This window comes from Brevundimonas sp., from assembly GCF_041911375.1.
GTDB lineage: Bacteria > Pseudomonadota > Alphaproteobacteria > Caulobacterales > Caulobacteraceae > Brevundimonas.
This window is the reverse complement of the sequence record NZ_JAYRPA010000022.1, coordinates 1-57671: the sequence shown is the minus strand read 5'-3', so window position 1 is coordinate 57671 and position 57671 is coordinate 1. Positions and strand designations below refer to the sequence as shown.

General features: G+C 67.9%; 50 protein-coding genes (1 of these 50 running past the window's edge). 18 read left to right on the top strand and 32 right to left on the bottom strand.

Annotated features, from left to right (window positions below; translation table 11 throughout):
- A protein-coding gene (locus ACE3PU_RS04430; RefSeq protein WP_374387066.1) for a hypothetical protein crosses the window boundary here: on the top strand, window positions 1-1991 show its 3' portion. The gene continues 217 nt to the left of window position 1, outside the view; only the last 1991 of its 2208 coding nucleotides appear in the window; its start codon lies beyond the left edge, outside the window; it ends in the stop codon at window positions 1989-1991.
- 20 nt (window positions 1992-2011) lie between these two features.
- On the opposite strand, the gene ACE3PU_RS04425 is transcribed toward ACE3PU_RS04430, so the two are convergent.
- From ACE3PU_RS04425 to ACE3PU_RS04415, 3 genes are all read right to left on the bottom strand, one after another.
- Window positions 2012-3265 carry an FkbM family methyltransferase gene (locus ACE3PU_RS04425; protein WP_374387064.1) on the bottom strand — a complete coding sequence of 418 codons (1254 nt, stop codon included), beginning with the start codon at window positions 3263-3265 and terminating at the stop codon, window positions 2012-2014.
- Between the two features lie 268 nt (window positions 3266-3533).
- On the bottom strand, window positions 3534-5093 hold the full coding sequence (locus ACE3PU_RS04420) for a cryptochrome/photolyase family protein (RefSeq protein WP_374387062.1): 1560 nt from the start codon (window positions 5091-5093) through the stop codon (window positions 3534-3536).
- A gap of 212 nt (window positions 5094-5305) precedes the next feature.
- Window positions 5306-6193 (bottom strand): SDR family NAD(P)-dependent oxidoreductase, encoded by an 888-nt coding sequence (locus tag ACE3PU_RS04415; protein WP_374387059.1) that lies wholly within the window; start codon window positions 6191-6193, stop codon window positions 5306-5308.
- A 185-nt stretch (window positions 6194-6378) separates the two neighbouring features.
- Between ACE3PU_RS04415 and ACE3PU_RS04410 the strand changes: the two genes are divergently transcribed.
- The 6 genes from ACE3PU_RS04410 (at window position 6379) to ACE3PU_RS04385 (ending at window position 15212) form a co-directional block, all read left to right on the top strand.
- The gene (locus ACE3PU_RS04410) at window positions 6379-8547 is read left to right on the top strand and encodes a TonB-dependent receptor (protein WP_374387057.1); all 2169 of its coding nucleotides are present in this window, start codon (window positions 6379-6381) and stop codon (window positions 8545-8547) included.
- Window positions 8548-8634: 87 nt separating this feature from the next.
- Complete coding sequence (locus ACE3PU_RS04405; RefSeq protein WP_374387054.1) at window positions 8635-10221, top strand: AMP-binding protein; 1587 nt, start codon at window positions 8635-8637, stop codon at window positions 10219-10221.
- Window positions 10222-10294: 73 nt separating this feature from the next.
- Window positions 10295-10996 carry a TetR/AcrR family transcriptional regulator gene (locus ACE3PU_RS04400; RefSeq protein ID WP_374387244.1) on the top strand — a complete coding sequence of 234 codons (702 nt, stop codon included), beginning with the start codon at window positions 10295-10297 and terminating at the stop codon, window positions 10994-10996.
- Complete coding sequence (locus tag ACE3PU_RS04395) at window positions 10993-12240, top strand: serine hydrolase domain-containing protein (RefSeq protein ID WP_374387051.1); 1248 nt, start codon at window positions 10993-10995, stop codon at window positions 12238-12240. Before ACE3PU_RS04400 ends, ACE3PU_RS04395 begins: the two co-directional genes overlap by 4 nt.
- 33 nt (window positions 12241-12273) lie before the next feature.
- Window positions 12274-13599 carry a spinster family MFS transporter gene (locus tag ACE3PU_RS04390; protein ID WP_374387049.1) on the top strand — a complete coding sequence of 442 codons (1326 nt, stop codon included), beginning with the start codon at window positions 12274-12276 and terminating at the stop codon, window positions 13597-13599.
- Entirely contained in the window at window positions 13596-15212 is a 1617-nt protein-coding gene (locus ACE3PU_RS04385) for a carboxylesterase/lipase family protein (RefSeq protein WP_374387047.1), read from the top strand. Before ACE3PU_RS04390 ends, ACE3PU_RS04385 begins: the two co-directional genes overlap by 4 nt.
- Before the next feature lie 66 nt (window positions 15213-15278).
- On the opposite strand, the gene ACE3PU_RS04380 is transcribed toward ACE3PU_RS04385, so the two are convergent.
- The 6 genes from ACE3PU_RS04380 to ACE3PU_RS04355 form a co-directional block, all read right to left on the bottom strand.
- A complete protein-coding gene (locus ACE3PU_RS04380; protein WP_374387045.1) occupies window positions 15279-16601 on the bottom strand; it encodes an amidohydrolase family protein in 1323 nt (440 codons plus the stop codon).
- A 178-nt stretch (window positions 16602-16779) separates the two neighbouring features.
- On the bottom strand, window positions 16780-17454 hold the full coding sequence (locus ACE3PU_RS04375) for an OmpW family protein (RefSeq protein WP_374387042.1): 675 nt from the start codon (window positions 17452-17454) through the stop codon (window positions 16780-16782).
- A 129-nt stretch (window positions 17455-17583) separates the two neighbouring features.
- Window positions 17584-18930: an oxygen-independent coproporphyrinogen III oxidase gene (gene hemN, locus ACE3PU_RS04370; protein WP_374387039.1), complete on the bottom strand. Its 1347-nt coding sequence runs from the start codon at window positions 18928-18930 to the stop codon at window positions 17584-17586.
- 16 nt (window positions 18931-18946) lie between these two features.
- Window positions 18947-19093 carry a cytochrome bd-I oxidase subunit CydX gene (gene cydX, locus ACE3PU_RS04365; RefSeq protein WP_374387037.1) on the bottom strand — a complete coding sequence of 49 codons (147 nt, stop codon included), beginning with the start codon at window positions 19091-19093 and terminating at the stop codon, window positions 18947-18949.
- 19 nt (window positions 19094-19112) lie between these two features.
- On the bottom strand, window positions 19113-20261 hold the full coding sequence (cydB, locus tag ACE3PU_RS04360) for a cytochrome d ubiquinol oxidase subunit II (RefSeq protein WP_374387034.1): 1149 nt from the start codon (window positions 20259-20261) through the stop codon (window positions 19113-19115).
- A 26-nt stretch (window positions 20262-20287) separates the two neighbouring features.
- Window positions 20288-21868 carry a cytochrome ubiquinol oxidase subunit I gene (locus ACE3PU_RS04355; RefSeq protein WP_374387242.1) on the bottom strand — a complete coding sequence of 527 codons (1581 nt, stop codon included), beginning with the start codon at window positions 21866-21868 and terminating at the stop codon, window positions 20288-20290.
- Between the two features lie 196 nt (window positions 21869-22064).
- Between ACE3PU_RS04355 and cydD the strand changes: the two genes are divergently transcribed.
- Window positions 22065-23669, top strand: coding sequence for a thiol reductant ABC exporter subunit CydD (gene cydD, locus ACE3PU_RS04350; protein WP_374387032.1), 1605 nt, complete (start codon window positions 22065-22067; stop codon window positions 23667-23669).
- Entirely contained in the window at window positions 23666-25369 is a 1704-nt protein-coding gene (locus tag ACE3PU_RS04345) for an amino acid ABC transporter ATP-binding/permease protein (RefSeq protein ID WP_374387030.1), read from the top strand. The genes cydD and ACE3PU_RS04345 overlap by 4 nt, the downstream gene beginning before the upstream one ends.
- On the opposite strand, the gene ACE3PU_RS04340 is transcribed toward ACE3PU_RS04345, so the two are convergent.
- The 4 genes from ACE3PU_RS04340 to ACE3PU_RS04325 form a co-directional block, all read right to left on the bottom strand.
- Window positions 25290-26027, bottom strand: coding sequence for a helix-turn-helix domain-containing protein (locus ACE3PU_RS04340; protein WP_374387028.1), 738 nt, complete (start codon window positions 26025-26027; stop codon window positions 25290-25292). The two genes, ACE3PU_RS04345 and ACE3PU_RS04340, sit on opposite strands and share 80 nt — an antisense overlap.
- Window positions 26028-26304: 277 nt before the next feature.
- Window positions 26305-26748, bottom strand: coding sequence for a hypothetical protein (locus tag ACE3PU_RS04335; RefSeq protein WP_374387026.1), 444 nt, complete (start codon window positions 26746-26748; stop codon window positions 26305-26307).
- An 8-nt stretch (window positions 26749-26756) separates the two neighbouring features.
- Entirely contained in the window at window positions 26757-27938 is a 1182-nt protein-coding gene (locus ACE3PU_RS04330) for a TadE/TadG family type IV pilus assembly protein (protein ID WP_374387024.1), read from the bottom strand.
- Window positions 27939-27994: 56 nt separating this feature from the next.
- A complete protein-coding gene (locus ACE3PU_RS04325; RefSeq protein WP_374387022.1) occupies window positions 27995-28441 on the bottom strand; it encodes a PleD family two-component system response regulator in 447 nt (148 codons plus the stop codon).
- Between the two features lie 107 nt (window positions 28442-28548).
- Here ACE3PU_RS04325 and ACE3PU_RS04320 point away from each other — a divergent pair, with 107 nt between their 5' ends.
- Both ACE3PU_RS04320 and ACE3PU_RS04315 read left to right on the top strand, forming a co-directional pair.
- Entirely contained in the window at window positions 28549-31896 is a 3348-nt protein-coding gene (locus ACE3PU_RS04320) for an EAL domain-containing protein (RefSeq protein ID WP_374387020.1), read from the top strand.
- Between the two features lie 47 nt (window positions 31897-31943).
- On the top strand, window positions 31944-32339 hold the full coding sequence (locus ACE3PU_RS04315) for a response regulator transcription factor (protein ID WP_374387018.1): 396 nt from the start codon (window positions 31944-31946) through the stop codon (window positions 32337-32339).
- A 59-nt stretch (window positions 32340-32398) separates the two neighbouring features.
- On the opposite strand, the gene ACE3PU_RS04310 is transcribed toward ACE3PU_RS04315, so the two are convergent.
- From ACE3PU_RS04310 to ACE3PU_RS04240, 15 genes are all read right to left on the bottom strand, one after another.
- Window positions 32399-33145: an SDR family oxidoreductase gene (locus ACE3PU_RS04310; protein ID WP_374387240.1), complete on the bottom strand. Its 747-nt coding sequence runs from the start codon at window positions 33143-33145 to the stop codon at window positions 32399-32401.
- Between the two features lie 382 nt (window positions 33146-33527).
- The gene (locus tag ACE3PU_RS04305) at window positions 33528-34109 is read right to left on the bottom strand and encodes a DUF305 domain-containing protein (RefSeq protein WP_374387016.1); all 582 of its coding nucleotides are present in this window, start codon (window positions 34107-34109) and stop codon (window positions 33528-33530) included.
- Window positions 34110-34214: 105 nt separating this feature from the next.
- Window positions 34215-34505, bottom strand: coding sequence for a DUF3175 domain-containing protein (locus tag ACE3PU_RS04300; RefSeq protein ID WP_374387013.1), 291 nt, complete (start codon window positions 34503-34505; stop codon window positions 34215-34217).
- A 176-nt stretch (window positions 34506-34681) separates the two neighbouring features.
- On the bottom strand, window positions 34682-35626 hold the full coding sequence (locus ACE3PU_RS04295; RefSeq protein WP_374387011.1) for an alpha/beta fold hydrolase: 945 nt from the start codon (window positions 35624-35626) through the stop codon (window positions 34682-34684).
- Window positions 35627-35647: 21 nt separating this feature from the next.
- Entirely contained in the window at window positions 35648-37516 is a 1869-nt protein-coding gene (locus ACE3PU_RS04290) for an amidohydrolase (protein WP_374387008.1), read from the bottom strand.
- Between the two features lie 70 nt (window positions 37517-37586).
- Window positions 37587-37784, bottom strand: a complete 198-nt coding sequence (locus ACE3PU_RS04285) for a DUF1427 family protein (protein ID WP_374387006.1) — start codon at window positions 37782-37784, stop codon at window positions 37587-37589.
- Window positions 37781-37915: a hypothetical protein gene (locus tag ACE3PU_RS04280; RefSeq protein WP_374387004.1), complete on the bottom strand. Its 135-nt coding sequence runs from the start codon at window positions 37913-37915 to the stop codon at window positions 37781-37783. The genes ACE3PU_RS04285 and ACE3PU_RS04280 overlap by 4 nt, the downstream gene beginning before the upstream one ends.
- 2 nt (window positions 37916-37917) lie before the next feature.
- On the bottom strand, window positions 37918-38574 hold the full coding sequence (locus ACE3PU_RS04275; protein ID WP_374387003.1) for an isochorismatase family protein: 657 nt from the start codon (window positions 38572-38574) through the stop codon (window positions 37918-37920).
- Window positions 38571-39431: an alpha/beta hydrolase gene (locus tag ACE3PU_RS04270; RefSeq protein WP_374387001.1), complete on the bottom strand. Its 861-nt coding sequence runs from the start codon at window positions 39429-39431 to the stop codon at window positions 38571-38573. The genes ACE3PU_RS04275 and ACE3PU_RS04270 overlap by 4 nt, the downstream gene beginning before the upstream one ends.
- A 24-nt stretch (window positions 39432-39455) precedes the next feature.
- Window positions 39456-40262 (bottom strand): alpha/beta hydrolase, encoded by an 807-nt coding sequence (locus tag ACE3PU_RS04265; RefSeq protein ID WP_374386999.1) that lies wholly within the window; start codon window positions 40260-40262, stop codon window positions 39456-39458.
- 4 nt (window positions 40263-40266) lie between these two features.
- Window positions 40267-40503, bottom strand: a complete 237-nt coding sequence (locus ACE3PU_RS04260) for a hypothetical protein (RefSeq protein ID WP_374386997.1) — start codon at window positions 40501-40503, stop codon at window positions 40267-40269.
- Window positions 40504-40609: 106 nt separating this feature from the next.
- Window positions 40610-42100 (bottom strand): ATP-binding protein, encoded by a 1491-nt coding sequence (locus ACE3PU_RS04255; protein WP_374386995.1) that lies wholly within the window; start codon window positions 42098-42100, stop codon window positions 40610-40612.
- 10 nt (window positions 42101-42110) lie between these two features.
- Window positions 42111-42455: a response regulator transcription factor gene (locus tag ACE3PU_RS04250; RefSeq protein WP_374386993.1), complete on the bottom strand. Its 345-nt coding sequence runs from the start codon at window positions 42453-42455 to the stop codon at window positions 42111-42113.
- Window positions 42456-42551: 96 nt separating this feature from the next.
- The gene (locus tag ACE3PU_RS04245; RefSeq protein ID WP_374386991.1) at window positions 42552-43229 is read right to left on the bottom strand and encodes a response regulator transcription factor; all 678 of its coding nucleotides are present in this window, start codon (window positions 43227-43229) and stop codon (window positions 42552-42554) included.
- An 11-nt stretch (window positions 43230-43240) separates the two neighbouring features.
- Window positions 43241-44134 carry a helix-turn-helix domain-containing protein gene (locus ACE3PU_RS04240; RefSeq protein WP_374386989.1) on the bottom strand — a complete coding sequence of 298 codons (894 nt, stop codon included), beginning with the start codon at window positions 44132-44134 and terminating at the stop codon, window positions 43241-43243.
- Between the two features lie 109 nt (window positions 44135-44243).
- On the opposite strand from ACE3PU_RS04240, the gene ACE3PU_RS04235 reads away from it, so the two are divergent.
- Window positions 44244-44867 carry a response regulator transcription factor gene (locus ACE3PU_RS04235; RefSeq protein WP_374386987.1) on the top strand — a complete coding sequence of 208 codons (624 nt, stop codon included), beginning with the start codon at window positions 44244-44246 and terminating at the stop codon, window positions 44865-44867.
- Here ACE3PU_RS04235 and ACE3PU_RS04230 read toward each other — a convergent pair.
- On the bottom strand, window positions 44849-46234 hold the full coding sequence (locus ACE3PU_RS04230) for a sensor histidine kinase (protein WP_374386985.1): 1386 nt from the start codon (window positions 46232-46234) through the stop codon (window positions 44849-44851). The two genes, ACE3PU_RS04235 and ACE3PU_RS04230, sit on opposite strands and share 19 nt — an antisense overlap.
- Window positions 46235-46651: 417 nt before the next feature.
- On the opposite strand from ACE3PU_RS04230, the gene ACE3PU_RS04225 reads away from it, so the two are divergent.
- A complete protein-coding gene (locus ACE3PU_RS04225; RefSeq protein WP_374386983.1) occupies window positions 46652-47485 on the top strand; it encodes an alpha/beta fold hydrolase in 834 nt (277 codons plus the stop codon).
- Window positions 47486-47855: 370 nt separating this feature from the next.
- Here the strand turns inward: ACE3PU_RS04225 and ACE3PU_RS04220 are convergent, their stop codons facing one another.
- Window positions 47856-48938, bottom strand: coding sequence for an NAD(P)-dependent alcohol dehydrogenase (locus ACE3PU_RS04220; protein ID WP_374386981.1), 1083 nt, complete (start codon window positions 48936-48938; stop codon window positions 47856-47858).
- Between the two features lie 379 nt (window positions 48939-49317).
- Between ACE3PU_RS04220 and ACE3PU_RS04215 the strand changes: the two genes are divergently transcribed.
- The 5 genes from ACE3PU_RS04215 (at window position 49318) to ACE3PU_RS04195 (ending at window position 56631) form a co-directional block, all read left to right on the top strand.
- Window positions 49318-50304, top strand: a complete 987-nt coding sequence (locus ACE3PU_RS04215) for a TerC family protein (RefSeq protein ID WP_374386979.1) — start codon at window positions 49318-49320, stop codon at window positions 50302-50304.
- A gap of 516 nt (window positions 50305-50820) precedes the next feature.
- Window positions 50821-51534, top strand: a complete 714-nt coding sequence (locus tag ACE3PU_RS04210) for a response regulator transcription factor (RefSeq protein ID WP_374386977.1) — start codon at window positions 50821-50823, stop codon at window positions 51532-51534.
- Window positions 51531-52943: an ATP-binding protein gene (locus ACE3PU_RS04205; protein ID WP_374386975.1), complete on the top strand. Its 1413-nt coding sequence runs from the start codon at window positions 51531-51533 to the stop codon at window positions 52941-52943. Before ACE3PU_RS04210 ends, ACE3PU_RS04205 begins: the two co-directional genes overlap by 4 nt.
- A gap of 136 nt (window positions 52944-53079) precedes the next feature.
- Entirely contained in the window at window positions 53080-55836 is a 2757-nt protein-coding gene (locus ACE3PU_RS04200) for a Plug domain-containing protein (RefSeq protein ID WP_374386973.1), read from the top strand.
- Window positions 55837-55917: 81 nt separating this feature from the next.
- Window positions 55918-56631, top strand: coding sequence for a hypothetical protein (locus tag ACE3PU_RS04195; protein ID WP_374386971.1), 714 nt, complete (start codon window positions 55918-55920; stop codon window positions 56629-56631).
- Window positions 56632-56725: 94 nt separating this feature from the next.
- On the opposite strand, the gene ACE3PU_RS04190 is transcribed toward ACE3PU_RS04195, so the two are convergent.
- Window positions 56726-56869 carry an SH3 domain-containing protein gene (locus ACE3PU_RS04190; protein ID WP_374387238.1) on the bottom strand — a complete coding sequence of 48 codons (144 nt, stop codon included), beginning with the start codon at window positions 56867-56869 and terminating at the stop codon, window positions 56726-56728.
- Between the two features lie 113 nt (window positions 56870-56982).
- Entirely contained in the window at window positions 56983-57273 is a 291-nt protein-coding gene (locus ACE3PU_RS04185) for a BA14K family protein (protein WP_374386969.1), read from the bottom strand.
- Between the last annotated feature and the right edge of the window lie 398 nt (window positions 57274-57671).

The following is a 57671-nucleotide window of genomic DNA, read 5'->3' as shown; positions in this document are numbered from 1 at the left end:
TCGAAAACACGACGGTGCGGATCAAGCGCCGCGTGAAGCCCATCCGCACGGACAACTTCGCGCCGGCAGGCAATGTGCCGGTCCGAGCCGTGGACATGGCGATGAACCGGCTGGTTGCTCAGCAGCAGGACATCGTCAACATGGTTGGCGATCTCGACGTGGAGGGACTCGAGCAAGCCTCCGCGGACGCGATTGAAGCGGCCGGCGCGGCAGAAGCGGCGCGGGATCAGGTGCTGGAAGAATCGGCCAGCCTCCTGAAAAAGGACGGCTCCAACATTCCTCCTGCGACGGTGGCTGATCCATCCGGTGCCCTCGCGCTCCGGACGGCGCAAAACCTGTTCTTCGTCACGCCCGAGGACTTCGGCGCAGTGCCGGACGATCCCGCCACGGACAACTCTGCCGCCATAGCCCGCGCCGAGGCCTTCCTCGCTGCGCTGCCTTATCGCGGCGAGCTGCGCTTTGCGGACGGCAGAGACTACTACTTCAAGTCGACCCTGAACATGAACCGCCCTGCAGGGGTGTGGCGCGGATCGCTCACGCGGCTAATCTATAACGGTGCCTCCACAACGACTGACCTGGTCGTGTTCGGTTCCACCGCTGCAATCAATGTGGCGACCGAGCTGAAGGACGCTCTGATGCAGGGCTTCCAGATTCTTTCGGTCACTCAAATGACCGGCGGAACGGCGTTGCGCGCTCGCAAGGCTGTCGAGAGCAATTTCCAGGACGTGGAGCTGCAAACGCAGCGAGGCTACGAAACGCTCGGAAACAACCTGTGGCACGGCTTCTGGCTGGAATGGGGATCGACCGTCGCAATCTCGGGGATCGCGTATGTCTGCCAGGGAGACGCAATCCGAGTGAACGGCGCGCCTGCTGGGTACAGCGGCGGCAAGTCGGACCTGTTCATCAACGTCAACAAGATTTCCGGCGCTCAGGTCGGCCTTCACCTGGGGGGCGCGTTCGGCGGGGTTTATTGCTCCCCCGACACGACCTTCATCTCGAACACGATCCACCTTCTTGAAGACAACAAAATCAACAACGTGGAGTTCTCGTGGGGGTCAGAAGCCAACCGCGAGTTCTTCGCTGACGGTTCGGTGTTCGACTTCACCGCCGACAATCCCGACTTTGCTCCCGGTTCAGGCGGGGCGAACATCCAGATTGACGGGCCGGGCGAATGCCTGTTCACGTTCTCCGGCTGCTGGATCGCAGGCGGCAAGGGCGCGAACGTCTGGATCAATTCCACGTCGGGAGCCAAGGTAAACTTTACCGGATGCCGCTTCTTCGACGCCCAACCTCACGCGACGAATGGCCTGCTGGGGGACGGTGTGCTGGTTGACGGCACCAGCGCCTTCGTCAACATCACCGGCGGGTCGATCCACGGCTACCGTGGCTACGGCATCAACCCTCGCACCAACGGTCACGGTGTGATGTGGAACGGCTTGCTGATCTACTCGGGCGAGCCTGGGTCGCAGCCGATCAACCGAACGACCACGACGAACGCCATCGCGGACTTCGGGAACATCAGGGCGCGCAGCCTTCAGAGCCTCGGCAATGTCACCATCGCCGATGGCCAAGCCCTATTCATCGGCACTTCCGCGATGGGTTTCTACACGACAGGAACCATCCGTTACCACGAGTTCAACCCGAACGCCTTCATCAGCTACGCCACCACGGACCCGGAATACACCTTCGCCCTTCCGGGCAGCTCGAACGCCTTGAAGCTTCATCCGGCCGGGCTTTCCCTACTAGGTCAGCCGTATATCGCCTGGAAGGTCGTGAGCGGCACGACCAGCGCGGGAGGGGCCGGCAGCGCGGTGCATGGCATCCCCTCCCTTCCGGCGCGCGTCATGGTCGCCCAAGCGCACGTGACTGAGACGGGAGGCGATACAACGCCGTATCAGATGAAGACTGACGGCACTAGCCTCGGCTTTTCTGGCGCGTCGCCCAATCGCCCTTGGAAGGGGTTCGTCATTTATCTCCGCGACGCGATGTAAAGCAGAATTAACAACGACACCTAGACCCGCGTGTTGACCCAGATCTGTTCGCCGTCGACGGGGTAGTGGAACGACAGGTCTGGGTTCTGAACGGCGCGGGTCGGAACCTCGTATTCCAGATACCAGCCATTGCTGGAGAACAGCTCGATCAGGGCCGCATCGATCGCCCGGGAGTGGCAACCGACGACCGCCCTATGCACGAACTCGTTCATCTCGCCGATGGCCGATTCCAGCACCGCTTGCTCGTGACCCTGGATGTCGATGTGAAGCAGATCGACGCGCCCTTCCTGCCGGATGAGGTTCGCGAGCCCAACGCATTCGATCCGCTCCAGGCGCCCCCGCACCTCGGCAGAGTCCCGCTCGCCCTCGTCGAAGACCGCGCCGGCGCCGTAGTCTGAACGCGGGTCGTGGAGAACAGGAAACTCCGCGAAGCCATCTTCGACGCCGACGATCGCGTGGCGCAGGAGGTGCGCGCTCGGATCGAGCCCATTGTCAAGGAAGTTCTGAACCAGGAACTCATAGTGGTGGGGGTCCGCCTCGACGCCGATCAGGCGAAGGTCGGTGATGCCACGCAGCTCGGCCGCCTTGGCGCAGCTCATCAGCCACGGCCCCCAGCCGGCGCCCAGCTCCATCATCACGAACCGGTCCTTGGCCTCCAGAACAGAGCGGAGGGAGCCGACCCACTCCCCGATACCGTGCAGGCTCGGGTTCAGGTGACTGGGGATAGGCTCGACCGTTCCATCCTTCCACGCCAAGTCAGGGTGCAGGAACGCAACGCGCGTCTTGGCGCCGAGGAAGTTCGTGCAGAACGCCTTCGTCGGCTTGACCTCCGGCAGGGGCGCCAGGGATCGGAACGTGCTGAGATCGGACAGGAACAGCGCGTCTGGGCTGCGGGCCTCGAACTCCCGGCTGCGGAAGACTGACCGCAAGTCCTTCACGCTGGCCATGCTCGGCGCATGCATCGCGACCTCTTCGTCGGACAGCTCGCGACGCAGACCAAGGCGACTGGACCAGCGCACGCCTTGCGCGAAGTCCAGGCCTTCCTCGTCGGCGTCGTCGGGGCGGGACGCCGCCCACATCGGCCACTGCTGAAGCTCGGGCAGGGCCAGGAAGCGCGACCGCAATTCCTCGGCGTTGCTGCATCCCTCCCAGATCGGCGCGTCGGCTTCGGTCGGCCGGCGCCCCAAGAGCATGCGAATGCCCCACTCCCCTCCTTCGCGCATATTGATCGCCGCACCTGCCTCTTGGCCTACCAGCGCTTTCACGTCGTCCATCATAACCCCTCACTTCCTCGTTGTATTTTGCACATCACGAATTGACTGTCACGGCCCGCCCAGAACGTCAGACTGATTTCCAGATGCCAATCAAAACAGCCGTTTAGCATCCGTAAATTTTCAGGGGTGAAAACAAGAACGTTCTTTGTTTTCAAAGGGCGGCAAGCGACTCTTAATCAGCGGGTCCACAGTTCGAACCTGTGATCACCCACCATCGTCTTCCTTCTCTTCAGCAGGTATTCGATTTCCCGCCGCCTTGAGGGCGTCGTCAGGCGTTCGGCGGGAGTTTTGCGCCCAGCGACAGGCGCGCCGCCTCCGATTCTGCCAGCAGGCTCGCGCGTCTGGCTTCGCCGAAACCGTCCAGGGTCCGATACGGCATGGCCAGGCGGTGATTGCCGGAGAGGCGCGCCCGGTTGCGTTCGAGGAAACCCCAGTAAAGCCGGTTGAACGGGCACGCGCCCTCTCCGGCGGCGGCCTTCACGTCGTAGCGGCAGGGCCCGCAATAGTTGCTCATGCGATTGATGTACGACCCTGACGCCGCATAGGGTTTCGAGCCCACGACGCCGCCGTCCGCAAAGGTCGCCATGCCGCGCGTGTTGGGCATTTCGACCCACTCATAGGCGTCGGCGTAGACCGTCATGTACCAGTCGTCGACGGCGTCCGGATGGACGCCCAGCAGCATGGCCAGATTGCCGGTGATCATCAGCCGCTGGATGTGGTGGGCGTAGGCGTTGGTTCGGCTGGTGGCCACGACGTCCGCGACGCAAGCCATGTCGGTCTCGCCTGACCAGTAGAACCACGGCAGTTCGCGATCCGCATCCAGGGCGTTGTGATGCCGGTACTCAGGCGCCTTGAGCCAGTAGACGCCGCGCATGTACTCCCGCCACCCCAGGATCTGGCGAATGAATCCCTCGACCGCGTTCAGGGGCGCCCGTCCGGCGCGATACGCCGCCTCGGCGCGGCGACAGATGTCCAGGGCGTCAAGCAGGCCGAGGTTGATCGAGGTCGAGATCAGCCCATGCCACATCCACGGCTCGCCCTCGGCCATGGCGTCCTGCCATTCGCCGAAGCCCGGCAAGATGTTTTGGAGGAAGTCCTCAAGCACGACCTCGGCCTCGGCCGCCGTCGTAGGCCAGCTGAAACCCTCCAGGTCGCCGAAATGATCGGAAAACAGCCGCGCCACGTCCTCGATCGCTTCAAGGGTGATCGGTGATGGCGCAGTCCGCAGACGGTTCGGCGGACGAACCCCTCTGGCCAGCTTGCGCCGGTTCTCGGCGTCATAGTTCCAGCGCCCGCCCTCGGGCTGGTCGCCGTCCATCAACAGTCCGGTCTGCCGGCGCATCTCCCGATAGAAGAATTCCATCCGAAGCTCGCGCTTGTCCTTCGCCCACCGCCGGAACCGATCGTGCGAGCAGATGAAGCGCCGATCCTCCCGGATTTCGACGGAGACCGGCGAGACTCCGGCGAAAGCCTCAAACGCCTGAGCCAGCCGCCACTCGCCGGCCTCCGTCAGGACGACCGCATCGAAACGTCCCGCCTCGATCGCGCGGTGAAGCTCACCGGCTATGGAATGGCTGTTTTCCGGGTCGTCGATCCGGACATAGCGCACCGCGACGCCCCGAGCGGTCAGTTCGGACGCGAAGGCGCGCATGGCGGCGAAAACCAGCGCGATCTTCTGCTTGTGATGACGGACGTAGGTCGCCTCATCGCGAACCTCCGCCATAAGCACGACGTCGCGGCGAGAATCGAGATCTTCAAGGGCTGCGACATTGCTGGACAGCTGGTCGCCGAGCACAAGCCGGAGGACGGACGTGTTCCCATCGCTCATGATTTGAACCGCACCGTCTCATCCATGATGGACTGATACGCCGGCCAAATCCCGTTGGACTTCACCTCCTTGAGTCCCTGATCTCCTTGGGCAAGGCCCTTGGGCGTCAGACTCGCTCGGTGCGATCCTGGCATGGCAGCGAGACGCGGGCGTTCCGAGTACAGACCGCCCGCCATGACTGTCCCGCCGCGCAAGACGCCCCCGTCCGGCCCCTAGATGGACCGCGCTGCGCGTCCTGGATGGCTGACCTCGTGATTGTATTGAGCCGCTCCGGATTCGGGAACAGACTCCAGCGTGCGATCGCTGATGAGGGCCCACTGGGACGCGATCTGGTCGGCGGCGTCCGGGGCGTCACCGACATAGATGCCTTGCGTCATGGTGATGTGCGCCTGTTCGAAGGCGCCGGCGCCGGCCAGCAGGATGGTGCGGGTAGGGGCGTTTTCGCTCGCCAGGGCGACGACGCCCGGACTGACCAGATCGGTGGACAATCCCCGCAAGTCCTCCTCCGAGTACAGTCCCTCGGTCATCCGCGTCGCCGCGCTCGGCGCCAGGCAGTTGACGTGAATGCCGGACTTCTGGCCCTCCAGAGCCAGGGTCTGCATCAGACCGACCAGCGCCATCTTGGCCGCGCCATAGTTGGACTGGCCGAAATTGCCGTACAGGCCGGACGAGGAGGTGGTGAAGATCACCCGGCCGTAGCCCTTGTTGCGCATGTGCGGCCAGGCCGCCTTGGTCAGGTTGACCGACCCCATCAGATGCACGTCCAGCACCAGGGCGAAATCGTCGAGATCCATCTTGGCGAAGGTCTTGTCACGCAGGATGCCCGCATTGTTGACCAGGATGTCGACCCCGCCCCAACGCTCGACCACGCCTTCCACCATGGCGAAGACGGCGTCCCGGTCGGTCACGCTGCAGGTCCAGGGCATGGCCTCGCCGCCCGCCGCGCGGATCTCCTCGGCGACGGCCTCGCAGGCGGCGGACGCCAGGTCGTTGACCACCACCCGGGCGCCATGGCGCGCCAGCGCCAACGCGTGGCTGCGGCCCAAGCCGCCGCCGGCGCCCGTGACAATGGCCACACGGCCTGAAAGATCGATGCTCATCCTGTTTCCCCTGTTCCGGTCATTGCCGATAGGCCCGCCTTCGGGCGGGGCGCACTCTGATGATCCTGGCCGAAAGGTCAACATTCACTCGCCGGCTAGTGAATGTTGACGGTGCAGGAAATCGGTGCGACCTTGGCTTCACGGCGCCGACAGAGCGTCCGAGGAAACATCGTGGGAGGAAGACCATGGGCCGCAAGCTCTGGCTGACGACATCCGCCGCCCTGCTGTGGGCGAGCGCCGCACAGGCGCAGGACGCCGCGCCGCAACAGACCAACGACGACCAGGAGGCGACCGTCGTGGGTGAGGTGCTCGTCACCGCCGAACGCCGCACCACCAACCTTCAGGAAACCGCCGTCGCCGCCACCGTGCTCTCTGGCGAGAGCCTGGACGACCGCGGGGTCTTCTCGCTGGAGCAACTGCAGTTCGTGGCGCCGTCCACGACCGTCCAGAACTTCGGCCAGGGCAACTTCTTCAACGTGCGCGGCATCGGCAAGTCGGAGCCCACGACGGCCATCGGCGTGGGCGTGACCACCTATCGTGACGGCGTTCCGGTCTTCCCCGGCTATTTCCAGACCGAGCCCTATTACGACATCGGCAGCGTGGAACTGCTGCGCGGCCCGCAGGGCACCTTCGCCGGCACCAACGCCACGGGCGGCGCGGTCTTCATCACTTCGCGCAATCCCGACTTCACGGGCATCAACGGCTATGTGATGGGCCAGGTTGGCAACTACGACAACGTCAAGGTCCAGGGGGCGGTCAACCTGCCGCTCAGCGACACCCTCGCCGCGCGCTTCGCCATCAACAGCGAGAAGCGCAGCAGTTTCCACGACATCACGGGCCCCTATCGCGGCAGCCCCGGCGACGTGGACATGAACAGCGTCCGCGCCAGCTTCCTGTGGACGCCGACGACGGCCCTGCGGGTTCTGTTGAAGGCCGACTACAACAAGCTGGACTTCGGCGGCTATCCGGCCGACCCCGTCCTGTCGACCAACGATCCGTTCGAGATCACCGCCAACGGTCCGCACTCGGGCATCGACGAGACGGCCCGGGTTTCGCTGAACGTCAGCTATGTGTTCGACAACGGCGTCACGCTGCGCTCGATCACCGGCTATCAGGACGGGATCAGCGAGTTCTCGACCGACCTGGACGGCACCAGCGCGCTGAACAACACCTTCTATGACCGCGTCGAGGAAGACGTCTGGTCCCAGGAGATCAACCTGGTGTCGCCCGACAACCAGCGCCTGACCTGGCTGCTGGGCGCCTTCTGGCAGCAGGACAACGTCACCTTCCCCGTCACCACCTTCCCCGAAGGCGCCTATCACGTCGGCTTCCCCGAAGGCGTCCTCGACTACTACATCTTCGGCGAGACGCCCAAGGAGACCAAGGCCGTCTTTGGTCAGGTCAGCTACGATCTCTCCGACCGGCTGCAGGTGCAACTGGGCGCCCGGTGGTCGGAAAGCACCTCGCGCAACGAGAATGTCTATACGACCTACCCCGCGCTGGGCCTGCAACTGCTCCAGAATGACGAGGTCACGGCCGAAAAGACCACCGGCAAGCTGAGCATCAACTACAAGATCGACGACAACAACTTCGTCTACGGCTTCGTGGCGAACGGCTTCAAGATGGGCGGGCTGAACGCGCCGAACTTCTATGCGCCAGCGAGCGCGTTCGGCCCGGAGGACGTGGTCGATTACGAACTGGGCTGGAAGTCCACGATGTTCGGCGGTCAGGTCCGCACCCAGCTCGGCGCCTACTACATGACCTATGAAGGGTTCCAGGTGGTCGTCGGCGATCCGGCCGTTCCGCTGTTCAGCTCGATCGTCAACGTCGCGGACGAGACGGTCCTGATGGGCTTGGAGGCCTCGGCGCAGGTGCGCCTGGACGCCTGGACCGTGGACGTCGGCGCCGCCGTCTCAAACTCCGAACTGGGCCAGTTCTACGCCGCCGATCCCCGCGTCGCCCGCAGCGGAACCTGCGACGCCGACACAGGACCGGAAACGGCCAACTGCCTGAACCTCGACGGCAACACTCAGGGCTATGCGCCCGAGCTGACCTTCAACATCGGGGTCCAGTACGACTTCGCCCTGCCCAACGGCTCGACCCTCTCGCCGCGCATCGACTACGCGCACATCGGCGAGTCCTGGACCAGCATCTTCAACAACGCAGCCTTGGGCGACCGCCTGGAGGCGCGCAACCTGGTCAACCTGCTGCTCAGCTACAAGACCGGCGACTGGACGCTGGCGGCCTATGCGCTGAACGCGACGGACCAGACCTACATCGCCGCCGTCAACTCGCGCCTGCGCTATGCGGGCGCCCCCCGACAGTTCGGCGTCAATCTGACGAAGACCTTCTGATCCTGACAGGGCGGCGGCCCGCCGGCCGCCGCCCTCTTCGCTCGCCGCCCTTCCGGCTCCCGTAACCGTCTGGACTTTCGCTCAAGGATGATCGGCTCCTCTCCCGGCTTCATGCAGGACTACGCCCTGACCGTGGACCGCTTCCTGGATCACGGCGCCAAATGGCACGGGTCCGCGCAGGTGGTGACCGCCGGCGCGGAGACCGATCAGGGCCTCGGCTATGCGGAGCTACGCCCCCGCGCCAATCGCCTGTCCGGCGCCCTGCTGGACTTCGGCCTGAAGCCTGGCGACCGCATCGCCACCCTGGCCTGGAACACCCAGCATCATGTCGAGGTCTGGTACGCCGCCATGGGCGTGGGCCTGGTCTGTCACACCCTGAACCCCCGGCTGACCGTCGCGCATCTGGCGGCCATGGTCGCCAAGGCGGACGACCGGGTCCTGGCCGTGGGCGCCGGCCTGCGCGACATGGCCGAGGCCCTGCTGGACGCCTGTCCTTCGCTTGAGCGGCTGATCCTCCTGGATGGAGAGACGCCCGAGGCTGGACGCCCCGAGATCTCGGACCTGGAGGGCTTGCTGGCTGCAAGGGGCCGCGCCGTTCCCTGGGGCCAATTCGACGAAGGCGCACTGGCCGGCCTGTGCTTCACCTCGGGCACCACCGGCGCGCCGAAGGGCGTCGCCTACACCCACCGATCCAACTACCTGCACACTCTTCGCGCGCTTCAGGCGGACTCCATCGCCCTGACCGCCCAGGACACCGTCCTGGTCGCCGTGCCGATGTTTCACGCCAACGCCTGGGGGCTGCCGTTCGCGGCGCCCGCCGTTGGGGCGCAGCTGGTTTTGCCGGGTCGCGCGACCGACGGCGCCAGTCTCGCCCGGCTGATCGACCGCCATCAGGTCACCGTCGCCGTCGGCGTGCCCACCGTCTGGCTGGGCCTGCTGGATCACCTCGACGCGGCCGGCGGCGAGACTCCCAGTCTCGAACGCATCATCATCGGCGGTTCCAGCTGTCCCGACAGCCTGCTCAGGCGGATGGAGACGCGCTTCGGCGCCACGGTCCAGACCAGCTGGGGCATGACGGAGCTGTCGCCTCTGGGCGCCATCTCGCCCCGCAGTGACACGCCAGGCGCCGCGCGGGGCTCGGGCCGTCCGCCGATGGGCCTGGACCTGCTGCTCACCGACGCGGACGGCGTCCCCCTGCCCGATCAGCGCAACACCGTCGGCCACCTGAAGGTGAAGGGGCAGAGCGTGGTGAAGACCTATTTCGGCGCCAGCAGGCCCGCTGTCGACGCCGACGGCTGGTTCGACACCGGCGACCTGGCGCAGCTGGACGACGCCGGCAACCTGACGCTGGCGGGCCGCTCCAAGGACCTGATCAAGTCCGGCGGCGAATGGATCAATCCGGTCGAGATCGAGGAGATCATCGGCGCCCTGCCCGCCGTCGGACTGGTGGCCGTGATCGGCCGGGCCGATCCGAAATGGGGGGAACGGCCCCTGATGGTGATCGAACCCGCCCGCGACCAGGCGGTCAGCGACGAAGGCCTGAAGGCGGCGCTGAAGGGCCAGGTCGCCGACTGGTGGATCCCCGAACGGATCGTGCGGGTCCAGGCCATGCCCCTGGCCGCCACGGGCAAGATCAACAAGGCGTTGCTTCGCGCCACTTATGGAGGCGCTTAGGATGGCCGCCGTCTTCTTCATCGAGTCGGCGCCCCGTCTGCAGCAGGGGCCAGAACGCCCCGAGGCCCAGACCATGACCACGCCCGTCCGTAAGCCCCGCCGCAAGGCCGAGCAGCGCGCCGAAACCCTGGAGCAGTTGCTCGACGCGGCCGAGGAGCTGTTCTCGCGCCACGGCTTCTACGGCGTGACGATCAAGGACATCGCCGACAAGGTGGGCGTCCACAAGTCGTTGATCCACTACTACTTCACCGACAAGCAGCAGGTGTTCGACAAGGTCATGGCGCGCCGCGCGCCGGTGACCAGCGGGCGCCGGATGGAAGCGTTGGACGCCTATGAGGCGGCCGCCGGCGGCAAGCCGACGGTCGAAGGGGCGCTGCGCGCCTTCCTCGACACGGACCTCGACACCTATTCGACGGGCGGCGACGGCTGGCGGCACTTTGGCGCCCTCAGCGCCCAGATCAACAACACCCCCGCCTGGGGCGCCGAGGTGATGGATCGCCTCTACGACCCCGTCGTCCTGCGCCTGATCGACCTGCTGAAACAGGCCCTGCCAGAAGCCGCCGAGGAAGACATCTTCTGGGGCTACCATTTCGTCACCGGCGCCCTGACCCTCAGCCTGGCTCGGACGGGCCGGATCGACCACCTGTCCGGCGGAAAGTGCCGGTCCGACGACTTCGAGGCGATCAAGGCGCGAATGGCCGCCTTCATGGCCCACGGCTTCATCGGCGTCTGCCGCGACCGGGCCGAGGAACGGCGAAAGCAGGCGCGCGAATGACCGCCGGCGGCCTTCCCTTCGCGTCGAGCCCCGAGGCCCTCGGCTTCGACTCCCGCCGCCTCGCCGATCTCGACGGCTATATGTCGGGCATGGTCCATGCGGGGCAGGTTGCGGGAACGTCCACCCTGCTGATGCGCCACGGGCAGATCGCCGCCTTCACCACATTCGGCCACGCGCGTCTGGGCGATGACGCGCCCCTGGCCCGCGACGCCATCTTCCGCATCTATTCCATGACCAAGCCCGTGACCGGCGTGGCCATGATGATCCTGTTCGAACAGGGCCTGTGGCGCCTGGACGACCCGATCACCGACCACCTGCCGGAGTTCAAGGGCCAAAAGGTCTACGCCGGCCTCGCCGACGACGGGACGATGCGGACGGTTCAGGCCGACCGTCCGCCGACGATGCGGGAGCTGATGAGCCATACCGCCGGCTTCGGCTACGGCCTGTTCGACATCCATCCGATCGAGCGCGCCTATCGCGAGGCCGGCGTGATGACGGCCGACAGCCATCAGCAGCTTGTCGAACGGGCGGCCCGCATTCCACTGATGTTCCAGCCGGGAACCGAGTGGTTCTATTCCATCGCCACGGACCTGCAGGCGGTGGTGGTCGAGCGGCTGTCCGGCATGGCCTTCGGCGACTTCCTGCGCACCCGCATCTTCGCCCCGCTGGGCATGGTCGACACCGGCTTTCAGGTTCCCGCGGATCAGGTCCATCGCCTGGCCGAGATGTATTCGGATGACGGTGCGGGCGGGCTGAAGGTCACGACGCTGGCCTTCGACATGCCGATCAATGACTACACCCGCCCGCCCCGGTTCGAGGGCGGCGGCGGCGGTCTGGTCTCCACGGCCATCGACTACGCCCGCTTCTGTCAGATGGTGCTGAACAGGGGCCAGCTGGACGGCGTCCGCATCATTAAGCCCGAGACGGTCGAGCTGATGGCCACCAACGTGGTCGCGGAGGCCGTGCTCAACTCCTCCAACCCTCTGCGCCTGCTGCCCTTCAATGCGGCCCTGACCTTCGGGCTGGACTTCGCCATCACCGAGGACCCTCAGCGGCTCGGCCTGTCCGAGGGCAGGGGCACGCTCAGCTGGGGCGGCGGCGGCGGCACATGGTTCTGGATCGATCCCGAGAACGACGTGGTCTTCGTCGGCCTGATCCAGCGCATGGCGGATCCCGTCAGCAACGAATTCCGCGCCAAGGCGCGCACCTACACCTACGCGGCGCTGACCCATCCCGAAAAATAGACGGGCCGCCGGGCCCGCAGCCGAGGAAACGACATGAGTGCAACCCCGATCGAATCCGGAGGCCCGCCCGCCGCCAAACCCTCGGTGGGCGGACGCGCTTGGGTCGCCCTGGGCGTCCTGTGGTTCATCTATGTGCTGAACTTCCTGGACCGGCAGCTGCTGTCGATCCTCGCCAAGCCGATCCAGGATGCGCTCCACATCACCGACGGCCAGCTGGGCCTGCTCGGCGGACTGTATTTCGCGTTCTTCTACTGCTTCATCGCCATACCGGTGGGGTGGCTGGCCGATCGCACCAATCGCGTGGCCGTCGTCTCCATCGCCTGCGGCGTCTGGAGCGCCGCCACCATCGCCTGCGGCCTGTCGCGAAACTTCGGCCAGCTGGCGGTGTCGCGCATGACCGTGGGCTTCGGCGAGGCGGGCGGCGTGCCCCCGTCCTACGCCATCATCACCGACTACTTTCCGCCCGGCCGTCGCGGCATGGCGCTGGGGATCTACAACCTCGGCCCGCCTGTCGGCGCCGCCCTGGGCATCGCCTTCGGCGCCTCGGTGGCCGCCGCCTTCAGCTGGCGCGACGCCTTCATCGCCATAGGCGTCGTCGGCCTGATCGTCGCCGCGGTCACGCCTTTCCTGGTCAAGGAGCCCCGGCGCGGCGGCTTGGACAAGGCCGCCACCGGCGCCGCTTCCGCCGCGCCCGCCCGTGCCGGCTTCTGGGCCACGGTGAAGATGTTCTTCTCCACCCCCACGCTGGTGCTGGCCGCGCTGGGCAGCGGCGTGACCCAGATCGTCACCTACGGCCTGGGCAACTTCGCCGTGCTGTTCCTGATGCGCGAGAAGGGCATGACCCTGAACGACGTGGCCCTGTGGTACGCCCTGGTCGTGGCCGTCGGCATGGGCGGCGGCATCTTCGCCTCGGGCTGGCTGATCGACCGCTACACCCGGCGGTCGAAGAAGGCCTACGCCCTGCTGCCGGCGATGTCGCTGGCCCTGGCCCTGCCGTTCTACATCGCCTTCGTCTGGGCCCCGTCGTGGCCGCTGGCGCTGGCCCTCATGCTGGGGCCGAACTTCCTGAACTACTTCTACCTGTCGTCCTCGGTGGCGCTGGTGCAGGAAGAGGTCAGGCCGAACCAGCGCGTCATGGCCGGCGCCCTGCTGCTGCTGGTGATGAACTTCATCGGCATGGGCGTGGGGCCGACCTATGTCGGCGCCGCCAGCGACTTTTTCCGCGCGACGCACCCGGACAACTCGCTGCAGATCGCGCTCTACACCCTGATCCCCGTCTATCTGGCCGCCATCGGCCTCTTTCTGTGGCTGGCCCGCGTGCTGGGCCGCGACACCTCGAGAGCGGAGACTGTTCGATGATCGCCAAACTGCTCGGCGCCGGAGCCGCCCTGACCCTGCTCGCCAGCGCGGCCGCTGCATCGTCGTCTCCCGTCGTGACCGCCCCGGCCGGCGCCGTTCGCGGCTTGGCCGAAGGCGAGATCGCCAGCTTCAAGGGCATACCCTACGCCGCCCCGCCCGTCGGTCAGATGCGCTGGCGCCCGCCCGCCCCCGCCCCCGTCTGGACCGGCGTCCGCGACGCGGCCCAGTTCGGCCCCGCCTGCATCCAGCCGACGCCCCTCGTCCAGTCGATCTATTCCGCCGACCTCGGCCGAACCAGCGAGGACTGTCTGACCCTCAACGTCTGGACCCCGGACCTCGCCGGCAAGGCGCCGGTCATGGTTTGGATCCACGGCGGCGCCCTGGTGACCGGCTCCAGCAAGGAGACGCTCTACGACGGCGCCCGACTGGCGCGGGAAGGCGTGGTGGTGGTGTCGATCAACTACCGCCTCGGCGTCCTTGGCTGGCTGTCCCATCCCGACCTCAGCGCCGAAAGTCCGGCGAACGTTTCCGGCAATTACGGCCTGCTGGATCAGGTCGCCGCGCTGGAATGGATCAAGCGCAACATCGCCAGTTTCGGCGGCGACCCGGACAAGGTCACCATCGCCGGCGAGTCCGCGGGCGGCCTCAGCGTGCTGTATCTGATGAGCTCGCCGCTCGCCCGGGGCCTCTTCGACCGGGCCATCGCCCAGAGCGCCTACATGATCTCCACGCCCGAGCTGAAGCAGGCGCGGCACGGCGCGCCTGCGGCGGAGGCGGCGGGCGTCGCCCTGGCCCGCACGCTGCAGGCGCCCAGCCTGCGCGTGCTGCGCGGCCTGGATCCCCAGGACCTGACGGATCGCGCCGCGCGGGGCGGCTTCGCCAGCTTCGGCGTCGTCGACGGCGTGGTCCTCCCACGACAGATCGTCGAAGTGTTCGACCGGGGCGAGCAGGCCAAGGTTCCCGTGCTCGCCGGCTTCAACAGCGGCGAGATCCGATCCCTGCGCATGCTGGCGCCGCCCGTGCCGAGCAGCGTCGCCGACTATGAACGCACGATCCGCGACCGGTACGGCGATCTGGCCGACGAATTCCTGCGTCTCTATCCGTCCTCGGACATGGGGGAAAGCATCCTCGCCGCCAGCCGCGACGGCCTTTACGGCTGGACCTCCGAGCGCCTGGTCCGGTCCCAGACCGCCGCCGGCCAGCCCTCGTTCCTGTATCTGTTCGACCACGGCTATCCCGCTGCGGACACGTCCGGGCTCCACGCCTTCCACGCCAGCGAACTGCCCTACATGTTCGGCAATCTGAAGCGGACGCCGCCCCGCTGGCCCGCGATCCCGGAGACGTCCGCGGAGACGCGGCTCAGCGATGCGATAGTCGCCTACTGGACCGGCTTCGTCCGCGACGGCCAGCCCGGCGGCGCCGCTTCGCCGGCCTGGGTGCCCTATGGCGACCAGGGCGCCTTCATGCACTTCGAAGACGCCCCCGTGCCGGGCGCGGACCTACTTCCCGGCATGTTCGAACTGCACGAAGCCGCCGTCCAGCGCCGTCGCGCTGCGGGCGACCAGCCCTGGAACTGGAACACCGGCCTGGCATCCCCTCGCCTGTCGCCCTGATCCGAACGGTGCGGGCGCCGACGGCTTGCTCCTCTGGGGCCTCGCGTCACGCTTCAGCGTCCTGGTTCAGTCGAGTGCACAGGCGTCGATTTCCCCCGCAACGACGCGTCCGCCCTTGATCACTGTGCGCGGAGCTCGCAGAGGCGAGAGCCCCTCGGTCGGATCGCCCTCGACGGCGACGAGATCGGCGAAGGCGCGCGGTCGAACGACGCCCAGCCCGTCGTCGCCCAGCAGCCGGCCCGCCTCCCACGTCGCCGATTGCAGCGCCTGGGTCGGCGTCAGCCCCGCCTCGACATAGCCGTCCAGGGTCGCCCGCGATCCGGCCCCACGGCCCGGCCCATAGGGAAAGTAGAGGTCGGATCCTAGCGCAATCCGGACGCCCGCGCGGCGGGCCCGCATCAGGCGGTCTCGGCCGCCCTGCAGGTGGCCTTCGACCTCTTCGCGCGGGGGCTGCTGCGGCCAGCTGCGGGTGAACTCCAGCGCCATCTCCAACGACGGATCGGTCGGCGCCAGCCAGACGCCCTTGCGCGCCATCAGCTGGAGGGTTTCGTCCGAGACGTCGTAGGCGTGCTCGATGGAGGTGACGCCGGCCTCGACGGCTTCACGGATCGAGGCGTCGCTGGTGGCGTGGGCGGCGACGGGAACGCCGTGCCGGCTCGCTTCGCTGACGATGGCCCTGATCTCCTCGACCGACAGGCGGGTGCGCTGGGGCGTGGCCTCCGGATACATCTTGATGACTTCCGCCCCGCGGGCGATCGCCTCGCGGACGGCGGCGCGGGCGTCCTCCACCCCGGTCACGATGCGGTACTCGCCATTGACCAGATCGTGAGGATCATTGGGCATGGGCTCCATCTGGCCGCCCGCCGGCGCCAGCCCGGGACCCGACGCATAGATGCGCGGCCCGACGAGCCGCCCGTCGTCTATCGCCCGCTCGAGGACCAGGTCCAGGAACCGGCCCGAGTTGCCGAGGTCGCGCACGGTCGTGAATCCGGCCTCCACATACTCGCGCGCGCGGCCGGCCGCGGTCAGGGCGCGATAGACGTCGCCTTGCACGACGTGATCGCGCGCGGCGACGTCCGACAGGCCCTCGCCGCCTTTCTGCTCAAGCAGCAGGTGGGTATGGGCGTCGATCAGCCCGGGGATCACCGAGCAACGACGCAGATCGATGGTCGTCGCCCCCTCCGGCGTCGCCAGCGCCTCTCCGACCTCTGCGATCCGCTCGCCCCGGATCAGGATGTCACGCGGCCCGACCATGCGGCCGGCCTCCGAGTCGAACAGATTTCCGGCGCGCACCAGCACCACCGGCTGCGGCGCCCTTTGGGCCTGGGCGAGGGTTGGCGAGGCGACGGCGACAAGCGTCAGGGCGGCGGCGAAAAGGCGGGATTTCATGAGGTCTCCAGGACTTTCCCGTCAGAGGCTCGACTTGAGCTGTTCGGATGCGGCCTGACGCGTGAATTCGGCGTAATCTCGCCGTGATCCGGGCATCGTCCCGGGAGACCGGCTGCGCCGACAGCGGATTTTGCGTCCACACCACAAGCAGACGTCCCCCGCCGTCGGCGCTGACCGCCTAGAATTTGCGGCTCACCCCCACCGACGCCACCCAGGGATCAAGGTCGACACTGGACTTCAGGGCGCCGTCATTGACGCTGGCCTCGGTGTTGAACCAGACCTTCTTGACGTCCAGGTTCACGCTCCAGCGCCCCTGGACGCCGATGTCGGCGCCCGCCTGCAGGGCGTAGCCAAAGCCATCCTCAAGATCGACCTTGAAGCTGTTCCTGTCCTTGCCGTCATAGAACAGCATGTAATTCACCCCGGCCCCGACATAGGGGCTGACGCGGCCCTGGGTCAGGGGGCGATATTGCAGGGTCACGACCGGCGGCAGGACCCAGGTCTCGTGCACGGCCACATCGGTTGACCCGCCCTGGGCGCGGATCTCGTGCCGGGTCGTCCCCAGGATCGCCTCGACCGCCAGGTGGTCGGTCAGGAAATAGGTGAAGCCCAGGGTTGGCATGATGCTGTCGCCGACATCCACCTTCAGGCCGGAATCGGCGCCGGCGGCGGTGACGATGGCGTCGTCGGCTTGGGAAAACACGTCCGTGATACGGCCCGTCAGCAGGAAGTCACCCTTCCGGGGCGCCTCCCACGCGACGGAGGCCACGCTCGCGCTCTGGGCCGCAGCCAAGGTCGGCGCAGCGACGGCGGCCAATGCGACGGCGGCAAGAAACAGGATCTTGGTCTTCATCTTCTCGTCCCCGACGCCCCGGCCGCCTCTTGCGACCTTCTGAAGGCGTCTGGGAGGCGTGATGCGCCACGCCGCGGGCGCCGCCCTTGATCCAGCGCAAAGCAGGACGGGCATGGACAATCTGTCCAGTCAGACCACCCGCGCGTGCCGTTGCTGGATATCGGCGGCGTCGGGATCGAACGCGGCGCACACCGCCCGCACAAAGGGCTTGCCCAGCGTCGTCACCGCGACCACCGTCCCGTCCAGACAGACCAGGCCATCCGCTGCAAACCGCTCCAGCCGGGACCAGGCGCCGGCGACCTCGGACAGGTCGCGGCCGCGACGACGCGCGATCCGCGCGACATCGACGACGAAGTCACACATCAACCGCTCGATGATCTCCCCCACGAAGGCGGCCTGCTCGGTCAGGGCGACGCCTCGAGCGACCGGCAGATCTCCGGCGCCCACCGCCTGGCGCCAGTCGCGTTCCTGCACGTGGTTCTGGACGAAGCCCTGTGGCGTGCGGCTGATCGAAGAAGCGCCCAGGCCGATCAGCACCTCGGCCGCATCGGTGGTGTAGCCCTGGAAGTTGCGATGCAGCCGCCCGGAGCGATCCGCCGCCGCCAGCCCATCGTGCGGCAGGGCGAAATGATCCAGCCCGACGGTCTGCCAGCCCTTGCCGGTCAGATAGCGCGCCGCGGCCTGGCTCTGGATAAAGCGCGCCTCGGCGTCGGGCAGGTCGGCGTCGTTGATCAGCCTCTGATGCGGCTTCATCCACGGCACATGAGCATAGCCGAACAGGGCGATCCGATCGGGCTTCAGCGTCGTCACCCGGCCCAGGGTGGTGACGACATGCTCGACCGTCTGGAGCGGCAGGCCGTACATCAGGTCCAGATTGAGCGAGGTCACGCCCTGCCCTCGCAAGGCCTCGGCCGCCCAGCGGATGGTCTCGAAGCTTTCGGGCCGGTTCACCGCCGCCTGGACGCGCGGCGACAGGTCCTGAACCCCCAGGCTGGCGCGGTTCAGGCCGACCCGCCCGGCGGCTTCGACCCACTCCGATGTCAGAACCTCGGGGTCCAGCTCGGCGGCGATCTCGAAACAGTCGCGCAGGTCGAACCGAGCCGAAAGCCCCGCGAAGAGTCGCTCCAGGTCATCCGGCGACAGCATATTGGGCGTGCCGCCGCCCAGATGGATCGAACCCACACGGACCGAACGACCGATATGGGCCAGAACCAGATCGGCCTCCTGCAGCAGCAGATCCACATAGGTGGAGACGACGCCGGCCCGGTTCACCGCCCGCGTGTTGCAGCCGCAGTACCAGCACAGCCGCTTGCAGAACGGAAAATGCAGATAGAGCGAAACCGCCGCATCGCGCGGCGTGCGCTTCAGCCAGGCGGCCCAGTCGGCCGGCCCGACGGCGGGCGTGAACTGCGCCGCCGTCGGATAGGAGGTGTAGCGCGGCGCATGGACGTCGTAACGGTCGATGAGGCGGCGCACGGCGGCACGACTGGGGCTAGAGGGGAACATCGCCCTCTTTCGACGCATCGACCGACAGGCCGGCATCGCCCTCGTCGAACAGGTGGAACTCGTGCCACAGCCCGTTCAGCACGCCGAAGCCCACCGCCAGACCCAGGCCCAGGATCCAAGAGAAATACCACATCGCTTTCGGCTCCTATGGCTCAGTAAAGGTCGGGGTTGGTCTTGAGGGCGGCGGTCGAGGTGCGGCCCCAGAGCACGCTGTAGACCCAGCCGGTGTAGGCCAGAACCAGCGGCAGGAAGATCACCGTCACGATCAGCATGATGAACAGGGTCAGATGGCTGGACGAGGCGTTCCACACCGTCAGGCTGGACTGCGGATTGACCGTGCTTGGCAGGATGAAGGGAAACATCGACAGGCCGACGGTCGAGATGATCCCGACAGCGGACGCCGACGACCCGCCGAAGGCCAGCGGCGCCGACCGCCGCCACATCCCGATCAGACCGACCAGGGCGCCGAGGAAACCGAGCGCCGGGGCGACCATCATCCAGGGATAGCGACCGTAGTTGTCCAGCCACGCGCCGGGCGCGGCCTGAACGGTCGTCCGCAACGGGTTGGAGAAGCCGTTGACGTCCAGCGCGCCGGTGATCCGATAACCCAGCCCGCCATAGGCGACATAAAGCCCCCCCGCCGCGAACAGAAGCAGGGCCAGGACGCCGGCGACCGTGCCGATCAGACGCGCGCGCTCCAGCACCGGCCCGCGCTCCGCCTTGACCGAGAGCCAGGCTCCCCCGTGCAGCACCAGCATGGCGACCGACAGCAGGCCGGCGATCAGGCTGAAGGGGGTGAACAGGCCCAGCAGGCTGCCGTCGTAGAAGGATCGAAGATCGCTATCGAGATGGAAGGGCGCGCCCAACAGGACATTGCCGACCGCCACCCCGAAAACCAGGGCCGGAACGAAGCCGCCGACGAACAGGCACCAGTCCCAGAACGCCTTCCACTTGGGCGACGCCCGCTTGGAGCGGTATTTGAACGACACCGGCCGCAGGATCAGCGCGGACAGCACCAGAAACATGGCCAGGTAGAAGCCCGAGAAACTGACCGCATAGACGAAGGGCCAGGCGGCGAAGATCGCGCCGCCGCCCAGGATGAACCACACCTGGTTGCCTTCCCAGGTGGCGCCGACGGTGTTGATCACCATGCGGCGCTCCTCATCGGTCTTGGCGACGAAGGGCAGAAGGGCGCCGACCCCCAGGTCGAACCCGTCGGTCAGGGCGAAGGCGATCAGAAGCACGCCCAGCAGGCCCCACCAGATCAGGCGCAGGGTGGCGAAGTCGAGGGGAAGGTCCATTGTCGGATGTCCTTAGGAAATCTGGGTCAAGCCACGGCTGGCGCGGGAACGAACTGGGCCTGCGCTTGCGGGGCGGCTTCGCCGAACGTCTCCTGCTCGTGGAACGGCCCCTTCTTGATGGCGTGAAGCATCAACCGCACCTCGACCACGGCCAGGGCGCCGTACAGCAGGGTGAAGCCGACGATGGTGGCCCACAGCTGCGGCACGGTCAGGGACGAGGCGCCCAGGAAGGTCGGGAGCACGCCCTCCACCGCCCAGGGCTGACGCCCGAACTCGGCCAGTATCCAGCCGAACTCCATGGCGACCCACGGCAGGGGGATGGCCAGGACCGCGATGCGCAGAAGCCAGCGGGTCTCGTGTTTGCGCATCGTGCACAGGACGAAGGCCGTGCCGAACAGGGCGATCATGAACAGGCCCACGCCCGCCATGATGCGGAAGCTCCAGAACAGGGCCGGGACGTTCGGCACCGTGTCCCACGCGGTCTGTTTGATCAGCTCGGGCGAGGCCATACGCGGATCGGCGACGTGACGCTTCAGCAGAAGCCCATACCCCAGGTCGCGACGGTGAGCCTCGAAAAGACCCCGCGCCACGGGATCGGCGGGGTTGGCCTTGACCCTCTCCAGCGCGTCGTAGGCAATGACGCCGGATTCGATGCGCGTCTCGGCCGTGGCGACCAGTTCGAAGATGCCTTCGACCGGCTTGTCGATGGTGCGGGTGGCGATCAGCCCCATGATCCACGGCACATGGACGCCGTAGTGGGTCTCGCGATCCTTCATGCTGGGGACGCCGATCAGCGTCAGGCCGGCCGGCGCGGGCTCGGTGCGCCACATGGCTTCCAGCGCGGCGAGCTTCATCTTCTGGTTATCGGTCAGGGCATAGCCGGACTGGTCGCCCAGCACCACGACCGACAGCGACGCCGCCAGGCCGAAGGCCGAGGCCACGGTCATCGACCGCTTGGCGAAGCCGACATGTTTCCCGCGCAGCAGATAGAAGGCGGACACGCCCAGCACGAAGACCGCGGCGCAGACGTAGCCGGCCGAAACGGTATGAACGAACTTGGCCTGGGCCACCGGGTTGAACAGCACCGCCATGAAGTCGGTGACCTCCATCCGCATGGTGTCGGGGTTGAAGGCGGCGCCGACCGGGTTCTGCATCCAGCCGTTGGCGATCAGGATCCACAGGGCCGACAGATTGGTGCCCAGCGCGACCATGAAGGTGACGAACAGGTGGGCGCTCGGCTTCAGCTTGTCCCAGCCGAAGAACATCAACCCGACGAAGGTCGCCTCCAGGAAGAAGGCCATCAGCCCTTCGATGGCCAGCGGCGCGCCGAAGATGTCGCCGACGTAATGGCTGTAGTAGCTCCAGTTCATGCCGAACTGGAACTCCATGGTGATCCCGGTCGCGACGCCCAGCACGAAGTTGATGCCGAACAGCACGCCCCAGAAGCGGGTGATGGTTCGCCAGATCGGGCGGCGGGTCATCACATAGATCGACTCCATGATGACCAGCATGAATGACAACCCCAGGGTCAGGGGCACGAACAGGAAATGGTAAAGGGCCGTCAGCGCGAACTGCAGCCGGGACAGGTCGACGACCGCGAGGTCGATCATGGCGTTGCTCCGAGCACTCGGTCTGGACGACCGAAGTTTGCCCGGCCGTAGAAGCTGGGCGGGATGGCCGCCTTGATCTCGATCAAAGCGTCCCCGATCCCCCGCCCCTATTGGACGCTTGGTCCTTGGACGTTTCGTCCAACGACGTTTTGTCTAGTGGCGCGCGGTCTTGGCCGGGTGCTGGAGTCCGCCCATGACCGCCGTGCCGATCGCTCCCGTCTCAGCGGCCGCCTGGCTCAAGCAGACCGCCCGCCCCTGGCGCCGGCTGACGCTGCTGGCCGGTCTGTTGACGGTCGCCGACGTGGTTTCGGCCATCGGCTTCGCGGCCGGCCTGGCCCTGACGATCTCCAACCTGACCGTCTCGCCCGCAGCCGCGGCCCCGTGGCTGGCCTTGGCCGTGCTCAGCCTGGTCGGACGCGGCCTGATCGGTCAGGCCGCCGTGATCGTCGGCGCGCGCCTGGGCTGCGCGGTCAAGACCGATGTGCGAAGCCGCCTGCTGTCGGACCTGTTCGGACGAGGACGGCGATCCGGCAACCGGCTGACGGCGCTGGTCGAGGGCGTCGCGGCGTTGGACGGCTATTATTCGCGGTTTGCGCCCCTGCGCCTCGCCGCCGGCGTCTCGCCGCTGCTGATCATCGCCGCCACCGCCCTCGCCAGCCCGGTGTCGGCGGGCGTCCTGCTGTTCACCCTGGTCCCCTTCATCGCCGGCATGGCGCTGGCAGGCACGGCCGCCGCCGGAGAGAGCCGGCGTCAGTTCCAAGCCCTGGAGCGCCTGTCCGGCCTGTTCATCGACCGCATCCGCACGCTGCCCGCCATCCTCGCCTACGGCGCCGTGGATCGCACCACCGCCCAGATCGCCCAGGCATCGGAGGAGCTGGAGCGCCGCACCGCCCGCGTCATGCGCATCGCCTTCCTGTCGTCAGGCGTGCTGGAGTTCTTCTCGGCCCTGTCGGTCGCCCTGATCGCCGTCTACTGCGGATTCAACCTGCTGCGGCTGCTGCCCTTCCCGGCGCCCGAGACGCTGGACCTGTCGCGCGCCTTCTTCGTCCTGGCCCTGGCGCCCGAAGTCTATGCGCCCCTGCGCCGCCTCGCCGCCGCCTACCATGACCGCCAGGCCGCAGAGGCCGCCGTCCCGTCCATGATCGTGCCAGACGCGCGCCCCGCCATGCGTGCGCGCCTTGGCGATTCGAGCCCCGCCCTGCATTTCCGCGACGTCGCCATCGCCTATGAAGACGCGGCGCCGGTGATCGACGCCTTCTGCCTGGATGTCATGCCCGGCCAGACCGTCGCCCTGATGGGCGCCAGCGGCGCGGGCAAGTCCAGCCTGCTGCATCTGTTGCTCGGCCTCGCGCCCCTGACACGCGGCGACATCCAAATCGGCGAGCAGAGGCTCAGCCTTTGCGGCGACATCGCGGGGCGCGTCGCCTGGGCCAGCCAGCACCCGATCGTCGTGCCCGGAACACTGGCCCAGAATATCGCCCTGGCCGACCGCACCGCCTGTCCCGGCCGCATCGCCCTGGCCGCGCGCACCGCGGGTCTTTCGGGCGACCTTAACCGGCCTATCGACGAGCGCGGCGGCGGACTGTCGGGCGGCGAGCGCCGACGGCTCGGCTTGGCGCGCGCTGTGCTGAAGCCCGCGCCGATCCTGCTGCTGGACGAGCCCACAGCCAATCTGGACCCCGCCGCCGAGCGCGCGATGCTCGACGTCATCCGTCGGGCCGCCCGCGGCCGCACCACTCTGATCGCCACCCACTCCCCGGCGGTCGCCGCCCTGGCCGACCGCGTGGTGCGGCTGTGAACGCCCTGCCCCGGATAACCGGCCTGATCGCCGCCCAGGCTCGCGCCCAGCGCGCCCGGCTTCGCCTGGCGGCGGCGGGTGGCGCTGTCGTGTCCGTCTCGGCCGTCTGCCTGCTGGGTCTGTCGGGATGGTTCATCACCGGGGCGGCTTTCGCCGGAGCCGCGGGCGCGGCGGCGGCCCAGAGCTTCAACTACATGATGCCCAGCGCCATTATCCGACTGCTCGCCATCCTGCGAACGGGCGGGCGTTATGTCGAGCGCGTCGCCGGCCACGAGGCGGCGTTGAAGGCCCTGGCCCGCCTGCGTCCTCAACTGTTCGACGCCATCGCCGCCAGCCCGGTCGAAGGCGCCCTCAGCCTTTCATCCGGCGAGGTCTCCGCCCGCCTGGTCCAGGACGTGGATGCGGTTCAGACCCTTTTCGTGCGCCGCTCGGCGGCGTGGAGCCTGGCTGCCGGAGCGACCGCCGCCGTGCTGATGGCGAGCCTCGCCTCGCCGCTTGCCGGCCTCGCCTTGCTGCTCGCGATGGGCCTGGCCTGCTTCGGCGGCCTCGTCATCGCGCGGCGGCTGGCCGATCCTGCGGGCCGCGCCGCGCAGATCGGCGTCGGTCTGCTCAAGGACCGCCTCGCCGCTCTCGAAGCCGCCGCCCCCGAACTCAAGGCCTATGGCCTGAACGACTGGGCCGCCCTTCAGGTCGCACGGGTCGCCGCCGACCACGATCGGACGCAGATGGCGCTGACTCAGGCCGGAGGATGGATGGCCGCGTGGCAGACGTTCGCGACCGCCGTGGCTGTCGGCGTGGTCATCCCCGCCGCATTCGGCGCCGACCTGCCGATGATCGCCCTGGCGGGCCTGGCGGCGGTCATGGGCGTAGAATCGGCCGGCGGTCTTGTCGCGGCCCTGCATCAGAACGGCGCCGCCGCCCAGGCCCTGGTCCGCCTTGAGGCCGCCGTCCCCGCACTTCACGTCGGCGCCACGCGGAAACCCAATGGCGCCGGCCTGATCATCGACGGCCAACCCGAAATGCCGCCGCCGTTCCGCCTCGGCCTGTTCGGGCCGTCCGGCGCGGGCAAGACCACCCTGATCGAACGCCTGATCGGCCTCCAGACGCCCATCGCCGGCGAGATGCGTCTGGGCGGCGCAGACGCCGCCGACATCGCGCCAGAGGAGCGCCGCGCCCTGTTCGCCTACGCGGCGCAGGACGTTCGGCTGTTGAACGGCTCGGTGCGCGAAAACCTGCTGCTCGCCGGCCCTGCCGACGATGACGCCTTGTGGGAAGCGCTGGACGACGCGGCTCTGGGGGATCGGATCCGCGCCGAGCCGATGGGGCTGGACACCCCCCTCGGCCCGAACGGCGAACGGCTGTCGGGCGGCGAACGGCGCCGCCTGGGCCTGGCCCGCGCCTATCTGCGCGACGCCCCCTGGCTCGTGCTGGACGAACCCACCGAAGGCCTGGACGCCGCGACCGAAGCCCGCGTGCTGGAGACGCTGCAACGTCGCTTGGTCTTGAGAGGTCAGGGCCTGATCCTGGTCAGCCACCGCGCGCCGCCCATGGCCCTGTGCCAGCGATCGGTGCGCGTGCACGGCCTGGACGACACAGGCCGCGTGCAGCTGTCGTCCCCGCCTAACGCTCGCCGTCGGCCAGGGCCCGCAGCCGATCAGGCCGTTCGATCCGGAGTCCGTGCAGCGACAGGGCGTGGATGACGCCGGCCGCCTTCAGCTTGCTCAACTCCCGACTGACGGTCTCGATGGTCAGGCCAAGGTAATCGGCGATCTCTGATCGCGTCATCGGCAACCGCACCACGTTTTCCGCCGACGGTCGCAGAGGGTCGCGCTCCACCATCGTCACCAGGAAGCTGGCGAGACGCTCTCGCGCGGTCTTGCGTCCCAACAACAGCATCTGGCCCTGGGCCGCGGTCAGTTCATGCATCGCCCGATCCAGCAGCGCCGCTTCCAGGATCGGCTTTTCGCGCGCCAGCGCGTGATACTCGACCGCGCGGAACCGACACAGGGTGGTGTCCTCGATCGCTTCGGCGGAAAAGGCATAGGACGCGCCCGCGGCCAAGCCGATGAAGTCGCCCGCGAACAGGAACCCGGTAATCTGGCGTCGGCCGTCCGACAGGAGTTTATAGACCCGCACCGCCCCGGACGTGATGTTGAACACGCTCACCGCGCGATCGCCTTCGCGGGCCAGGACGTCGCCCGCCGCCAGCGACATCCGCTCCGCGATGGCGTCCAGCCGCGCCAGGTCTTCGGGCAGCAAGCTGTCGCACACGCTGAACGCCCGCGCGCCACAGCCCGAGCAGACGGAGTTCTGACGCCTTTCGGCGCAGGCGGCGGACAGGGAGCGGATTTCGACCATTCAGCCTCGCTGATCGCACCATGACTAGACTCGCCGCCGACCTGTCGCAATCACGCGCCCGCGAAGTTTCGCGCCACGTGTTTACGCCCCAGACGTTCCCAGACATGGCTGAGCGCCGCCTTCGGTCGGCGGAACCCGCTTCAAAGCGAACGCTCCGAAGTCTCTGTTGAGTCAAAGGCAGCTGTCGGCAAGGCTGCCCTCAAAAGGGCGTCAGTTCACCGACCTGCGCCTGCGCCTGGCGGAAGGCAGGCCCGTCGGCCTACGTCAGCGCATCGATCTACTCACCGTCCGGCGGCGGCGCAGCCTCGCGCCGCTCGCTTGCGCCGTCGCCCGCTCTGCGATCGCCTCCTCGCCGGTCGGCCCGCCGCATCCCCCCGTTGGTCATCATCAGCTCGAGGCGAATCTCGATCATCCGTTGCTCGAGGCTGCCGAGCATCAGCACGAGGCAGGAGAACATCGAGAGCGCCACGAAGAAGGCCGCCGCAGGCGTTGGCACCCTCAGCCCCGCCACCTCGCTCGCGGAGAACAGGACGGACAGTATGCCGAACGACCAAAGGGTCGCATAGGCCCCGATCACCTTCATCAGGGAACGGCGGGGGGCCTGTTTGTTGATCCGCCCCCCGGGCTTGCGCCGGTCCTTGCCCCGCCGCTCGCGGGGCTGGCGGCGATCCGAGACGTCGGGCGCCGGCGATGAGCTGGACGGGCTGTTCGGCGCGGTCATGGCGATCCTTATCTCAGAAGACGCGTGCCGCCGGCGTTCGGGCCGACGCCTGAGGGCACAGGGACGTTGGAGGTCTCATAGTTGGCGTTGATGACGAGCGAGGCGGACCCCTTCAGTTCCAGCCAGCGGGCGACCACCACGGTCCAGGCGCTATCCCGGGCGACGTCGGCCTTGCCCTCCACCACGAGGGCCGCCTCCGGCACATAGATCACGCCCAGCAGGGTCTCCGCATTGTCGCTCGAGATGATGAAGCGCTGGGTGTTGCCTCGCGTCGCCACGATGACGAGGCCCGCCAGGGCGCCGCTGCGTCGCCCGGTAAGCCGAACGACGGACTGGTTCTTGAAATCGAACTTTGACTGCTTGTCGAACAGCAGCACCACGTCGTCGCCTTCGACGACGGCGGAGTCGCTGAGCTCGAGATGACCGCCAAGGAACCAGTGCTCCCCCGGTCTCAGCACCAGTCGCGCGGTTCCCTTCAGCTTGTAGCCGCCGCAGTGGACGCCAGGGTTGGCGTAGATCACGCCCGTGTCGACCACTTCGACCGAGGGCGTCCCGCTGCACGGCTGCGACTCGTTCAGGGCCATGGTCTTGAAGGGATCCTCGATCGGCGCGGCGCCGACCCCGGCCTTGGGCGAGATGATGCCTGTGGCGCCCGTCACCGCCTGAACGGCGCCCGCGGCGATGCTTCCGCTGGCGACGATGTCGCGGTTGGAGTGGACCATGCAGTGCGGCGCGCTGAGGCGGCTGCTGTCGGAAACCGCGATCACGGTCTGGCCCCCGTCGCCGATGCCCAGGACGCAGAGGGGGGTGCGCCCGACGGCGGTGGCGCGCGACACCACGTCGAAATTCCAGCCGCCCGGCGGCAGGAGATTGACGAAGAAGGACACGCGGTTTCCATGCAGCTTCACAACGAGGACCCGTTGTTCGTCCACCTCCTCGACCGAGATCTGCCGCGTGATCTCGGGACGTTGGCTCCAGCGGGCGACCGCGTCGTCCACGAATACGCCCGCGCGCTCCATGGCCGCGTCGTCGGAGACCGCCAGCCCCAGTTCGCGCGCGCCGGCGAGCGCCGCCGAATCGGCCACGTCTTGCAGCCGGCTGCGGGCGGCGCTGACCGCCATGAGATCGATCGCCCCGGCGACCACGAGACACAGGGTGGGGGCCGCAAGGGCGAACTTCAGCGCGATCATGCCGCTGTCCGCCCGCCGGAAGCGGGCCAGTCGGCCAAGTAGAGCGCGAAGCCCCGTCACGCCGCGGCAGCCGCAGACGCCGCCCGCCGCAGCGCCGCCTCGCCGCGCGCCGATCGGAGCACGAAGCGAAGCTGGTAGCTCAGAAGCCGCCAGTGCAGGGGTTTGACCACGAAGGAGGTGGCGCCGCAGGCGAAGGCGCGATCGATGGCGAGAACGTCCTCGCGCCCCGTAGCGACGACGACCGGAAGATGGCGCGTCGCCGCTGAAGCGCGGAGCCGCTCGAGGAGGCCGAACCCGTCCAGATGCGGCATCTCCAGGTCCGACACGACCAGATCATAGGATTGGACGCCGAGCATCTCGAGCGCCTGCGCCCCGTCCTCGGCCGTGTCGACGGACGTCGTCGCGGTCGCCAGATTGACCTTGGCGAACTCTCTCAGGATGGGGTCGTCATCCACGAAAAGCAGTCGCGCCGCGTCATCAAGGACATAGTGAAAATCCGCCACGGCCCGCTCCAAAACCCGTGGGTTCGCCACCAATCAAGGCGGAAGCATTAAGCTCGGGGTCATTAACACTCGGTATCTTCGGTAATAATTCTGGAGGGCCGTAGTCGGTGCGACAAAAATCCCTTGCGGCGAAGCTCGTCCTCCTCGTGGTCGCGGCGCTGGCGTCCGCCTTCGTGGCGACCACCGCCGTCACCGCCTGGCTGGAGGTGACACAACAGGCGCGCCTGGAGACAGAACGGCTGACCCAGACCGCGCGTGTGATCGCCTCCTTCTCCGGCGAGGCCGTCGCGCAGCAAGACCGGTCCGGCGCCTTTGCGGCGGTGCGCGCGATCGCGCAGATGCCCAGCCTCAACTATGCCCGGATCGAGGGCGCGTCCGGGGAGGTCCTGGCCGAAACGGGCGCCGGCGCGCGCCTCCTCTCGGACGTTCGCATCGACTCCGCGCAGACGCCGGGTCTCTGGCGCACCCTGACGACCGGCTCGATGGAGGTGGCCGTCCCGATCCTGTACGAGGGGCGCCGGGTCGGAAGTCTGACCCTATTCGCGGAGACCCCGCAGTTGCGCGGTCGGATCCTGGACGCGGCGGCTCCCACGGTGCTCGGCGCCCTGGGGGCCTTGGCGGTCGGCCTGATCGTGGCGCTGCGCCTCGCCCGCGCCGTCAGCGATCCGATCACGGCGCTTGCAGCGCGCGTGCGCCTCATTCGCCGCACTCAGACCTACGCCCTTGTGGAGGACATCCCCGCGGACGGCGAGGTCGGGGACCTCGTGGCCGGCCTGAACGACATGATGCTGGGCATCCAGTCCCGTGACGCCCAGTTGGCCGAGCACGTCCGCACGCTGGAACAGAAGGTCGAACGCCGAACGGCCGAACTCGCGGACGCCAAGGTCGCGGCCGAGGCCGCGAACGCGGCCAAATCCGACTTCCTGGCGGTCATGAGCCACGAGATTCGCACCCCGCTCAACGGCATCCTCGCGCTCGGCGACCTCCTCGACCAGGGCGAGCTGCCTGCGCGCGAGCGTCGCTACGCCCAGGTCATCGCGGCGTCGGGCCGGGCCCTGCTCAGTGTCATCAACGACATCCTCGACTTTTCGAAGGTGGAAGCCGGCAAGCTGGATCTGGAGGCCGTCTCCTTTCATCCGCTCGAGGTCGTCGAAGGGGTCGCGGACCTCTTCGCCGCCCGCGCCGCCGAGAAGGGGCTGGACCTCGCAACCTATGTCGATCCCACAATCGACGGCCTGGTCGGCGATCCGGCGCGCATTCGCCAGGTGCTCGCCAACCTGCTGAACAATGCGATCAAGTTCACCACCGAGGGCGGGGTCCTCATCGAACTGCGCCGGGAGGGGCCCGATGTGCGCTTCGAGGTGCGGGACACGGGGCCCGGCATCCCAGAGGCGGCGCTGCCGACGCTCTTCGAGGCCTTCACCCAGGCCGACCAGTCCACGACGCGCCTGCACGGCGGGACCGGTCTGGGCCTGGCGATCTGCGACCGGCTGGTCAAGGCGATGGGGGGCCGGTGGTCGGTGTCGAGCACCCTGACCGTCGGTTCGCGCTTCGCCTTCATCGCACCGCTGCCCGTCACCGCCGCCGCGCCGATCCTGGATCTCGAAGGCGCCGAGATCGGCCTGGGCGAACTCGGTCCGATGACCCGCCTCGCGGTGGAGGCCTATGTCGCCGATTTCAACGGCGTCGGCATCGGCGCTCCCGCCAGCGCGGCGGCCATCGTCGGCGACGCTGAGCCCGCCCGGCCCGGCGATGTCCGGCTCTCCAGCCAGCCGGCCCTGGCCGGGCCGGAGGACCTCACCCGTCCGCTCGCCCGGACCTCCCTCGTCGCCGTTCTCGACGCCTTCCGACAGGGACGCCGGCCGGTGCTCACCCCCGACCGTGCGACCCGCGACCGCGCCGTGCGCTATCCCGGCGTCCGCGTTCTTGTCGTCGACGATTCCGCCGTGAACCGGGAGGTGGCGTGCGAAACGCTTGAACGGCTGGGAGCGACGGTGGAGGTCGCCGTCGACGGATTCGAGGCCGTGGCGCGTGCGGGACCGGATCACGCCTTCGACCTGATCCTCATGGACGGATCCATGCCCGGCCTCGACGGCTTCGAAGCCGCGCGGCGCATTCGACGTGAAGAGACGCAGGCCGGCCGACCCCGGACGCCGATCTATGCGCTGACGGCCCATGTCATCGGCGCGGCCGCGGACGCCTGGCGATCCGCCGGGATGGACGGCGTGGTCCACAAGCCCTTCACCCTGTCGGACTTGGCCGCCGTCTTCGCGAAACATCTGCCGGACCGGGCGCGGCAGGAAGCCGTCGCCCCGGCGCCTGCCCCCTCCGCTCCAGCCCCTGAGGACGGGCTGTTCGACATCGCCGTTCGGACCGAACTTGCGACGATGGGCGCAGAGGGGGCGGACAGCTTCGTGGCCCGGATCGAGCGCCTCTATCGCGAGAACGCTCCGGCCCGCTTGGACGAGCTTCAGACGGCGGCGGACGGCGGCGACATGGAGGCGGCCAGCCGCGCCGCGCACGCCTTGAAGTCGATGAGTTTGAGCCTTGGTGCCAAGGGCGTCGCCGAAGCCGCCGGTCGGCTGGAACATGCGGCCCGGCGCGGCGATCCGGTCGCCGGCGACGTCCCGGCGCTTCGCCAGGTGCTGACCGCGACCCTGGCGGCGATCGACGGCGGTCCGGCGGTCGCCCCCCTGCCCCCGATCGTCGAGGCGTTCGACGCCGCCCTCGCGGAGGGCCGCCTCGCCGTGGCCTATCAACCCCTGTGCGATCCGCGGGGAGGCTTCGCCCACAAGGTGGAGGCTTTGGCGCGGTGGCGGACCAGCGAGGGCGGCTGGATGCCGCCGACAACCTTCATTCCGGAGCTCGAGGCGGCCGGACGCCTGTCCGACCTCACCGATTTCGTGCTCGCCCGCGCGCTCGAGGACGTGAAGGCGTGGCCCGGCGTCCGGGTCTCGGTCAATGCGGGCGCGGACGAGTTCCAGTCGCCGGACTTCGCCGCGCGCGTGCAAGGGGCGCTCGCCGCCAGCGGCGTGGGGCCGGACCGCCTCCAGATCGAGGTCACCGAAACGGCCCTGCTCAGGATCGATCAGGCGCGCTCGGGGCTGACGGCGCTCTCGGCCGTCGGGGTCGCGGTCGCGCTGGACGATTTCGGCGCGGGCTTCACCAGTCTGCACGCCCTTCGGGACCTGCCGTTCGACACCCTCAAGATTGACAAGAGCTTCGTCGACGACTGCTGCATCGACACGCGCTCTGCGGCCATCATCCACGCGGTCGCGGGCGTCGGGCGGGCGCTGGGCATGAAGGTGGTCTGCGAGGGGGTGGAGACCCAGGCCCAGGCCGACTTCCTCCGCGTCGCCGGCGCCCACTTCCTGCAGGGCTATCGTTTCCACCGCCCCATGGACCCCGCCGCCCTGTCGAAGCTGGTCGAGCAGGGCGTTAAGAATGTCGCTTAGGACATCATTCGCCCACACGGGCGATGATGGCGCAGGAGAGGGAAACCATGGCTCTGATCCTCATAGTGGACGACGACCCGACCGTTCGGGCGATCGCCACCGAATTGTTGCGCGCCGACAACCACGCGATCCTCGAGGCGGCGGACGGGGCGCAGGCCCTGGCTCTGATGGAGCGCCTGCCGGTCGATCTGGTGATCCTCGACATGCTCATGCCGAACGTCGACGGCCTGGAAACCATCCAGGCGCTGAGAAAGCGCAACGCGACCGCCAAGATCCTGGCGATCTCCAGCGGCGGCGTTCTGGACTCCGCCAGTCTGCTCAGGATCGCCTTGACGTTCGGCGCCGACGCGGCGATGCAGAAGCCGCTTCGCATTAGCGGCTTTCGAGGTGCGGTCAACCGCCTGCTGGAGCCCGACCCGCCGGCCGGGTCTAACGCGGCCTGACAGCGCGGCCGTAGGGCCAGCCCGCGCTTAAAATCTGTGGCAGCCTCGCCTCGTGCGGATCAGCCCGGCTGCCCCTCCCCTCCGGTGGCGCCGAAGACCTGCCCGGTCGAATAGCTGAGCGCCGGATCCGCAGCCGCGACGAAAGCCCCGGCGATCTCCGCCGGTTGCCCTGGCCGTCCCATCGGACTCTCGGCGCCGAAGCTCCGCAGCTTCTCCGGCGTCGCGCCGCCGCTGACCTGTAACGGGGTCCAGAAGGGGCCCGGCGCGATCGCATTGACCCGTATCCCCTTCCCGGCCAGCTGCTTCGCCATCGACTTGGTGAAGTTCAGAACGGCCGCGCGCGTCATGGCGTAGTCGACAAGGTCCTCCGACGGATCGCCCGCCTGCACCGAGGACGTGTTGACGATCACCGCACCGGACTGCATCCGCTCCACCGCCGCCTTGGTCAGCCAGAAGGGGGCGTAGACGTTGGTCTTGAACGTGGCGTCGAAGTCCTCGCTCGTGATGTCCCCGATGGTCGGCTTGGTCTGCTGGCGAGCCGCGTTGTTCACCAGGATGTCCAGACCACCCAGTTCGCGCGCCGCCGTCTCCACCAGCCTGCGGCAGAAGCGCTCCTCGCGTAGATCGCCCGGGATGGATACGGCCTTGCGCCCCTCGGCCCGTATCAGGGCGAGAACCTCGTCTGCGTCGGACTGTTCGGCCTCCAGATGATTGATCGCCACATCCGCGCCTTCTCGGGCGTAGGCGATGGCGGCGGCTCGACCAAGGCCGCTGTCGCCCCCCGTGATCAGAGCCCGCTTGCCCAGCAGCCGGCCCGAACCGCGATAGCTGGTCTCCCCATGGTCGGGGCGCGGTCATGCGCGAGGCCAGGCCCGGCCATGGCTGTCGCTGCTCCGGAAACGGCGGCCTGGGGTAGTCCGCCGCCCGGGGTGCTGGCGGCGCTTCTACAGGCGGCTGCTGTTGCGCCTTTGCGGCGCCGGTCGCGACGGCGGCCAGGCTCGCGCCGGCGATGAAGGTGCGGCGGCCGCTGTTGATGTCGGTCATTCGATGTCTCCGGGCTGTCCCCGGTTCAATCGTGTTCGACGCTCCGGGTTCCTGAGTCGCATCGCCGACAGAGGCTCCGAGTTGACCGCGCGGCCTCCATGCTGCGCCGCTTGCACGATGGCGGCGTTGGCCGGCCCAAGCCCATCAAAGGGGCTCTTCGGTCAGCAACGCCCCGCTCACGAGGTCCGTCGCTTCCCTGGCGCCTTCCGGCGACAGCGAAGCGGGTCCGGCCGGAAGCGGGACGTCGGCTCGCCTTCCGTGCGCCTCGATGTCGGCGATCAGCCGCTTCATCTCCTCGATCTCCTTCACCTGGTCGCGCGTGATCCTGTCAGCGAGGTAGCGCACGCGAGGATCGCGGATGTCGGCCTGGCGGGCGTTGTTGATGGCGATCGAGTGGTGGGGGATCATCGCCTTCATGAAGTCGACGTCGCCCACCAGCATCTGACTGCGATTGACGGCCAGCAACACGATCCCGATCACGACAGCCCCGGCGAGCACCGCGACCTTGGCGACCGTTGGCCGATACATTTTCCACATGAAGCCGAGCATGACCGCGGTCATGACGCAGCCCATCACCAGGGCGGACACGAGGCGAGTCAGGCTGAACAGGGCATGCTCGGCGCTGTAGACCAGCTGGTACATCAGAAAGAACATGATGGTCGTCGATGCGACGATCATCGCGCCGAAACGCCCCCAACTCATGCTCATCGTGTGATCCCGGTTCATTGTCTCGCCTGCTTCAAGTATGCCCCGGCGCCTGAGCCGGGGACGGTTGAGCGGATCGCCCGATGGCCGCGGTCCCGCCAAGATCGATGTCGATGTCCTGTCCCGTCAGGCGCCGTCCTCGGCCCTGCCAAACGCCTTGCGCAGCTCGCCCTTGGCCGCTTCCAACGTCTCTCGCTGTTCCGGGTCCAGGTTGTCGCCGGCGCGATTGATGTAGAAGGTCAACATCGACATGGCCGACTGGAACGGCGTGCCCTTGCGTTTATGACTGGCTTCGGCCGAACGCTTCAGCGACGCAGCGATCTGGGCGGGATCGTTCCCGCTGAAGACGCCTTCATCAAGATCGAGCGCATCGCTGTGTTCAGTGACGTCGGCGGACCAGCGACTTTTATCAGACATCGGCGGCTCCCTTCCTTTGACGAACCCCCAACGAAGGCGGTTGTTTCGTCCCCGCAGAAGAAACCGCCATGCCGCGCGGCGACAAAATGGTCTCAGCTTAAGCGGCGGCCGAAGATGATGGGGCGGTGAGCCGACACGGGCGGCGGTCTGAGATCGCCGCGCAATGCGCCCCAGGTTCAACGCGCGCCCAAGAACCGGTCCACCTCTTGGGCGAAACGCTCCGGGTACTGGAACATGAAGGCGTGTCCGGAGTCGGGATAGATCACCAGCGTGGCGTTCGGCAGGGCCTGGGCGAGCGCGAAGGACTGATAGGTCGGGATCATCACATCCTCCACGCCATTGGCGACCAGGACCGGATGGCGCAGCTGGGGCGCCCTGTTCAGCAGGGAAGTCTCCGCGGTTCCGACATCCGATCCCGCCGAGAGCATGGCGCGCCAGGCGTCGGCGCTCACACGCGCGGCGAAGGCGTCGGGGCGCTGACGCAGGCGCGCCAGGTGCGCCCGGCCGGCCTCCTGGCTCGTCGGCGTGTCGCGGAAGAACAGGTAGAGAAAATCGGCGTCGACGTTGACCGGCTTGGTCGCGACGGCGATCGCCTCGGCCCGGACGTTGTGGCCCTCGACGTAGCCCGCCCCGCTGCCGGCGATGATCAGGCGGCGGACCAACTCCGGCCGGCGGTGCGTCAATTCCTGCGCCACCAGACCACCGAAGGAGAAGCCGAACAGGTCCACGTTTTCATAGCCGAGCGCCTCGATGAAGGTCGCGGCGTTGTCGGCCCAACCGGCCAGGCGCGGCGACGCCGTTCCGGACGAGCGCGCCACGCCAGCGTTGTCGAACAGGATGACGGCGCGGTTCGCCGCCAGAGCGTCGACGAAGGCGGGATCCCACTCGTCCATGGTGCCGCGAAACCGGTTCAGCATGATCAGCGGGGGGCCGTCGCCGGCGCCGACGACACGATAGGCGTAGCGGACGCCGCCGGCTTCGACAAAGCGAGTGTCGACGCAGACGGCGCCGCACACGGGCGCCTGGGCGCGTGCCGGCATGGGCGCGCCGGCGGCCAAGGCGGCGGCGACCGTGATCGTAGCCAGGAGCAGGATGGGCGTTCTCAGGGACAGGCGGGACATGGCGGATCTCCGGCGGAGGGTTCACACAGCCCAGCAGCCGCAGCCGAGCGCGCCCCAGAAGGCGGTGGCGTCGGCGGCCGGGGCGTGGGTGCGGTAGGCGGCGGCGTGGTCGTGGCCATGGACGGCGCAGACGGCGGCGCAACCGCAAGCGGCGGCGGCGCGGGCGAAGAAGCCGGTCTTGTGCGGCGACTGGCGATAGCCGCCGAAGGTGCGAACCGGCGACCAGTCGGGCGTGACCGGCGGGATCGGCAGCGCCTCTCGGGCGAAGTCGCCCGCGCCCCAGACAACCCGACCGCCTAGAAGGGTCAGGTCGCTCTGGATGGCGACGATCTCATCCTCGGGGACCGAAAAGTAATCGCGGTCGAGGGCGACGAGGTCGGCAAGCTGGCCGACCTGAATACGGCCCTTTCCGCCCTCCTCGTTCGAGAACCAGGCGTTGGCTTCGGTCCAAAGCCGCAGCGCGGTTTCGCGGTCCTGTCGCTTCTCGGGCGGATACATGCGCAGGCCGCCCAGACTCCGGCCCGTCACCAGCCAGCTCAGACTGACCCACGGATTGTAGGAGGCGACACGCGTGGCGTCGGTGCCGGCGCCGACCGGCACGCCGGCGGCCAGCATGCGCGAGATCGGGGGACTGTCGGCGAGCGCGTTCGAGCCATAGCGCTCCACGAAGTCCTCGGCCTGGTACATCATCCGGTGCTGGACGGCGATGCCGCCGCCCAGGGCGGCGATCCGATCGATGTTTCGCGGGCTGATGGTCTCGGCATGATCGAAGAACCAGTGCAGGCCTTCGAAGGGCTGGTCGCGGTTGACGGTCTCGAACACGTCGAGGGCCCGGCTGATGCTCTCGTCATAGGTGGCGTGCATCCGCCAAGGCCACCGCTGCTCGACCAACTGACGGACCACCGCCTCCAGATCGTCCTCCATGCCTGCCGGCAGTTCGGGACGCGGCTCGCGGAAATCTTCAAAGTCGGCGGCGGAATAGACCAGCATCTCGCCCGCGCCGTTGTGGCGGTAGAGATCGTCCCCCTGCCCCGGCCGGACCTGCCGGCCCCAGCTGCGGAAATCCGCCAGCTCCTCGCGCGGCTTCTGGGTGAAGAGATTGTAGGCCAGTCGCACGGTCAGCTGGCCGTCGGCGTGCAGCTTTTCGATAACGGCGTAGTCGTCGGGATAGTTCTGGAAGCCGCCGCCTGCGTCGATCACGCTGGTGACGCCCAGCCGGTTCAGCTCGCGCATGAAGTGGCGGGTCGAATTCAGCTGATGCTCTTCGGGCAGCTTCGGCCCCTTCGCCAGGGTGGCGTACAGGATCATGGCGTTGGGCCGGGCGATCAGCAGGCCGGTCGGGTCGCCGTTGGCGTCGCGCTGTATCTCGCCGCCGGGCGGCGCCGGCGTGTCGCGGGTGTAGCCGACCGCGCGGAGCGCCGCGCGGTTCAGCAAGGCGCGGTCGTAGAGATGCAGGATGAAGACCGGCGTATCCGGCGCGGCCTGGTTGATCTCGTCCAGCGTCGGCAACCGCTTCTCGGCGAACTGGTGACGAGTGAAGCCGCCGACGACGCGCACCCATTGGGGCGGCGGCGTGTTCTGGGCCTGCCGTTTCAGCATCGACATGGCGTCCGCCAGCGTCGGAACGCCGTCCCAGCGCAGCTCCATATTGTAGTTCAGTCCCCCTCGGACGACGTGGGTGTGGCTGTCGATCAGGCCCGGAATCACCCGTCGCCCGCCCAGGTCGATGCGCCTGGTGTTCGCGTCGGCGGTCGGAAGGATCTCTCGCTGGGACCCCACGCCCGTGAAAACGCCTCCGGTCACGGCCACGGCCTCCGCCGAAGGGTTCTGGCGGTCCAGGGTCGTGATCCGGCCGTTGGTGAGGATGAGGTCGGGGGCGACGGAGGTCATGGCGCGGCGCGCTCCACCCAGACCTGCCGCGACAGCGGCGAGGCCGAGGGCTTGGGAAAGGGTTCGACGATCAGGGCGCATCGGACGGGGCCGAAAGCGGCGGCGGAGCAAGGCGGGCCTTCACGACAGCGACGGCCTGCTCCCCGAGCAGGATGCCCAGCAGGCCCAGCAGCGCGACATACGGCGGCGCGGGCGAGCGGACATTCAGCAGGCCATAGATGACGCCGACCAGCAGGCCGACCGCGAGGGAGAGCAGCAGCGGCTTCATTCGTCCCGCTCCCGCCGGAAGATCGCGACGGGATCGCTGGCGGGAAAGCTTTCCTCCAGCGCCTCGTCCAGCAACGCCTCGAGCGACTGCGGCTCCACCAGCAGTTCCTCGTCGGGATGATCGAAGGCCATCGTCAGCCCTCGCGCGCATGTTCGCCGAGCATGGCCTTGGCGTAGAGCAGGCCGATGCCGTAGGCGCCTGAGTGATCGATCGCGATGCCGGTGGTCGCGTCGTAGGTCTCGCCCCGCGCCCAGTCGCGCTGCAACTCGAGCAGATACTGCAGCGCGGTCAGCGGCCGAACGCCGGCCTGGATCATCCGCTCCATGGCGCGGTTGTGGGCTTCGTCGGAAACGTCGCCCGAAGCATCGGCGATGACATAGACCTCGAACCCCTGCTCGACGGCCGACAGAGCCGGCCCCGCGATGCAGACGGATGTCCACAGGCCCGCCAGCACGACCCGACCCTTGCCGATGCGGTTGACCTCGGCGATGACCGCGGCGTCTTCCCAGCAGTTCATGGTCGTCCGGTCGATGATCGGCGCGCCCGGAAAGGCCTTCTGGATCTCGGGAAAGACGGGCCCGGAGAAGCTGGTGGCGGCGACGCTGGTCAGGATCGTCGACACGGCGAAGGCCGCGGCTGCGCGCGCGACCGTGGCGGTGTTGGCGCGCAGGGCGCCGACCTCGATCGAGTTCAGCGGGAAGGCCATCTGCGACTGATGATCGATCAGGATCAGGGCGTGGTCGGAGGGCGTCAGCAAAGAGCGTGCTGCGGCTACGGCGGCGGTGGTCATAGGAAGTCTCCTTCGGGCGCTTTGAGGAAGTCGGTGTCGGATTGGAGGGCGGCGGCTCCGTGGGCGCCGACGAGGCCCTGCTGGCGGCCGTCCCAGGCGATGCAGGCCTCGGCGACCGCTTCCCAGCCCGGCTCGGCGATCAGCAGGTGCGACCGTCCGGGAAAATGGATGTAGTCGGTGCGAGCGGCGCTGCGCCGCTGGATGCGCCAGGCCGCGCGAGAGAGATACGGCGTCACCAGCCGGTCCCGGTCGCTGCCCGTGATCAGGAGCGGCTGCCGGCGGCGGTTCGGATCGACGCACGTGCCCCGCCAGAACGCCGCCTGGTGAATGACGCGGCCCGAGGTCGGGATGACGTAACGGCCCCAGGTCTCCTGCTGCAGGCTGGGCGGCGCGGCGTTGGCGTAACGTCTGGCCCAGAGCCGCTCGGAAAGCGCATAGGGCCGTCGATCGCCTCTCGGCCGAAGAACAGCGGGCGCGGCCGCTCGCAGGGTGAGCCAGCCGGGGACGACGCCGGCGATGGGCGCGGGGTTGAGCGCGATCCCCGCCCGCCCCAGTCCCCGGTCCAGCAGCAACTGCACGAACAGGCCGCCGAACGAATGTCCGACCAAAAGCGGCGGTCTCGGCAGAGCCGCGACATAGCCCGCCATGTGCGCCACGATCGTCTGGATCGAGAGGTCGCCGAGCGCAGGCGGCGGCGCGTCCCGCAGCGTCGAGACCGGAAGGCCGCAAATCACAGGCCACTCTGGCGTATGCACCCGATAGCCCGCCGACCGCCAAGGGTCGACGAACGGCCGCCACGACGCCGCGGTGACCCACAGTCCGTGAACGAAGACGACGTCATCCAGAGGCCGCTGCATGGGGCGCCTCCCGCCGCGACCGCATCAGGCCGCCGCCGCCGCCGCCGACCGCGCCGGGCGCGCATTGGCGACGGCCCAGTCGAGCGCATGGTCGGCGACGGTCTCCCAGCCTGCGTCCATGCAGGTCCAGTGCGAGCGCCCTTCAAAGATCTTGAGATCGGTCCGCGAGGGCGCGCGCTTTTGCTTCTTGTAGATCGCGCGCGTCATCGACGCGTCCGCGATCAGGTCCAGGTCGCCGCCGATCAGCAGCAGGGGCGCCCGATCCGGATTGTCCCACCGTATCTGCCCGGACGCCCCGGTGACGCCGTCCCAATACACGCGCCCGGCGGTCGGGACGATGTAGCGATCATAAAGCTCCGCAGCGCGAGCCTTCGGCGCGGTCTGGGCGAAGCGCGTCTCGAAGAAGCGTCGCGACATGACCTTGGCCTTCTTCCAGCTCAGCAGGTCGCTGAACACGGGAAGGGCCGAGACGATGGCGTTGGGCCCCAGGGGAACGCCCGGCGTCGGGGCCGGATCGATGGCGACGCCTGCGACCCCGCATCCCCGGTCGAGCAGATGCTGGGTGAACACGCCGCCCAGCGAATGCCCGATCAGGATGGGCTCTTCCGGCAGCGCGCGGATGATGCGCTCGAAATGGTCGACGATGGCCTTCTGGCCGGTCCGCGCCAGTTGCGGATCCGGCGCTTCGCGCAGCTGAGCCGGCGAGCGGTCGTCATGGGGCCAGTCCGGCGCCGACACGGTGTAGCCCTTGGCTTCATAGCGGGCCTTCCAGGCCTCCCAACAGCGGCTGTTCAGCCAGGCGCCGTGGATCAGGACGATGGTCTTGGACATGGCCTTAAGCCTCCAGGGGCGACGCGTCGGCGCGAACGGTGAGCATCAGGAAGGGGCGACCGCCCTCGCGCATCGACCAAGGCCGAAGCTCGACCTGAAGCCCCGCCTCTGCGCTCAGCCGGGCGGCCTCGCGCACCAGGACGAGGGCGTCGTCATTGGGGTCGTCACAAGGGGCGACGAGGAGAAGCGCCGACCGGTCTGACCGGCGGGGTCGGGGGGCTGGCGCGGTCTCAATCGGCATCGGGCCTCTCCTCGTCAGGGGACAGGCGGCGGGGGAGGACGGCCTGTCCGAGAGAGAGGATGCGACTGCTCGAGACGGCTCGCCATTCTACGTGCGGAGCGCGCGATCAGACATTGGTATGAGCCCCCTCCGCCGGCAGGCGGATGACAAACACCGCGCCGCCCTCCGGCGCGTTTGCGGCGGTGATGGTTCCGCCGTGCGCCTCGATGATCGACCGGCAGATCGGCAGGCCCAGGCCCATGCCGTCGGGCTTGGTCGAATAGAAGCTGGTGAACAGGCTGTCCGGATCGACCGCCAGCCCCGGCCCTTGATCCGCGACCTTGACCTCCAGGTAATCGTCGCGGCCGCGCGCCGATATGGTCAGGCTGGCGTGGGCGGGCGCTGCGGCCTGAACGGCGTTCATGATCAGATTGACCAGAACCTGCTGCAGCTGCGTCCGGTCGCCGTGCACGGTCAGGGGCTCGACGGATACGGCGATCTGCGCGCCACGGGCCTGCAACTCGTCGCGAAGGAACAGCAGCGTCTCGTCGATGACGTCGCGGAGCCCGAGCGGGCCTTGGGCTGCGGCCTGTTTGGCGGCCATGGCGCGCACGCGCGAAATGACGTCGGCTGCGCGCTGAGCGTCGGCGCCGATGCGGGAGGTCAGGGCGACCGCGCGCTCGATCTCCGGCCGGTCCCGCGACAGCCATCGCAGGCTGGCGGCGGCGTTGGTGGAGATGGCTGCAAGCGGCTGATTGACCTCGTGCGCAATCGAGGCGGCGAGTTCGCCCAGCATCGACACCCGGGCGGCGTGAGCGAAATCGTCCCTGAGGCGTCTCAGGTCAGCCTGGGCGGCCAACCGTTCTGAAATATCGATGACCCCCACCAGCAGGGCGCCCTGCATCAGTCCCTCATGAGGGAAGGCGGCGGTGAACAGCACGTCGAACTCGCAGCCGTCCTTCCGGCGCAGGCGGGTCTCGGCCATGTAGTGACTGCGCCGCGCGATCGCCGCCTTCACCGCAGCCGCATAGACCGACGTGCTGGTCTCGGGCCAATAGGGCTCCACCGTGTCGGCCAGGCTGTCGCGTCCGCCGATCCCGAACATCGTCAGCGTGGTCTCGTTGACGTCCAGCACCCGGGTCCGCCGCATCATCTCGCGCACGAAGTCCGGGTGCTCGTCAAAGTGCCTGGGAAAATCCGTTATCCCCTCGGACCGAGCCTGCCGAAGGAAGGCGCCGACCGGCGCGAAGTCCAGTTCCCAGAAGCCGGCCGCCATGGCCTGGAACAGGCTGCTGTAGCGAAGCTCGGACCGCTTCAACCGGTCCTCGACCTGCCGCTGGCCGGTGATGTCCCGTCCCACCTCGAGCACGCCCGAGGCGTCGCGGGTCCAACTCGCCTGAACCAGCACAATCGTCCCGGTCGCCGTGCGCCGCTCAAGGACAGCCTCGGCAAGGTCCGAAGGGACAGGGCCAAGCAGGTCCTCGACCGTCGCACCGACCGCCTCGTCTTCCGTCCAGCCGTAAAGCGTGGCGGCGGCGGGATTCCACGCAGTGATGCGACCACCCTCGTCCCACAGGACCACGGTGTCCCGGATCAGGTGAAACAGCCGGTCCGTCACGGCCGGACCGTCAGGCGCTCAGCACGCCTTCGATGCAGCGCACGAGATCGGCTTCCTGAAAAGGCTTCTGCAGGACGCACGCCGCGCCGCTGGCTCGGGCGCGCGCATGCAAGACCGCCTCGGTCCGCGCGGTCACCATGATCACGGGCGTCGTCACGCCAGTTTCGTCCAGCCGCCGCTTCAGCTCGATGCCGCTCAGTCCGGGCATCTGGATGTCGGTGATGATGCAATCCGCAGCCGAGCCGGCATCGGCGGCCAGGAAGCTCTCCGCGGAGGCATAGGCCTGCACGCGATAGCCGAGGGAATCGAGCAGGCCGACGATCGCGACCCGCAAGGAATCGTCGTCCTCGACCACGGAAACGGAAGGGCTGAGGGGCAAGCGAGCGGACTTTCACTGGCGCCGGAGGGGCGCCTGCACCATGGCCGCAAAGCCGAACAGGGACCATCATACTCAGGTGTTAGTCCCCGACGCGCCGAGGAGATCGGCCATCCGCACGAGGTCCGGCAAGGTGCGCGCCGCCATCTTGCGCATGGCCGCGCCACGGTGAATCTTCACGGTCACCTCGCTGATGCCCAGCTCGCCTGCGACCTGCTTGTCCATGCGGCCGGCCGCGACCAGGCGCATGACCTCCTGCTCGCGTGGCGACAGCATCGCAAAGCGTGTTCGCAGGTCTTCGACATCGGCGTCGGACGCACGACGCGTGCGGTCGCGGTCCAGAGCCAGGTCGACGGCGTCCAGCAGATCCTGGTCGCGAAAAGGCTTGGTGAGAAAGTCGACCGCGCCGGCCTTCATCCCCCTCACGGACATGGGAATGTCCCCGTGCCCGGTCATGAAGATCACGGGCAGGTGGACGCCCAAACCCTCCATACGCCCCTGAAACTCAAGACCACTGACGCCCGGCAGGCGCACGTCCAGCAGGAGGCAGCCGGGCCCCGACCACGCGCGGGCGTCGATGAACTCGGCGGAAGAAGCGTAGGCGCGCGCTCGCAACCCGACGGATTCCAGCAGGCTCTGGACCGCATCTCTCAGCGATCGGTCGTCGTCGACGATGTGGACGATCGGCTCTGCCGGCATGCGCGCCTCCCAGCACAGGGTGGCACGACCATCCGGACGCGGCCATTCATCCAAAAGGATGAGGATCAGGAGCTTCGCCAGGCCTGACGGTAGCGCCCCGGACTTACGCCGGTGGCCTGTGAAAAGGCGCGGGTGAAGTTCGCCTGGCTGGAAAAGCGGCAGGCCTGGGCGATTTCGCCAAGGCTTTCGGCGCCGTGGGCGAGCCGTTGCTTGGCCAGGTCCAGGCGGCGCCGACTGAGATAGGCGTGGGGCGACGCGCCCACCGTCCGCTGAAACAGTCGGGCGAAGTGAAAGACGCTCACGCAGGCGACATCGGCCAGGTCCGCGAGCGACACGTCCGCCTCCAGACTGTCGTTGATGAAGGCCAGCACCCGATCCAGCCTGCGCCGGTCGAGCGTCCCATGCGACAGGCGCGGCGCGGACGCCGGCGCCCCGCTCTCCGCGTGGTCTGCGGCAAGCGCCGCGATCAGGTCGATCGCCAGCCCGTCCATCTTCAGCCCGCCTGCGGACCCTTCGCGACCCAGCTCCCGTTCGATTTCGGCCAGAAGACCGCGGACCTTTCGACTGTCGACCCGCGCTTGATAGCGCAGGTCCTGAGCGCGAAAGCCGAGGGTGGCCAGTTCGCCGCTGTAGAAGCTGTGCGGCGGGATATAGACGTGCAGAACGCGAGGGATGTCGGCGGACAGACGGGTGGCCTCCTCGCGGATGCCTGCGGGACAAAGCCAGGTCGTGCCCGGCGTCGCCGCCACATCCTGGCGCACGCCTCCGGATGCGCGGCTGGACACGGCAGGCCGGTCGTCGCGAAGGATCTGGGTGATCTCGGCGTTCCGGGGGGTGAAGGCGCCGATCTCGCCGGCTCCATGGCTGCGGATCTCCGCGGCGATCAGCGTCCACGGGCGATCGACGGACGTCGCCAGCAGGCTGGCGTCCCTGAACTTGGCGTCGCCGTGACCCTCCATATCAACCTCCCGATCCTGTCCGGCGAGGGCGAGAACAGCAAGGACTGAAAAGACAAAGCGTCGCACTTGCGGCAGATTGCAAGTGTCCTCCGCTCGCTTGCCTGTCCGCATGTCCCCGCTGATCCACATCGTCGATGATGACCATCAACTGCGACAGGCCCTCGGCGGGCTGCTGCGGTCGATGGATTACGACACGATGGACCACCCCTCGATCGAAACCTTCTTGAGGGCGGACAAGCCTGCGCGCCCGGGGTGCGTTCTGGTGGATGTGCGCCTGCCCGACGGCAACGGCCTCGACCTGCAGGCCCGCATGGTCGCGCACGGCGTGCTCCAGCCGGTCATCATCATGACGGGCTACGGCGACATCGCCATGAGCGTTCGGGCGATGAAGGCGGGCGCCGTCGACTTCCTGACCAAGCCGGTGCGGGACCAGGATCTCTTCGACGCCGTCACGGCGGCCATCGAGAGGGACCGGACGCGGCTGGGCCGCCAGCAGGGCGAAACGGAGCTTGAGGGGCGCTACGCGCGCCTGTCTCCGCGGGAACGCGAGGTCATGGCCCTGGTGACACAGGGGCTTCTGAACAAGCAGGTCGCCGCCGAGTTGTGCCTCAGCGAGGCGACGGTGAAGACGCATCGCAAGTCGGCGATGCAGAAGATGAAGGCGCGGACGCTGGCCGAATGGGTCCGCCTGGCGGATCGTCTTGGAGCGCGCGATCATGGGTTGAAGGTCTGATCCGCAGTCGCGACAGGTAGGCTGACATGGAACGTCGCGCCGGGCGCCTGTCCTTCATCGAGCCAGATCCGTCCTCCCGCCGCCTCGACCGAGGTCCTGCAGATCGCCAGGCCTATCCCCATGCCGTCCGCCTTGCTCGAGGCGAAGGGTTCGAACAGGCGCGGCCTGACGGCGGGCGGAACGCCCGGACCGCCGTCGGCGACCGACACCGTTACGGCGGTTGCGTCGGATCGGACCGTCACCGTCACGTCCCGCGGCGCCGGCTGTTCCCGCATCGCCTGGACCGCGTTGAGCATGAGATTGACCAGCACCTGCTGCATCTGGATCGGATCGGCCATGACGCGCGGCAGACCGCTCTCTGCGTCCAGATGGATCGACGTGTCGTGCAGCCTGAGTTCGCGATCGATCAGGATGGCGGCGATGCGCGCCGTTTCGGCCAGATCGACCGGCTGAGGCGAAGGCGGCGAAGCGCTCAGGAAGTCGCGAGTCCTTCCGATCACCTGGGACGTCCGGGCAGCGTCGGCGACGGCCCGGTCCAGCGCCTGCTCCGCCTCGGGCAGATTGGGTTCGGCGCGTCGCAGCCAGCGCAGCGCGGCCTGCACATTGGCCAGGATCGACGCCACCGGCGTATTCACCTCGTGCGCGATCGACGCGGTCAGGGCTCCGACGGTGGTGATGCGCGAAGCCCGGGCCGCCTCGGTCTGGGCGGAGACCAGACTGGCCTGCAACGCCTTGTAGTCGGTGATGTCCAGCGCCGTGACGAGGATGTCCTTGAATCCCTCGAGCGAGCTGGGAAGGGCTGCGGTGAACAGGCAATCCAGGTGGGCGCCGTCCGGTCGAACGATGTGCGTCTCGGAGCGATAGAAGGCGTCGCCCCGGCCGAACGCGATCAACCACTGGTCGAAGGTCTGATCGCTGTCGGGCAGGATGCGGTCCAGCGACCCGATGAAGTCCGCCTTCGACCGCGCGCCCATCATCTCGACGGTGAAGGCGTTGACGTCCTTGATCATCACCTGGCGGCGCAGGGCCCTGGCCTCTTCCGGGTGGGCCGCGAAATACGCCTGAATGTCGTGCACGCCGCCCTTCTTCAGGGCCATGATCGCCTTGCCGACGGGCGTCCAGTCCTCACGCCAGAGCGATATGCCGGAGCGTTCGAACAGCGCATCGCGCCAGGCCGCTTCCGATCGCGATCGGCGCCGATGCCTGCGCAAGGCGTAGCCCGCGGCGGCGATCAGACCGAGCAGAACGAGCCAGAGCGCCAGCTCGAGCGCCTGGGACCCCAGCGCCGCCGCCGCCAGACCCGCGACTCCGACGCCGCTCGTCGCCCAGAGCGCATAGTCGGCCGGCCGGGGTCGGAACGAAGACATGACGGGTCTTTCGGATCCCACCGCCCACTCGGGCAGCCCGCCTGAGTCCGCGCGTTCGGGGGCCGCAGTTCCGGGCCACAGCGAGAACACCCGCTTGTCGGCGCCCCGTGGCGGCGGACTGGTCATGGCGAGAGGCCTCCCCAAGGCGATTTCCGACAGTCGCTCAGCCTGGAGCATGGCTGCAATCATACCAAGGGCTAGTCCGGCTGCCTCAAGAGACGAATGGGCGCCGGTCCGGGACGCAGCGATCCTAAGGCCGCAACATCAGGAGAGCCGGTCATGTCGCCAACGGGAACCCTCCCCCGCCACGGAGCCTCGCGTCGGGACGTGTTCGCCGGGGCCGCCGCGCTCGGCCTCCTCTCATCGCTCAACCCGGCGCTCGCTCGGGCCGCCGTGCCACGCCCAGGAGACACTCCCATGCCCTTCATCCGCACCCGCGACGGCGTCGACATCTTCTACAAGGACTGGGGGCCGCTCGACGCCCAGCCCATCGTCTTCCACCACGGCTGGCCGCTCAGCGCGGACGACTGGGACAATCAGATGATGTTCTTCCTGGGGGAAGGCTATCGGGTCATCGCCCATGATCGCCGCGGCCACGGGCGCTCGACCCAGACCTGGGAAGGCAATGAGATGGACACCTACGCCGCCGACGTGGCGCAGTTGGCCGAAGCCTTGAACCTGCGCGACGCCGTCCACATCGGCCATTCGACGGGCGGCGGCGAGGTCGCCCGCTATGTCGCCCGCTATGGCGGCGACAGCCGGGTTGCGAAGGCCGTGCTGATCGGCGCCGTGCCGCCCTTGATGCTCAAGACCGCCGCGAACCCCGGCGGATTGCCGATCGAGGTGTTCGACGGCTTCCGCGCCGCCCTCGTCGCCAACCGCGCCCAGTTCTATCGCGACGTGCCGGCGGGCCCCTTCTATGGCTTCAACCGACCCGGCGCTAAGCCTCAGGAAGGCGTCATCGCCAACTGGTGGCGCCAGGGCATGCAGGGCGGCACCAAGGCCCACTACGACTGCATCAAGGCCTTTTCGGAAACCGACTTCACCGAAGATCTGAAGGCCATCGCGGTCCCCACGCTGGTGATGCACGGTACGGACGATCAGATCGTTCCGATCGGGGCTTCCGCACATCTTTCGGCGCCGCTTCTGCGGAACGCCCAGACCAAGATTTACGACGGCCTGGGCCATGGCATGTGCACCATGAATCCGGACGTCGTGAACCCGGACCTGCTCGCCTTCGTGCGCAGCTGAGGCAGCCGTCATGCCCAGGCGGGTCGCGCTCTCAGCGGGCGCGCTCGTCGCCGCACACGCCAAGTCCGTCTTCGCCCAGAAGACTGTCTCCCCCGCCCATCCACCGGATGGTAGCGGCCTTCGACATCGTGCCCACCGACACCTCCGAGGGCTCCGACCTGGTCTTCGCCGTTCGGGCGCGGAGCGAGGCTGGGGAGGTACGCCCATCGATCAGTATGCAGACATGACGGAGCAAGGCGCCACCTTCTACACCCACAGCGGTCGCACCTTCACGGTCGGTCTGACTACGCCTTCTAAGGCGCCGCCTGCAAAGCGGGCCGTCGCATCGATCGCGACGGCCCGCGGGCGCCGGAAAAATCGTCTTGGTTGGTCAGCTCAGGCTCTGCATGTCGATGACGTAGCGGTATCGCACCTCCCCGTTCTCGATCTTCACGTAGGCGTCGTTGATGTCCTTGATGTCGATCATCTCGACCTCGGGCGCGATGTCGTTGGCGGCGCAGAAGTCCAGCACGTCCTGGGTCTCCTGCAGGTTGCCGATCAGCGAGCCCGCGAGGCTCTGGCGTTTGAAGGCCATCTTGGAGTTGTCCACCCCGTCGATGACGTCGAGATTGCCGACCACCACGAACTGACCGTCGCGCTTCATGAGGTCCAGCAGGGCGCCGACCTCATGCTTCTCGGGCACGGTCGAGAGGATCAAGTCGAAGGCGCCCTCGAATTCCGCCAGGGCGGTCTTGTCGGTCTCGATGAGCGCATTGTCCGCGCCGTGCGTTTTCGCGTCCTTCAGCTTGTCGGGGTTGGAGGTCAGGACCGTGACCGTGCAGCCCATGGCCTTCGCCAGCTTCACGGCCATATGGCCCAGCCCGCCGAAGCCGAGAACGGCGACGTGGTCGCCCTTCTTCACCCCCCAGTGCTGCATCGGCGACCAAGTGGTCACACCGGCGCAGAGGATGGGGGCGGCCTTCTTCGGATCCAGCCCCTCGGGCAGGGTCAGGACGAAATCCTCGGGCACGACGACCATGTCGGAATAGCCGCCGAAGGTGTTGTCGCGGCCATAGATGTTCGTGCCGTCCTTCGTCTCCGTCGCCGGGGTCATCGGCCCGTTGTAGGTGGCCAGCCAGCCGTTGGGCCCCTCGCAATAGTTCTGGTCGCCCTCCTTGCAGGGATCGCATGTGCGGCAGCTGTCGATCATGCAGCCGACACCGACCATGTCGCCCTCCTTGAACCGCGAGGCGGAGGCGCCGACGGACTTCACCCGGCCGACGATCTCGTGACCCGGGATGCAGGGATAGACGGTATTGTGCCACTCGTTCTTCACCTGGTGGATGTCGGAGTGGCAGACCCCGGCGTAGAGCACCTCGATCACCACCTCATTGTCCCTCGGATCGGGCCGGTCGATCTCCATGCGCTCGAGTTTGGAGCGGGCGGTCTTTGCGCCCCAGGCGATCGATTTCATGGGAATTTCCGTGGCTATTGGAGTGAGTCGAAAAGCCATGGGCGCTGTGGCGGTTCCGTACTGCGAAGTCTGGGCTCCGCATCTGACGGCAACGCGCCAGATGCGGACATTCGCCAAATCTCCGAAACCGGACGGCAAGCGACGGTCACCGACCATGCGGACACTTGGTGAAGACACCATCTGCTCCCCTCTCGCCTTGCCGGAAAAGTTCGGGTCGGCTACATTGTGGGTCAGCGGACCGGGCCCCTCTGACGTCTGATGGCAGACGTGATGTCGGACCGCATCGAGTGATCTCGGTGCGTAACGGCTTCTTTCCGGTCGATCCTCAATGCACGCGCCGCAGGTCACTCCTTGAAAAAGGGGAGTCTTGATGGACCTGATGAGCTTTCTCCTGGCCGACTGGCTGGGCAAGCCGGCCTGGATGTGGCTGGCTTTCATGGGCGTGGTCGTGGCGCTGCTGGTGCTCGACCTTGGCGTCCTGCACAAGGATCAGCACGAAATCGGCGTGCGCGAGAGCCTGCTGCTATCCAGCATGTACATCACCATCGCTCTGATCTTCGGAGGATGGGTCTGGTGGGAGCTGGGCAGACAGTCGGGCATGGAATACCTGACGGGCTTCGCGATCGAGAAGTCGCTGGCGATGGACAACGTCTTCGTCATCGCCATGATCTTCGGCTACTTCGCCATTCCAAGGGCGCTTCAGCACCGAGTGCTGTTCTGGGGCATACTGGGCGTGATCGTGCTCAGGGCCATCATGATCGGCGCGGGCGCGGCCCTGGTCAGCCAGTACGGTTGGGTGCTCTACATCTTTGCGGCCTTCCTGGTCTTCACCGGGGTCAAGATGTTCTTCGCCGGCGGCGATCACGCCGACGTGGGCGCAAATCCGCTGGTAAGGTGGATGCGCGGCCATTTGCGCATCACCAACCAACTTCATGGCCAGAAGTTCTTCGTTCGGGAGCCTCACCCGAAGACCGGACGTATGGTCCTTTGGGCCACGCCGATGTTCCTGGCGCTCATGATGATCGAGGTCGCGGACGTGATCTTCGCTGTGGACTCGGTGCCGGCGATCTTCGCCATCACCACTGATCCCTACATCGTCTACACCTCAAACATCTTCGCCATCCTGGGGCTCCGGGCGCTCTATTTCGCGCTCGCCGCCATCATTCACCGCTTCGCCTATCTCAAACAGGCGCTGGCCGTGCTGCTGGTGTTCATCGGCGGCAAGATCTTTGTGGCTGACATCCTAGGCTGGGAGAAGTTTCCAGCGGAATGGTCGCTGGCCATCACCGCCTTCATCTTGGCGGCTGGGGTGTTCTGGTCGCTGTGGAAGACGCGGGGTCGGTCTTCTGAGACCTCCTGCTTGTGACGAGAAAGGGCCCGTCTAGTATCGCCTACCTCCCGGGGCGCTTCATGGGCTTCGGCCGCACATAAACCAGTCTCTGCGGTCAACCGCGCGCCGAAGCAGAGGACGGTGGCTGGGGAAAGAGGATCCGAAACTAGCAAGACGGTGTCGGGTCGTCCGGGTTCCGGCAAGCTACGACGCCAAGAAGTAGCAGACAGCCATTACTCTGAGCGGCCGCTTCATATTCACTCCAGGTCGTGGATGCAGATGCGCTGGCGTCGTGCGCTCTGACCGGTCCGGGCCCGCCCTTGCGAGCGAGTCCAGACCGGTCACGGCCCATGGCGAGGGGGAGGCGACGTACCAGGGAGCCGGCGAGGGCGTTTGCCCGGCCCCTCGCTACAGGGGTTGAGAGCCGCGTGCGTCTCACAACGTTTCAGGCCGCGGATGTTGTGTGTCGTTATCGTTCAGCGGCGCGCTCGACACACTGTGAAACACAATAGGTCGCGCAAGCGACGACATTGACTGCAAGAAGCCGCAGTCATGGATACGCCCACCCGCATCCTTGTCGTCGACGACGACCGGGAGATCCGCACCCTGCTGGCCGAACACCTTGAGCAGGCCGGCTTCAACACCGACACGGCCGCCGACGGCGCGCAGATGCGCGCCCGTCTGGCGTTGCGGACGCCTGACCTCATTCTGCTCGACCTCAATCTTCCGGGACAGGACGGCCTGGAGCTCTGCCGCGACCTCCGGGCCGGCTCCGCCGTCCCGGTCATCATGCTGACCGCCCGGACCGACGTCATCGATCGAATTCTCGGTCTGGAGCTGGGCGCTGACGACTACCTCGCCAAGCCCTTCGAGCCGCGCGAACTCGTCGCGCGGATTCGCAGCGTCCTCCGACGGACCCAGGCCATACCCAGCAATCTCGCTCCCCCCGAGGCGCGGGTGGCCCAGATCAACGACTGGGCGTTCGATATTGAGCAGCGCGTGCTGCGCGACCCGGAAGGTCGCATGGTCATCCTGTCCGGCGCCGAATACCGGCTCCTCATGCGGCTCGTCGAACACGCCAACTGCGTGCTGAGCCGCGAGCAGCTGATTTCGCTCGGCGGCGTACGCCAGGAGGATTCGCTGGACCGCGCCGTCGACATCCAGATCAGCCGGTTGAGACAGAAATTCGGAGAGGCCGGGCCGGTCCTGATCCGCACCGTCAGAAACGAGGGTTACGTCCTCGCCGCGACGGTCGTGCTGAAATGACGCTGTGGCGCCGCTTCATGGGGTCGATGGCCGGACGGTTGTTCGTCATCCTGCTGGTCGGCACCGCCGCCGCCAGTCTGATATCCCTGTCCCTGGCCGACATGCGCCATCGAGCCCAGCTATGGGACTTTCACCTCGAACGGGTGGCGGATCGGGTCGAGTCGGTCGCCGGTCGTCTGCACGGCGGCGGGCCCGACGCGCGGGAGGCGTCGGATCGCGGCCTGGCGGGCGGGGCGGCGCTCGTGGCTCCAGACGGCCCGCGGGGCAAGCCCGATCCGGCCCTTACCGCACGTCTCAACCAGCGCTCGCTCGACCCGTGGCGGGCGGCCGCCTATGCCGCGCCGCCCGCGACCTGCGACATCGGCAGACCCGGTCCGCCACCAGGCCGAGCCGGCGCCCGGAGACGCGTGACCGACAGCCAGGCCGCCCGGCTCGGGCTTGAACGGCGCAACTGCTGGGTGGTCGATCTCGCGGCTCCCGACGGGACGGTGACCTCGATGGCGGTGGGGGCGCCTCCCAGGCCCGCTCGCCCGCGGATCTTCAGCGTCTGGTTGCTCGCCGGTCTGATCATCACCGGCACAGCCCTGTCGCTTTTCGTGGCCACCATCGCGTCGCGGCCGTTGCGGCGCCTGTCGCGAGCCGCCGAGGCCCTGAGGGACGATCTGAACGCGCCGCCGACCCCCGTCACCGGGCCGCGGGAGGTCGCCCAGGCCGCCCTCGCGCTCAACAGCCTCCAGGCCCGTCTCCACGCCGCGTTGGAGGAGAAGTCGCAAATCCTGGCGGCCGTGACGCACGACCTGCAGACGCCGCTGACGCGTCTGAGGCTGCGGGTGGAGAAGGTGAACGATCCTGACCTGAAGGAGCGGCTTCTGGGCGATCTCGCCTCGACCCAGTCGCTCATTCAGGAGGGCATGGAGCTGGCGCGCAATCGCCCGTCCGAGGAGCCCTTTGTCGCCCTGTCGCTGGACTCCCTGTTGACGTCTATGGCGGACGACGAGGCTGACGCCGGGCGACCGGTCACCTTCGGCGAGGGATGCGCATGCGACGTCTATGTCCGGCCCCGCGCCCTGCGGCGGTGCCTGGCCAATCTCATCGACAATGCCGTCATCCACGGCGGCGGTGCGGAGATTTCCGCTCACGCCGGGGAGCATGAGGTTTGCATCGAAATCCGGGACAACGGCCCCGGCATCGATCCGAAAGACATCGAGCGGGTGGTTGAGCCCTTCGTCCGGCTCGAAACGTCCCGGTCTCGCGATACGGGGGGGACCGGGTTGGGGCTGACGATCGCCGCCCGCCTGGCGCGGGAGACGCAGGCCCGCCTTGAGCTGGAGCCCAGGCAGGATCGTGGTCTGCTGGTCCGGCTTCACGTGCGAAGGGCGGTGCTGTCCGCGACGGAACGCAAGCGGTGAGCCGCTCATCCAGCCCGAGAGTTGCGCACTGGCCGTTCCGGACTTCCGCGCCGGCTGACCCAGACCGGGCCGAGCCGTCCCGGAGCGTCCCCTCCCCCTCTTCGCCGCAACCTTTTCTGCAGATCGAGCCCACTCCATGATCGCCTTACTGACCCTCCTGGCCGCCCAAATCCCCGCCGCGCAGGATGTGCAGACCCCGCCCGCCCCTGCGCAGCAGGAGACATCCGTCCTGGATCCCGACGACCCCGAAACTGTGGAGCTGGAGGAGATCGTGGTGGTCGCCGGGGGCCGCCCGCGCGGATCGGTCGACAGCGATATCGAGCCAGAGGAGACGCTGACCGCGCGGGACATTCGCGCCTATGGCGCCACCGATATCTCGGAACTGCTCGACGCGATTGCGATCCAGACCACGAGCGGCCAGGGGCGCAGCGCCGGTCAGCCGGTCGTCCTTATTAACGGCAAGCGGGTCTCCAGCTTCCGCGAAGTTCGCAGCATCCCGACGGAGGCGATCAGTCGCGTCGAGATCCTGCCCGAAGAGGTGGCGCTAGACTACGGCTATCGGGCCGACCAGAAGGTCGTGAACGTCGTCCTGCGCGAACGGTTCAGAGCCGTCACGACGAACACCGCGCTGTCTGCATCCACGCTCGGCGACCGGTACGCGCCCTCTTTGGACGCCAGTATTCTCAGAATCCAGGGCGACGACCGCTGGACCGTCGACGGTGAGCTGACCGGCGCCACGCGCATCCGGGAGAGTGACCGGGACATCGTGCGGAACGATCCCTTCCCCTTCGACATCGACGGCAATATCACCGCCCTTAATCCCGGGGACGAGATTGACCCGGCCCTGACCGCCGCCGCCGGCTTCCCCGCCACCATCGCCGGCGTGCCGGCTGGAGGCGGCAGGACCCTGGCCGACTACGCGGCCCGCGCTGACCTTCCCAACAGCCAGGGCGACCAGGCGTTTCGCACCCTCTCGCCCGCAACCGCCGGGGCCTCGCTCAACGCGGTCCTGACCCGCGCCCTCGGTTCGGGGATCAGCGCCACCGCCAACGTCGGGCTGGACATGGACCAGAGCCTCTCCTGGCTGGGCCTGCCTGAAGGCGACGTGATCCTGCCCGCCGCTTCCGGGACGTATCCCTTCTCCCAGGACGTGCGTCTGTTCCGCTATTTCCCGGCTCAAGGCCCTCTGGAGCGCCAGAGCCGCAGCGTCGCCGGGCACCTGGGCGCCACGCTAGGCGGAGAGTTCGCCGACTGGCGCTGGACCTTCACGGGCAATGCAGACATCTCGAGAAGCGAGACCACGACGGACCGCGACGCCGATCCCCTGCAGCTCCAGGCCGCCGTGGACGCCGGGTTCAACCCCCTCGCCTCGCCGATGCTGCCGCCGACGGCCCTGCTCCGGCAAGACCGCACGGAGACCACGACCACCAATCTCGACGCCCAGCTGCTGCTGAACGGCTCGCCTTTCGACGTGCCGGCCGGCGCCGTTCGGACCACGTTCAAGATTGGCGTTGACGCCGACCGGATCGACAGCACCTCCCGGTCGATTGACGGTGACACGGCGCGCGACCTCGACCGGGTGACCGGCAGCCTGCAGTCCAGCGTGACCGTCCCCGTTCTGGCGGGCGACGGCCCCCTGGCTGCGCTCGGCGACCTGTCGCTGAACTTCAATCTGGAGCTCGAACAGCTCTCCGACTTCGGCGGACTGACCACTTACGGCTACGGCTTGCGATGGGAACCGGTCGGGAAGCTCAACGTCATCGCCAGCGTGACCGAGGAGGAAGGCGCCCCGAGCATTCAGCAGCTGGGCGATCCCCTTACCGTCACGCCCAACGTCGACCTCTACGACTTCGCGACCGGCCAGACGGTTCTGGTCGACCGCATCGACGGCGGGGCGGCGGATCTGCGGTCTGACAGCCGCCAGGTCGTCAAGCTGGGTCTGACCTTCCAGCCCTGGACGGAGCGCGATCTGCGCCTGTCGGCCAACTACATCCACAGCCGCAGCCGGGATCAGATCTCGAGCTTTCCCGCCTATACCGCCGGCATAGAAGAGGCCTTCCCTGAGCGCTTCGTGCGCGATGCGGACGGACAGCTGATCAGTGTCGACTTCCGTCCGGTCAACTTCGAGAGCGCGGCGCGCGACGAGCTCCGCTGGGGTTTCACCTACACCAAGGCCATAGGGCGACGCCCCGAGGGCGGCCGCGACCCCTTGGCCGAAGCCGGTCTGGGCCGGCGGCCGCCCACAGGCGATGCGGAAGCGGGCGGTCCGCCGGCGGGGCCGACCGGCGCGCAAGGCGGTCCCGTCGGTGACGCCGCTTCGGGCGCGGCCATGGCCGGTCAGCGCGCTCGCGGCCAAGGCCGCGGGCCCGGCGGCGGGGGTGGCGGTTTCGGCGGCGCGGGGGGTGGACAGGGGCGCTTCCAGTTAGCCCTGTTCCACACCTACCGCTTCCGGGACGAGATCGTGATCCGGGAGGGATTGCCTGTGCTCGACCTTCTGGACGGTGCGTCTGAAGGGCGTTCGGGCGGCAAGCCGGTCAATGGCGTGGAAGCCAATCTTGGCTATTCCTACGCGGGGTACGGCGCGCAACTGAAAGCGGCCTGGACCCAGGATACGCGGCTGGTCGGCGAGGCGGACGACGGGTCACAGGATCTGTTCTTCCCGGACCAGACCGACGTCGATCTGAAGCTGTTCGTCGACTTTTCGGCGCGACGCGATCTGGTCGCACAATTCCCCTTCCTTCGCCGGTCCAGGCTCAGCCTGGACGTCGACAACCTCTTCGATCAGAGGCCGGAGGCGGTGACCGGCGATGGCGTGGTCTTGCCGGCCTACCAGCAGGATCTGACGGATCCCGTCGGCCGCACCGTCAGACTGACCTTCCGCAAGCTGTTCTGAGTATCCCCAACCCCGCCGCCCTTCGGCGGTGGGGTTTCCCATCGGCCGGTTCTCGCAAAACGGCCCCAACCCGAGGTCATCATGCTGCGTCTTCTCCTGGGCTCCCTGGCCATCTGCCTCGCGTCCTGCGCCTCTGCGCCCAGCCAGCCCCAGCGGGGCCCCGGCCCCCAGCTGTTCATCAGCCCCTTCGGGGAGCCCTTCCCCGGCGCCCCGGGCGGTCCCTATCCCTCGGCGGCGTGGTTCCAGCGCGCCGACACCGACCAGTCCGGGCAGCTTACCCTGCGCGAATTCAGCGATGACGGGCTGCGGTACTTTGCATCTCTGGATCTGGACGCCGACGGAGTTGTGGGCGCATCCGAGATCGCAGCCTACGAGGCGATGCTCACACCATTGTCCCGGCGCGGCCCTGGCGCGGGCCTAGGCGCAGGCCCCCGGGAAGGCGGCCGCCGCGGCGGCGGGGGCGGACGTTCTCCGATGAAGATGAATGCGGCCGCGTCCCAGCAGCAGCCCGGTCGTGGCGGTGGGCGGGGCGGGCGCGGCGGTCAGGGAGGTCCAGGACGAGGCCAAGGAGGGGGCCGGCCCGCCGGGTATGGTCCCATCGCTGACGCCGGATTCTTCAACCTGCCGCAACCGGTGAAGGCGGCGGACGTCAACGTGGACCAGCGGGTCACCACGGAGGAGTGGGCCGCCGCCACGTCCCGCTGGTTCGTGCTGCTGGATAACGATCGGGACGGCGTGCTGACGCTCGCGACCCTCCCGACGACACCCTCGCAGCGACGCGCTCAGCCCCGCTGATACGGAGGACCCGGCGCGGGGCATGACCCCGCGCTCCACACAGTGGCGGCGGCTCTCTTCGAAAGCCGCCGCGCCGAGATGGAGTTGCGCTTAGTCAGGCGCGACGGGCGAACTGTCCGCTGATCCAGCCCTGGCCGCGGATGTGGAGCCACCCGTTGCAAACCTGGTCGACTTGGACGAACCGCCCGGCGCGCAGCTGGCCGACCCGGCGGGTGTTCGTCCCGGGGCCGCTACGAATGGTGACGGTGGAGACGATGCGATAGCGGCCCGCCGCCCGCTGGAGGTTGTCGCGCGCTCCTTGGTCGCCCCGGGCAAGCCCCGCCGGCGAATCCGGCGGGGCTTGGGATACCTCTATAGCCGGCAGCGGGCCGTCTCACCGCGACGGGGCACATAGGTGTCCGTGCGCGGATTGTAGGATTTGTAGCGCTGCTGACAGGCGCGAACGTGCCGGTACCAGTCCGACGAGCGTGTCCAGTGCCTGGGTGGGGACGGGGGACGGGCGCCCCAGCGGTCATCCCAGCGGCCGTAGTCGCGCTGGTCCTGTCGGTTCTGCACGCTGGTCGCGGACGCGGGTTCGAAGGCGGACGCAGGCACAGCGGCGCCCAACATTCCGACCGCCAGTATGATTGCAAGACTTTTCATGCTCTTTCCTTTGTTGTCATCCCCCTGCACAGTAACTGGCGAGTGCGACAAAGGTCCCGAAGAGTAAAAGTTTCAGCTTATAACCCTACGTGTCACAGTTTATCGCCGGGGGCCATGCCTGCAGGCTGGAGAGGGCGTAAGGCCTGCGGCCCGGCTCCTGAGCCAGCCCAGCGACGCCGCTGGCAACCGGATAGGAAAATCCCTGAGGTCTGCAACGCGCCAGCAGCGGCCCTGTCGCCCCACCGGAGGCGAACCCCGCGCGAGCCCTTTCGGCAGTCCTTCGCATCGACGGACCCCGGACAAGCAGAACCCCCGCGGCGGCTGCCGGCGGGGGTTCTGATTTCAGGCAGCAAAAAGCCGCCGTCATTTCGACGGCGGCTTTTTGTATTTGGGTGCGG

Bases quoted from the DNA above. Each gene is read 5' to 3' on its own strand.
- ACE3PU_RS04425 (WP_374387064.1), bottom strand. From the start codon at position 3,265: ATGGACGACGTGAAAGCGCTGGTAGGCCAAGAGGCAGGTGCGGCGATC.
- ACE3PU_RS04420 (WP_374387062.1), bottom strand. From the start codon at position 5,093: ATGAGCGATGGGAACACGTCCGTCCTCCGGCTTGTGCTCGGCGACCAG.
- ACE3PU_RS04415 (WP_374387059.1), bottom strand. From the start codon at position 6,193: ATGAGCATCGATCTTTCAGGCCGTGTGGCCATTGTCACGGGCGCCGGC.
- ACE3PU_RS04410 (WP_374387057.1), top strand. From the start codon at position 6,379: ATGGGCCGCAAGCTCTGGCTGACGACATCCGCCGCCCTGCTGTGGGCG.
- ACE3PU_RS04405 (WP_374387054.1), top strand. From the start codon at position 8,635: ATGATCGGCTCCTCTCCCGGCTTCATGCAGGACTACGCCCTGACCGTG.
- ACE3PU_RS04400 (WP_374387244.1), top strand. From the start codon at position 10,295: ATGACCACGCCCGTCCGTAAGCCCCGCCGCAAGGCCGAGCAGCGCGCC.
- ACE3PU_RS04395 (WP_374387051.1), top strand. From the start codon at position 10,993: ATGACCGCCGGCGGCCTTCCCTTCGCGTCGAGCCCCGAGGCCCTCGGC.
- ACE3PU_RS04390 (WP_374387049.1), top strand. From the start codon at position 12,274: ATGAGTGCAACCCCGATCGAATCCGGAGGCCCGCCCGCCGCCAAACCC.
- ACE3PU_RS04385 (WP_374387047.1), top strand. From the start codon at position 13,596: ATGATCGCCAAACTGCTCGGCGCCGGAGCCGCCCTGACCCTGCTCGCC.
- ACE3PU_RS04380 (WP_374387045.1), bottom strand. From the start codon at position 16,601: ATGAAATCCCGCCTTTTCGCCGCCGCCCTGACGCTTGTCGCCGTCGCC.
- ACE3PU_RS04375 (WP_374387042.1), bottom strand. From the start codon at position 17,454: ATGAAGACCAAGATCCTGTTTCTTGCCGCCGTCGCATTGGCCGCCGTC.
- cydX (WP_374387037.1), bottom strand. From the start codon at position 19,093: ATGTGGTATTTCTCTTGGATCCTGGGCCTGGGTCTGGCGGTGGGCTTC.
- cydB (WP_374387034.1), bottom strand. From the start codon at position 20,261: ATGGACCTTCCCCTCGACTTCGCCACCCTGCGCCTGATCTGGTGGGGC.
- cydD (WP_374387032.1), top strand. From the start codon at position 22,065: ATGACCGCCGTGCCGATCGCTCCCGTCTCAGCGGCCGCCTGGCTCAAG.
- ACE3PU_RS04340 (WP_374387028.1), bottom strand. From the start codon at position 26,027: ATGGTCGAAATCCGCTCCCTGTCCGCCGCCTGCGCCGAAAGGCGTCAG.
- ACE3PU_RS04335 (WP_374387026.1), bottom strand. From the start codon at position 26,748: ATGACCGCGCCGAACAGCCCGTCCAGCTCATCGCCGGCGCCCGACGTC.
- ACE3PU_RS04330 (WP_374387024.1), bottom strand. From the start codon at position 27,938: ATGATCGCGCTGAAGTTCGCCCTTGCGGCCCCCACCCTGTGTCTCGTG.
- ACE3PU_RS04315 (WP_374387018.1), top strand. From the start codon at position 31,944: ATGGCTCTGATCCTCATAGTGGACGACGACCCGACCGTTCGGGCGATC.
- ACE3PU_RS04305 (WP_374387016.1), bottom strand. From the start codon at position 34,109: ATGAACCGGGATCACACGATGAGCATGAGTTGGGGGCGTTTCGGCGCG.
- ACE3PU_RS04300 (WP_374387013.1), bottom strand. From the start codon at position 34,505: ATGTCTGATAAAAGTCGCTGGTCCGCCGACGTCACTGAACACAGCGAT.
- ACE3PU_RS04295 (WP_374387011.1), bottom strand. From the start codon at position 35,626: ATGTCCCGCCTGTCCCTGAGAACGCCCATCCTGCTCCTGGCTACGATC.
- ACE3PU_RS04290 (WP_374387008.1), bottom strand. From the start codon at position 37,516: ATGACCTCCGTCGCCCCCGACCTCATCCTCACCAACGGCCGGATCACG.
- ACE3PU_RS04285 (WP_374387006.1), bottom strand. From the start codon at position 37,784: ATGAAGCCGCTGCTGCTCTCCCTCGCGGTCGGCCTGCTGGTCGGCGTC.
- ACE3PU_RS04280 (WP_374387004.1), bottom strand. From the start codon at position 37,915: ATGGCCTTCGATCATCCCGACGAGGAACTGCTGGTGGAGCCGCAGTCG.
- ACE3PU_RS04275 (WP_374387003.1), bottom strand. From the start codon at position 38,574: ATGACCACCGCCGCCGTAGCCGCAGCACGCTCTTTGCTGACGCCCTCC.
- ACE3PU_RS04270 (WP_374387001.1), bottom strand. From the start codon at position 39,431: ATGCAGCGGCCTCTGGATGACGTCGTCTTCGTTCACGGACTGTGGGTC.
- ACE3PU_RS04265 (WP_374386999.1), bottom strand. From the start codon at position 40,262: ATGTCCAAGACCATCGTCCTGATCCACGGCGCCTGGCTGAACAGCCGC.
- ACE3PU_RS04260 (WP_374386997.1), bottom strand. From the start codon at position 40,503: ATGCCGATTGAGACCGCGCCAGCCCCCCGACCCCGCCGGTCAGACCGG.
- ACE3PU_RS04240 (WP_374386989.1), bottom strand. From the start codon at position 44,134: ATGGAGGGTCACGGCGACGCCAAGTTCAGGGACGCCAGCCTGCTGGCG.
- ACE3PU_RS04235 (WP_374386987.1), top strand. From the start codon at position 44,244: ATGTCCCCGCTGATCCACATCGTCGATGATGACCATCAACTGCGACAG.
- ACE3PU_RS04230 (WP_374386985.1), bottom strand. From the start codon at position 46,234: ATGTCTTCGTTCCGACCCCGGCCGGCCGACTATGCGCTCTGGGCGACG.
- ACE3PU_RS04225 (WP_374386983.1), top strand. From the start codon at position 46,652: ATGCCCTTCATCCGCACCCGCGACGGCGTCGACATCTTCTACAAGGAC.
- ACE3PU_RS04220 (WP_374386981.1), bottom strand. From the start codon at position 48,938: ATGAAATCGATCGCCTGGGGCGCAAAGACCGCCCGCTCCAAACTCGAG.
- ACE3PU_RS04215 (WP_374386979.1), top strand. From the start codon at position 49,318: ATGAGCTTTCTCCTGGCCGACTGGCTGGGCAAGCCGGCCTGGATGTGG.
- ACE3PU_RS04210 (WP_374386977.1), top strand. From the start codon at position 50,821: ATGGATACGCCCACCCGCATCCTTGTCGTCGACGACGACCGGGAGATC.
- ACE3PU_RS04205 (WP_374386975.1), top strand. From the start codon at position 51,531: ATGACGCTGTGGCGCCGCTTCATGGGGTCGATGGCCGGACGGTTGTTC.
- ACE3PU_RS04200 (WP_374386973.1), top strand. From the start codon at position 53,080: ATGATCGCCTTACTGACCCTCCTGGCCGCCCAAATCCCCGCCGCGCAG.
- ACE3PU_RS04195 (WP_374386971.1), top strand. From the start codon at position 55,918: ATGCTGCGTCTTCTCCTGGGCTCCCTGGCCATCTGCCTCGCGTCCTGC.
- ACE3PU_RS04185 (WP_374386969.1), bottom strand. From the start codon at position 57,273: ATGAAAAGTCTTGCAATCATACTGGCGGTCGGAATGTTGGGCGCCGCT.